This is a genomic window from Deinococcus sp. Arct2-2 (assembly GCF_004801315.1).
Lineage (GTDB): Bacteria > Deinococcota > Deinococci > Deinococcales > Deinococcaceae > Deinococcus.
Genome location: NZ_SSNW01000033.1, coordinates 1 through 53,225, shown reverse-complemented (window position 1 = coordinate 53,225; position 53,225 = coordinate 1). Strand labels below are relative to the sequence as shown.

Genomic DNA, 53,225 nt, shown 5'->3' with positions numbered 1-53,225 from the left:
GTCTCCATTGTCGGTCAGACTGAACTCCTCCTCCACAGAACCCTAGCAAGATCAGGGGATCCCCGCCCTTTCACCACAGGAGGCTCGTCTGAAAGAACTGGAGCGGGAACTAGACATTGCGCGACAGGAACGGGATATTCTGAAAAAAGCATTGGCCTTCTTCGCGAAACAACCCTGATTTTCAGCTTCATCGAGCGGCACCAGGACGAGTTCCCAGTGGAACTAATGTGCCGGGTTCTCGAAGTCAGCATCAGTGGGTACTACGCTTCGCGGGGAAGGCCGGAGAGCGAGAGAATCACGAAAGACCGCGTGTTAACGGCGAAAATCAAGACAAGTTTTGAGGACAGTCGGGGAACGTACGGAGCGCTGCGCATCAAAGCCGACCTGTGCGAGCAGGGAGAGCAAGTCAGTCGTCAGCGCATCGGGCGACTCATGCGACAAGCTGCGCTTGTCGCGCGTGGGAAGCGGAAATTCCGCACAACGACCAAGTCGAACTCTTCGCGCCCAGTCGCAGAAAACATTCTTGCCAGAGCGTTTACCGCTGATCGCCCGAACCAGAAGTGGGCCACGGACATCACGTATTTACCCACCCGGGAAGGCTGGCTGTACCTGGCCACGGTCATGGACCTGTATTCACGGAAAATCGTCGGCTGGGCGCTGAGCGAGCGACTTCACACGCCGCTGGTCACGGCGGCGTTGGAAATGGCTGTACAGCGTCGGCAGCCACCAAGCGGGCTCTTGCACCACTCGGACAGAGGAAGCCAATATACGAGCGAAGTGTATAAGCAGGCATTAGACAGATTGCATGCTGTTCAGAGCATGAGTGAGAAAGGAGAATGCTGGGATAACGCCGTCCAGGAAAGCTTTTTCGCGACGTTGAAGACAGAGTTGGGTCTGAGCGAAGCGCAGTGGGGTCGTGCCCAGACACGAACAGAGGTTTTTGAGTGGATTGAGGTGTTTTACACCCGCCGCCGTCGTCACTCCGCGCCCTGCTACCGATCCCCAGTAGCCTTCGAAGAGCAAGTCACCATCCCGAACTGAGCCTCCACCAAACCCTTGACAGATCACCTTGGGCGCTTCACGGCTGTGTGGCGCGACGTATCGCTTCACCTGCCGCTCGAGCTGCTCTACCCGCTTCTTCAGGCGCGCATTCTCTTCGATCAGCTGCTGGATCTGCGTCGCTTGTTTGCTCTCCCGCTTGATCAGACGAGTGATCTGGGCTGCTTGCTCAGCAAGCAGTTGGAGCAATGCTTCGCGATCAAGCTCCCCCGACACGACCCCAGCCTACTGAACTCCACCTCATTTCGCCAAGTTTCACGGACACGCTAATCAGGTACCGCATGGCCGTCAACCTGTACTTTCTTGTACTCGGCGTCAAACGCCGCGCCCGACAGAGTAGTGAGATTGTTGTACTGAAGACGCTGATCTGCGCCGGGCTTATCGGCAATCTTGATGCCTTTCGCCTGCGCTAAGGCCTTCAGTTCAGCTTGTGCCTTGGTGTGGGCGGTAATCATCTCTTGGGCATAAGCTTTGATGGAAGCGCTACTGCTCTTCTTGAGTGCCAATTCCGAGGTTTGAATCTCGGTGAGGTTGCTCATGGACATCACTTCCATAAACAGAACATCGGTATCGTTGGACGTTTGGGCGGTACTCATGCCGCCAGAGGGCATATTCTGTGCGCCGCCTGCCATAGATGCAGGCACACACAGGGCGAGGCAAGTCGTCAGGGCCAATAAGGAGCGTTTTTTCATGGGAAACCTCCGGGAAATGAACTCTCAGAGGTTTCCATAGTAGGGCGGGCCAAAGATGACAGGAGCTTTCGCCCCAGCTTGGGCTGGGCCAGAGACAATATTGAGTGGAACCGTTGCTGGACTAAGAACGGGCCTGCGAACTATTGAGCTACTACAAATCTGGTCATATTTCCTACAGTCAAAACCCTTAGACGACTTCACCTACTGCCGCCGCAGGTTCGAGCTTGGGTTCTAGCGCGGGCACGCTGCCCAGCCTATTAATGCCGTCGAATGCAGCCGTTTTGTAGCATTCGGCCAAAGTCGGGTAATTGAATACCGTGTTGACGAAGTAGTCCACTGTGCCGCCAAAGGCCATGACCGCCTGACCAATATGAATCAGTTCGCTTGCGCCGGTGCCGATGATATGAACGCCCAGCAGTTCGCGTGTTTCTAGGTGGAAGATCAGCTTCAGGGTGCCTTGCTCGTCGCCAATAATCTGGCCGCGTGCGATTTCACGGTACTGGGCCTTGCCGATCTCGTAGGGCACACCCGCTGCCGTCAATTCCTCTTCATTTTTGCCCACCGTACTGATTTCGGGAATGGTGTAGATGCCGTAGGGGAACAGCTCCGGCACGCTTTGGGTGGGAATGCCGAAGGCGTGGCACGTGGCGAGGCGGCCCTGCTCCATGCTGACGCTGGCGAGGCTGGGAAAACCGATTACGTCGCCCACCGCGTAGATGTGATGCACCGCCGTCTGATAGTGAGAGTTGACGGTAATCCGGCCCCGCTCATCAGCGCTGAGGCCCGCCGCTTCTAGGTTCAATTTGGCGGTGGCTCCCACGCGGCCAATCGAATACAGCACCATGTCGCTCACAATTTCTTTGCCGCTGGCGAGCGTCACGCGCACGCGCTGGCCTAATTGGTCGGTGACCTGTTCCACCGTTTTCACGGCCTCGCCGAGCCGCAGGGTCATGCGGTTCTGGCGCATCTGGTAGGCCAGCACATCCGTAATTTCAAAATCTACGAATTCCAGCAGGCGCGGGCGCTTGTCGATCAATGTGACGCGCACGCCCAGCGCGGCAAACATGCTCGCGTACTCGCAGCCGATGACGCCGCCGCCGATGACGGTCACGGTGCGCGGCAAGCTCTGCAAGTCCAAAATATCGTCGCTGATGATGATGCGTTTGCCGTCGAAAGGAATATTGCGGTCACGCGCCGCCTTCGTGCCCACTGCGATGACGATGGTGCGGGCCGTCACGTCGCGCCAAGCATCGCCCTGACCGCGCACATCACGGAGCCGCACTGTATTTGGCCCGATAAACGACGCTTCGGCATTGATCGTTTCCACACGGTTACGGTGCAACTGATGGCGCACCACGTCCAGTTCGTGCGCCATCACGCTGCTGGTTCGCAGCAGCAAATCCTGCACCGTAATATCGTCTTTGACTGAATAAGACGAGCCGTACAGCCCGCGCTGGTTGTAGCCGCTGAGGTGCATGATGGCTTCCCGGAAGGTCTTGGATGGAATCGTGCCCGTGTTGATGCACACGCCGCCCACCACCGATTTGCGCTCCACCACTGCCACTTTTTTGCCCAGCTTGGCGGCCTGAATCGCGGCCCGCTGCCCGCCGGGGCCGGAGCCGATGACCAACAGGTCGTAGGTAAATTCTGCGGGAGCGCCCTGAACTGGAGTAGACGGGGAAACGGTCTGCATCATGTGACAACCTCGCGGGGAGAAGGAAAATGCAGCCCTCAGCCAAACGACGGTGAGGCAACTTTGGGAAGAAACCCATTGTGCCACGCCCGGATTTTCTATGTGAACAGGCGTCTACATCAGCCGCGCCGCCGTGACTTGATGCCGCTCTGACTCAATTACATGATCTGCGTAACTGCGCCCGCCTCCCAAGCCGTAATACTGAGGTCATTGACGCCCATGCCCTGCACGGCGGCCACCGCTTCGCCTACCCCCGGCAACGCCAAATGCGTTTGCATGTCGGTCATGCTTTCCCACTGCTCGGTAATAAAAAATTGCCCCGGCACTTCCAGATTCTCGGAGACCACATACAGCAAACACCCCGGTTCGGTGCGCGTATGGGCCGCCAAACCCTGCAACATTTGGCGGGCGGTGTCGTGGTGGGCGGCGGGAAAGGTCAGACTGCCATGCGAAAGAATCATGCGGTGCCTCCGAAAGCTGGATTGTGGGTGCCGTAGTGTTGCTACTGTGTTGTCGGTGCTGTGTTTACCTTGCCCGATTTGCAGGCGAAGGCGGCGCAAGCCCCATTACACTTGGCCTCGTTGGTTGTTGATTCCTGCAAAGTTGTGGGGAGAGCAACCCCCCCGTTGCTGGCGCAACGCCCCCCCTTAGAGGGGAGGACTTAACAGCTTTTGCGCTCCCCTCAAGGGGGCTGGCTGCACAGCAGACTGGGGGGTTCGCCCAAAATCGTGAACTCTAAATGCTTATGACCGTTCTACAAACCACAAAAACCGGAACACCCGCGTAGGGCATTCCGGCTGAGATGAAAAGATTGAACTTGCTTAAGCTTACGCTTCGGTGCTGTCTTCGCTCTCGCTGGCAGCGGCGGCTTCGGCCTTGACTTCTTCGATGCTCGCGTCGCCTTCCAGCACGGCAGCGGCGGCTTCTTCGGACAGTTCGCCCGCAGCAACCATGCCCGCAACCTGAACGGCTTGCGTTTCGGCGGCCAGTTCGTCGGCGCTCATGCGGGGAGCCAGCAGGCTGATGACGACGGTATCTTCGTCAATGCCTAGCTTGACGCCTTCGGGGAGCTTCAGTTGTCCGGCGGTGATGTGGTCACCGATGTTCAGCTTGCTCACGTCCACCGAGATTTCTTGGGGAATGCGGCGTGGGCCGGGGGCGATGATGGCGAGGTTGTGAACAACGATGTCCACGAGGCCGCCCATGACTTCGCCTTGGCTCTTGCCTTTGGTGTGTACGGGCACGCTGACGGCCACAGGCTCGCCGTAGGTGACCATGTAAAAGTCGACGTGGATGGGCACGCGGCGGCGCTTGTCCATCTGCACGGCTTTCACGAGGGCAGGAAAGGCTTCGCTGCCTTCGACGGTGATGTCGAAGATGCCCGTCGTACCCTGCTTGCGGAAAGCGCGGTCAAAGGCTTTCAGATCAAGGGTAAAGCTGACGTTGTTGCCTTTGTTGTAGGCGACGGCGGGGATCGAGCCTTCGGCCAGTTTTGACTGAGGAATGCGGGGTTGGGCGTTTAGTTCCATGCTGGGTGACTCTCCTTGGGGGTGTCTCTCGTCTGGCCGCCTCGCTCTCTTCCGTATCCTAGCTTCGTGGCAGGGGTGCGGGGGCGGGCGTCAAGCAACCGTGACAGTGTAGCAAAACTGGGGGATGGGTGGAAGGGCTTGGCCGCACGCGTTGATGACCACTCTGGCCGGAAATGCAGGATGCCCGCTGCGCTGAACGCCAATGCCTCTGCTAGAATCGCTCCTGTTGCCGCGAGGCCCCCCGCATTGCTGCCTCTATCTGATGGCGGTGTGCCCTAACCCTAGGACACGGAGGCGGCCCCGGCCTGCACAAGGAGAACCAAACATGATTAGCGTAACGGAACTGAGAAACGGCACCAAAGTGGAAATGGACGGCGGCCTGTGGGAATGCCTCGACTACTCTCACCTGAAAATGGGACGTGGCGGCGCGAAAGTCGTGACCAAGTTCCGCAACATGGAAACGGGCAGCATCGTCGACCGCACCTTCAACAGCGGTGAAAAGTTGCAAGACATTTTCGTAGAAGGCAAGAAGATGCAGTACCTCTACCGCGACGGCGACGACTTCATGTTTATGGACATGGACACCTACGACCAAGTGAGCTTGCCCCCCACGCTCGTGGGCGACGCCGCCAAGTTTATGAAGGAAAACACCGACGTGGAAGTGCAGGTGTACGGTGAGAAGGCCCTGAAAATCACCTTACCCAACATGGTGGTTCTGAAAATTACGCAAACCGACCCCGGCGTGCGCGGCGACACCGTGTCGGGCGGCACCAAGCCTGCCACGCTGGAAACGGGCGCAATCGTGCAGGTGCCCCTGTTCGTAGAGCAGGAAACGAGCGTCAAGGTAGACACCCGCACGGGCGAATACCTCAGCCGCGCTTAAGGCTCACTGCATCTGCCTGACCGTTTTTGCCTAGAAAAGCCGCCCTGCATGACGTGGGGCGGCTTTTTTGGACTGGCGTGTTGACCGGGCAATGACACAGGCGTTTGTGGTTAGACTCAGTGCAGACAACCCGCTGTTTGCTTGACCTCTGCTGTCCTCTCACCGTTTGCACGGCATGATGAGCGGCGACGTTTCATTCCGTTTCAGTTGAAGACCCAGCTCTACCCACACGAAACACATTACAGGAGGGGCCATGAACCCAGAAGACCTCAAACGAATCCTCGACGCCCTGAGCGCCGCCGATGTCCGTGAATTCAGCCTGAAGACCGGCAGCTTCGCCCTTGACCTCAAGCGCGGCCCGCAGGCGATGGGCGGCCCCGCTTTTGCCCCCAGCGCCAGCGTGTCTAGCCCCAGTGGCCCCGCCGCGCCTCAGCCCGCGTTTGCGCCTGCACCCACCGCCAGTGGGCCTGCCGCGCCCGCAGATGTGGCCCCCGCTGCCCCTACCGAAGCCGCCCCAGAAGTGCCTGCCGCTCCTGCCAAGGTAGCCAGCGCCGGAACGCCCGTCAAGGCTCCGATTGTGGGCACGTATTACGCTTCTAGCAGCCCTGACGCCGCGCCATTCGTCAAAATTGGCGACAGCGTAAGCGCGGGCCAAGTGCTGTGCATCATCGAAGCCATGAAGCTGATGAACGAGATTGAAGCCGAAACGGGCGGCGTGGTGCGCGAGATTTTGGTCAAGAACGCCGATCCGGTGGAATACGGGCAAACGCTGTTCATTATCGAATAAAGCGGATCGTGGATGGTGGAGCGTGGATCGTGGGAAACAGCGGTCTTTCGACGATCCACGCTCCACGATCTGATCTTCGCTGGAGGCACAATGTTCAAGAAAATCCTGATTGCCAACCGGGGCGAAATTGCCCTGCGTGTCATTCGCACGGCCCGCGAAATGGGCATCAAAACTGTGGTGGTGTACTCCACCGCCGACGAAAAAAGCCTGCCGGTGCTGCTGGCCGATGAAAGCGTGTGCGTGGGGCCGCCCGCCTCTAATGCCTCTTACCTGAATATTCCCAACATCTTGTCGGCGGCCCTGATGACGGGGGCGGAAGGCATTCACCCCGGCTACGGGTTTATGGCCGAAAACCCCGATTTTGCCGAAATGTGCCGCGAACACGGCATCGTGTTTATCGGCCCCACGCCGGAGAGTATGCGGGCGCTGGGCAGCAAGGCGGGCGGGCGCGAAATTGCCGCCAACAGCAACGTGCCTGTGGTGCCGGGAACAGGCGTGCTGGAAGACGTGGACGCCGCACTGCTGGCTGCCAAACAGGTGGGCTATCCGGTGTTGCTGAAGGCCAGCGCAGGTGGCGGCGGACGCGGGCAAAAAGTCGTTCGCACACAGGAAGAACTCAAGTCGGCCTTCAATCAGGCGCAGGAAGAGGCGCGGCTGTACTTTGGCGACCCCGCCATCATCATGGAAAAGTTTTTGGAGGAATTCCGGCACGTAGAAGTGCAGGTGATGGGCGACGGCAAAGGCCACGTCATTCATATTGGCGAGCGCGACTGCTCTATTCAGCGCCGCAACCAAAAGCTGATCGAGGAAGCGCCCAGCACCCTGCCTGCCACGCTGCGCCAAGAGATTTTGGATGCGGGTGTGCGGCTGGCCCAGCATGTGAACTACGCCGGGGCAGGCACGCTGGAATTCATCGTAGACCGCGACGGCCACTACTACTTCATGGAAATGAACACCCGGATTCAGGTGGAACATTGCGTGTCCGAAATGATTTCCGGGCTAGATTTCGTCAAGATGCAGCTTCAAATTGCGGCGGGCGAAGGCTTGGCGCTGAAGCAGGAAGACATCGTGCTGCGCGGCCACTCCATCGAATGCCGCCTGAACGCCGAAGACCCCGACAAGGACTTCCGGCCCGCTGCGGGCAAAATAGAAGAGGTGCATTTTGCAGGTGGCCCCGGCGTGCGCGTGGATAGCCATGTGTACACGGGCTACGTGATTCCGCCGCATTACGATTCCCTGATCGGCAAGCTGATCGTGCATCACGACACCCGCGAACTTGCCATTGCCCGCATGAAACGTGCGCTAGAAGAAACCGTGATTCAGGGGCCGAAAACCACCATTCCGCTGTACGTGAAGATCATGGACAATCCGTTTTACAAACGCGGCGCGGTGATGACCAACTTCCTTAAAACTCGCATGGAGATGTAAGGCGAATAGTACAAAAGATGAACTGGCCCGCAAGCAAGGCCAGTTCATCTTTATGTCGTTTACTGTCGAGGCTTTCGCCTTTACATCTTCCGGTCTTCAGCAATCTTGCCCAGAATAAAGAAGGTGGGTGCCCAGTGGCCTACGAACAGGCCGTCGCGCTCTTTTTCGGCTTCCTGTTTGCCGTCTTCCGACTTGCCCTTCAGGTAATTGGCGGCAGAAACAGCAATAGAAGCGAAGCCGAGGATGTACAAAAGGTTAGAAATTTTCATGAAGGCACCTGCTTTGGGAGTGAAGAGACTTGGAACTGTAGACGGACGGGCGTGGCATACAGCGCAGGTCAATCGCGTCTTCTGACGAACACGGCCCAACTGTGGCGCGGCTCCGTGAGGGCAAACGTGAGTCGGCACAGCATGTAAAGACTGCGTGCAGATTGGGTCAGAAAAGATTAAATACAGCTACAAGGGGCAATGAGGGTGTCATGTTCCATCACCGCGTAAACAAGCTTGCCGCTCCCCTTGTGGTTTGGCGGCACAGGCTTTGGCCCCCGCTATAAACGCCGGAATATCGCCGCCCACGCGGGCCAACAGGCGCTGAAAATCGGGCACGAGAGAAGCGTAAGCGGCCACCGCCCCTAGCGAAGCATTGTTGACGCCGCGTGCGAACCAGCCGTCGTAGCCGCTGTAGCCGCCCCAACTGGCTTTGAGGGCGGCGTATTGGGCCTGCAAGCCGTCCAGCACGGTCTGTTTGCCAGCCCTCATCTGCTGGGGCGAGAGGGGTTGGGAATACAGGCGCTCCAGTTCGGCGCGGGTGTGCAGCAACAGTGCTTCAAAGCCTGCCGCCCGCTGCTGTGCCAGTCGGTCTTGCTCGCGCAGTTCGGGGGTGCCGTAGGCTACCAGCCAGCGCCGCATGCCTTCCTCTTCTATGGTCACGGCGTAGGACTCGTTAAAAATGGTGTCGCCCGCCACGTACAAACTGGGATGAGACAACTCGTGAATGACCGTGCGGATGAGGCTGGCATCGGGGGCGCTGAGCATGCTGGACAGCACCGGGTCGCGCAGGTAGCCCAGCGTGCTGTAAGCGCTCACGCCGCCCACCGTCACGTCTTCGCCCGCTGCACGGCGGGAAGCGGCGTAAGCCCGCGCATCGGCCTCTGCAAAGTAGCCCCGGTAGCCCACACAGCCCGCGATAGGAAAGCAGGACGTGTACAGGTCAATGCCTAGTTCGGGCGCACGGAACACGTTCCAGACCACCGCAGACCGCCCCAGTTCTACGTAAGTCTGGAAAGAACCGTGATCGGGCAAACTCAATTCGTTGATGGCAAAGGCCCGCACCCGGCCCACCAATTCCAGCTTGCGGCGCGTCTCGGCAGGCGTTTGGGGATCGGTCAGCACCGCCGCCACCGGACGCGCCCGCCGCACCAAGTCCAGTTGCCCGCCCGCCGCCTGAGCCAAGTAGCGCACGTCGGCGCAGCCTGCAAGGAGGGCCGCAAGCCCAGCGAAAGCCGCCAGCATCAGCCAGCGCGGACGAACAAAAGAACGGGCCATGACTGCCAGTGTAGGCGTCGTGACCCGTGGAGAGGTTGGATGTTGCGTTGTGGGACGGTGGGGGAAGGGCGTCTAAGGGTCTAGGGTCGAAGGGTCTGAGGAAGGGCAATCGCTGGCGCTCAGTCACCCCCTCCCCAGCCCTCCCCCCTCAAGGGTGAGGGAGCAACACCACGCTCTCTGCTTTTGCCGTTAGCCCTCGCCCCTTGTGGGAGAAGGGCGCTGCAGAAGGCAGCGGGGTGAGGGGGCCACCTAGCCACGAACTCGCCCTAGCACCTCAGACCCTCAGACTATTTATCGAACTTGCCGTACCCCGCCGCACTCCGGCGCTGTGCCCCGCGTGCGTAATCCATCTGCATCTCTACTGTTTCGTGCTTGCCGTCTGTGAAGGTATTGGAGTGAATCCAGTAGTTCAGCTTGTCTTCGCCCAACTGCACCCAGAATTTATGCTCGTCTTCGGGATCGCGCCAGAACACCACATGGTCGAAACCGTTCTTCTGCGCCCAAGCGTCCACATCCGCCAGAACGCGGACGGCCTTGGGGTGAGGCATCTGAAAATCGCTGCCATCGGATTCGTTGCGGAACTTGATATCGGCCATATGACCTCTAGCCTAAGCGATCCCCGGTGGACTGAGGGTAGAGATTGACTAAGCGTCTGCTAAGTATTCCCTCAAGCAGTGTCGCTTGACGGCCCGCAGAGCAGACCGAGGCGGCGGAACGGGCAGCCACTTTTTCTGCACCCATGCGCCAACGAGGCGGGGCGCTATGCTGCCCTCAGATGACGCCGGACACCCCCGACCTCCCCCCCACCACCGGGGCGCGAACCAGCCTGAAAGTTGCCACCCTCAACGTAAACGGCCTGCGGAGTGCGCTCCGGAAAGGGCTGGCCGACTGGGTAGAGCGCACCGCCCCCGATGTGCTGCTGCTTCAGGAAGTGCGGGCCGACCCGATGCCGGACGCCTTACCGGGGTACGAGGGCGCGTGGTTTCCGGCGCAAAAACCCGGCTACAGCGGCGTGGCTATCCTGTCGCGCACGCCGCTGACCGATGTGCGCGTGGGCCTGCTACACGACGCCCTAGACGCCGAAGGCCGGGTACTGAGTGCCGTCATTCAGGGGGTGCGATTTGCCAGTGTGTACCTTCCCAGCGGTAGCCGGGGCGAGCGCCAAACCTTCAAGGATGAGGCTTTAGGCGTGTTTCAGGGTTGGACAGAGGCACTGCTGGCCGAAGGACTGCCGCTGGTGATTGGCGGAGATTACAACGTGGCCCACCAAGAACTTGACTTGAAAAACTGGCGCAGCAACCAAAAGAACAGCGGCTTCTTGCCCCATGAGCGCGAATGGATGACGGCGCACTTGGCAGGCGGCCTCACCGACACCCATCGCGTCAGCTTGGGCGACTTGCCCGCCTACACGTGGTGGAGCAACCGTTCTGGGGCCTTCGACAACGATGTAGGCTGGCGCATCGATTACCTGTTGGCCGCTGGAATCGCGGTAGAGGGCGTGCAGGCAGACCGGTTCGCCCGCCTCAGCGATCACGCGCCGATTGTGGGAACGCTGATGCTAGACGAGCCGGAGTGAATTGTTGAGCGTCTTTCCTCACACACAGTATTTGACAGGCTTGTGTTGGGGGAAAGCGGATAGCTTGAGCACAATAAATACTGAATTTAACTGATCCACCTTCCTTCTGTCCAAGGAGCCGCTATGCACTTATTCCGGATGCTTCTACCCGCGCTGCTCCTTTGCCTGACAACTCCCGCTGCCTCTGCCCCATCCGATCAGTGGAAGCGCCAACTGAGCCAAATCCTGTGCAGTACGCCTTGCGCGGGCCAGTGGCACAGCCCCCAAGTGGCCCCGGACGGCCAGTCGGTGACGGTGGCGGAAACCAAGGGGGCCGTGACCTCGCTCTGGAAATTCAGTTGGGGCGCGGCAACCAAAAAGGTGCTGATCTATCAGGGGCCGGTCTTGTTGTGGACGCTTGACCTCGCGCCCGCGCTGGTGGTACTGAAACCCGATTACACCTTGCTGAGCTACAACATCAACCAGAACAAGGTGATCTGGAGCCGACCCGTGGCGATGCTGGGAACTGCGCCCACGTCGCTGACACCGCTGATTCCCGGACGGATACTGGCCCTGACCAACCGGCCCGGCATCAGCGCAGACAACACCGAGTTGCGCGACAGTAAGAACGGCGACGCCCTGCAGACCGACCCCCGATTTCAGGTGCAACTTACCCCCAGCGTGCCTCAACAGTTCCCTGAACCCCTGCCCAGTGCCGACCTGAAAGTGAAAGAGCGCGTGCAGCAAGACTCGGTGGCGGCCCAGCTTGGCAATCCGGTGGGCAATGGGGGAGGCGCGGTGCGGCTGGACGTGTATCAGTTCATCGCAGACGAGGTCGAGTGTGTGGCCTGCGGTTTCAACAAGTAGAAGCAAGGGCTGAACGAATCTGAGAGAGGTGGTGCAGACCTTCAGCCGTCCAGCACGGCTTCCCCACACCCCACTGCTGTCCCCCACTCTTTAAGCGTCGGCGTAAGCTAGGGCACGCGGCGCGGGCGGGGCCATGTGTTAAACTGGGGGTGCTTCCGGGTGGTATGAGGAAAGCGCCCCCGCAATTTCGTCTGGCCTATAGGGTTTGGCGGTAGCGCGGATGCAGGGCGGCCCCCCGTGACAAGCGATCTCATCTATCCCCGTGGGCGGCCAGTGCTGACCGGGGCGTGCGCGGCAAACAGGGCCAGTAGGCCGGGGCCGCGCGCCCCACACGAAATCAGAACCCACGGGCAGCAAGCTAGACCCCAGGTGCGGAATGCCTAAAGTGAACAAGGGGGGTGCGGCGCAGAGCGCAACCAGCGTCAGCGCCGACTCCGAACAGACAATGAAGCCCGACACGGCGCAGGCCAAGAAGGGACAGCAAGGCAAGCGGCAGCGCACGGCGATTACGCCCGCGCAGGCTGCGCCCCAACCGATGGCGGATGCCGTCAAATCGAGCAAAAAAACCAGCAAGAGCAAACCTGCCGTTGTAGAACAGGAAATTGCGGCAGAAGTTGCAGCGCCCGAAATGGAGCCGCTGCTGACCGTTGCCGCAGAAGCGCAACCCACCGAGGCCGCGCCAGCACGCGCTAAGCAGGGCCGCAAGGTTCCAGCCAAAGCGGCGGCGCAAGCTGAAGCAGATGTGCCAGAGCCTCAGGCCGAAGCCCCCGCGACTGTGGAGCAGCCCAAAACTGCTGCACCCAAGCGGGGCCGGAAGGGAGTCGTGGAGGCCGCGCCCGCTGAAGCTGCCGCCTCTCCCCTGCCGGAAGCAGAAGCTGTAGAAGCCGCCCCCGTTGAACCCGAGGTGGCAGAAGTGGCAGTGGCCGAACCGGAAGCGCCCCAGCCCGCCGCAAAAGCCAAGCGTGGGGGCCGCAAGGTCAGTGTGCCAGCCGCAGAAGTGGCCGAAGTTGAGCCAGCCCAAGCGGAAGCCGTCGCTCCTGTCATGCAGGAAACTCCGGTGGAAGCCGCGCCTGTAGAGGTCATCGCCGCCACAGCCAAACGCCCCCGCAAGGCCAAAGCCGACGCGCCCGCAGTGGTGCTGACGAGCGGCACGGCAGACAGCAACACGGTAGAAACGGCGGTGCTGGAACTGGCCGAAGCGGTCAGCCCTACACCCACAGACGCCGCCGCGCCCGCCGATGTAGCCGCCGAACCCGTCCTGTTGGAAGTCCCGATCAAGACCCGCAAAGGCCGCAAAGCTAAAGCAGTGGCCGATGCACCCGTTGAGGAACTGCCTTTGACCGAGGTGCTGAGCGGCGTGGAAGCTGTGCCAGTCGAAGCGGAAGCAGCCCTAGAACCAGTGGTAGCAGAGGCTATCACCGAGCCGAGTCGCGCCAAGGGCAAAGGCAGAGGCAAGCAGGCCGAAGCCGCGCCTGTAGCAGTTGAAGCCGGAGCGACAGAGCCGGAAGAAGCCGAGCCAGCGCAAGTGCAGGCCAACGCTTCTGACAATACTGACGCAGAGGACGGCGAAGACAACCAGAATCCTGCCCGCGACATCGTAATCGCCCAGCTTCGCAAGCTAGGGCGGCCCGTGCATGTGCGCGACCTAGAACGCACCTTTACGCGCCAGACCATCTCGCGGATTGGCGACTGGCGCAGTCTGGAAGCCTTGCTGGACAACCTGACGGAAACGGGCGAAGTCGTCCGGACTCGCCGCCATACCTACGGCCTGCCCGAAGCGATGAGCCTCGTGCGGGGGCGCTTTCAGGCGTCGGCAGCGGGCTTCGGCTTCGTGGTGCCCGACAGCGGCGGCGAAGATTACTACGTGGCCGAGGGCAACACGATGGAAGCTTGGAACGGCGACATCGTGCTGGTGCGGATGGAAGGACGCGGTGACACTGGCAACGGCTACGGCACCAGCAACGGCAAGGGCGGCCCTCGCCGGGGCCAACGCGGCGACGGCAGCCCGCGTGCCAGCGTGGTACGCATCGTGCAGCGGGCTTACAAACAGCTCGTGGGTACGCTGGAATTCCATCACGGCCACCCCATCCTCAAGCCCGACGATCACCGCGCCCGCCACCGGATTCTGGTGTTCCCAGAAGGCATAGAAGGGCTGGAGCAGGGCGCACGCGTGGTCACCGAGTTGTACTGGCCCGAACACACCGGAGAGGATGAAGTCTTCGGGCAGATCAAGCGCGTGCTGGGCAACGAGGACGATCCCGAAACCGAAACCGAAGCCGTGATCGTGAAATTCGGTCTGCGCGGAGAATTTGCGCCGGAAGCCGAGGCGCAGGCCAACGCCATTCCCGCAGAGATTCCGGCAGAGGCGCTGGCCGGAAGGCTTGATCTGCGCAGCTACAACATCTTTACGGTAGATGGCCGCGACGCCAAAGACTTTGACGACGCGATTCATATCCAGCCGACGCCCGAAGGCACCTTTGTGGTGGGCGTTCACATTGCCGACGTGAGCCACTACGTTCCTGAAGGCACGGCGCTGGATGAGGAAGCCTACGCCCGCGCCACCAGCGTGTATTTGCCGGGACGGGTGCTGCCCATGCTGCCCGAACACCTCAGCAACGGCGTGTGCAGCCTCGTGCCGTACCAAGACCGCCTGACCATGACGGCGCTGGTGGAACTCTCGGCAGAGGGCGACATCTTGAAGGTGCAGCTTGCGCCCAGCGTCATCAACTCCAAGGCCCGCCTGACGTATGACGAGGTGCAGGCCTACAGCGAAGCCACCGCTACGCTGCCCGAAGCCGCCCGCCAACTGGAAGGCGACCTGCACCTGCTGCTGAAAATTACGACCAAGCTGCGCCAACGCCGTCTGCGCGAAGGTTCGCTGGATTTCAAAATGCGGGAAGTGAAAGTCGACGTGGGGCCAGATGGCCGCATGGAACTGACGCCGATCCGCGAAGAAACCGCACGCGGCATGATCGAAGATTTGATGCTGCTGGCGAACAAAGTGGTGGCCCACTATCTGCTGGAGCGCGAGATTCCGACCCTGTTCCGCATTCACGAAGAACCCACCCTGCAACGCTTTCAGGACGTGACGGCGGCGATTGGACGCTTGGGCTTCTCGTTCCCCGGCGGCGAACCCACCCCGCAGGCGTATCAGGCGGTGCTGAAGCAGGTGCGCGGCACGCCCCGTGAAAGCGTGGTGAATACGCTGCTGCTGCGCTCCATGCAACAGGCCAAGTACGCTGGGGAGAACCTAGGTCACTTCGGGCTGGCGTTCGAGGAATACCTGCACTTTACTTCTCCGATTCGCCGCTACCCCGACTTGATGGTTCACCGGGCCTTGCGCGGCGTGCTGAACGGCGACCTGAAGGCTGGAAGCCGCGCCGTGGGGCAGTTGCAGGCCAAGTTGCCCGATATGGGCACGCACACCAGCGCCCGCGAACGCACGGCCAGTGAAGCCGAACGCGACCTGACCAAGTACTATCAGGCGAAGTGGGCGCAGGAACACTTGGGCCAAACCTTTGCCGGAAACGTGTCGGGCGTGGTTGCCAGCGGTCTGTTTATCGCGCTGGAAAACGGCGTGGAAGGCAAACTGCACATCAGCAACTTGGATGACGACTATTACGTGTTTATCGAAGATGCTGGGATGCTGCGCGGACGCAGCCGGGGCCGCAGCTACCGCCTCGGGGACGCCGTGAACGTCACCATCAGCACGGTCAATCCGCTGGCCCGTCAGACCGATTTCAACTTGCAAAGTAGCCTAGACACTCAGGAGAACGACATGGATTCCGAACATAAACCCCGCGCCCGCCGCCGCGATGACCGCGAGCAGGAACGCCGCGAGAAGTTGCAGAGCGTGCCCACCAGTGCGCCGCGCAAGTTCACGCTGGATGATCCGGCTCCCCTTCCGAGTGCGGCGGCTCCAGCTTCTGCTGCCTCTTCTGCCCGTCCCAGTGGCCGGGGAAGGTACGAGCGCGGCGAAAGAAGCACGCCGGAACGAGGCGAAGGCGCGACGTTTGGCGGCCAACCGATGAACAGCGCACGTGGCAACAGCCGTCCCGCTGCCGCTGCTTCTTCCGGTAATGCGGGCGGTGGACGGCCCCGGCGTGTGATTACGCTGGAGCGCCCCCGCAACGAGCACCTGCGCCCCGTGAACATCACCGTGCAGCGCATGTATTTTGGCGACTGGACGCTGGATCATATGCCGCCCGAAGAAACTCAGGGTGGACGCAGCAGCGGAGGCCGGAGCTTTGAGCGTGGCGGCGGCAGCGAGCGGGCTTCCTCTGAGCGCGGTGGGCGCGGCTATACGCGCGGCAGCAATGACCGGGGAGCCGTACAGCGCGTGAATGGCCGCCAACAAAGCACGCCACGCCCGCAGCAAGCCGCTGCACCCCAAGCTCAGGCCGCCGCACCCGCGCAGGCTGCATCGGTGCAAAGCGCACAGGCTCAGGCTGCCCAAGCAGACGATGCCAAACGCCGTCGCCGTCGCCGGGGCCGCCGGGGTGGAAACGGCGGGCCAGCATCGGGGTAAAAACCCGTCAGTGGTGAGTGGGGAAAGATAAAGAATAAAAACAACCGCTGGGGAAACTTGGCGGTTGTTTTTTGCTTACTTTTTCTGCCCCGAGAAGCCTTGGGCAGTGGTTTGTACGTTCCTGCTTTCTGTCCCTGTGATCAAGGTGAGTGATCGCAGAGGGTTGCCCTTCCTAGACCCTTAGACCCTAGACCTTTAGACCGCCCTTCTCAGCTCTCGTAACTCCGCGCCACACTCGTCAGCACGCTGCGAAATTCTCCGGGCGTGATCAGGCCCATCGCCATGGCGTGACTGGCGGCATTCAGGCTGTCGGAGGCCAGCACCAAATCCACGCCGTCTTTGCGAACTTCGGCCCGCAGTTTGCCCACGCCCTCATCGCGGCCCGCGCCCGTAACGTCGCGGATGTACACAGCCAAAATCCGTCCGGGATGCTTGCGAACCACCTCGGCATAGATTTCGGGGTCTTTTTCGCCGCTGTCTCCGACCAACACGAAGTTGAGGGTAGGAAAGCGGGCCAAAATACGTTCGATGACGCCGTGTTTGTAGCCCCCGTGCCCGGCCAGCAAATCCACGCCCCAGTTCCGCAGGAACATCGGCCCCAGCGGAATGCGGCGGTAATCCAGAAATTGCCACAGCAGATCGAAGAAATTCCAAGGGCTGCTGGACACGTAGAAAATCGGATTGCGGGCTTCGCCGTCACGGGTCAGGGCGCGGTACAAAGCCCCTACGCCCGCAAACGGCAGGCGGGTGCGGGCATTTCCGGTCAGGCTGGTCATCAGCATGCGCGGCAGGCTCGTCACGTCCGACTGCATTACCGTATCGTCAAGGTCACTGATAATCCCGAACCGGGCGTCGGCCACGACCTGCACGCGGGCGCGGGTGGCTCCCTCTCGGCCTTCTATGCTGAGGCTCGCCTCGTGCCAGCCGCCCGGCAGCGGTGTGGGCGGCGCAAAAATCAGGGTGAAATACCCGTCGTGATCGCTGATACCACTGACCGAAAGGCCGTTGAGGACGCCCGTCACCTTCACCCCGCCCACCTCGCGGGAAAACAGGCGGCGCACGATGTTGCGGAAGTTGCGCCAGCGGGCGTCCCCCTTCTTGGCAGGCGCGAGTGTACGCGGCAGCAGCACGCGGCCCGTCAATTCGGCTTCCTGCGGCGTGCCCCAGCCCACATACGGTTGCAAAATCATTTTTCCGCGTGCCCGGCGGGGTTGTACATACCCGCTGATGGCGTGATCAAGGGCCACCACCGACCGCTCTAGCACCGGAAGCAGCACCTTGAAGGCGGTTTTGAGCAGGTTGGTGGTGGGAAGAGTGGACGGAGCAGAGGCATTCTGGGGCGAACTGGAAGCCGGAGTCACCCGGTTAGTGTAGGGGCCGGAGCGGGGCCAGCGGGCGGAGTGAGGTTGAGAATTTGTGAACGTGGGGCAGTGGTCAAGGCCAACTTGGGATCACAGGTAATCCGCAACAGGGGCGAAGGGCGTCACCACAATGGTTCGGACAGTTTTCAATTTAGTGATTCCTACTCTGTTGGGCAACGCTTGACAGACACAAAGCTGGAAGGTGAACCCCCCCGTTGCTCACGCAACGCCCCCCCTCAAGGGGAGGACAAAGGCTGGTGCGCTCCCCTTTAAGGGGGCTGGCTGCGGACTGGTACAGCTGCGAAGCAGAGCAGACTGGGGGGTTTACACGCAGCGTCAAGTCTGAACGTTGTTCAGTCATACAAGCATCAATAATCCTGTATTAGACCCTTGACCCTCAGACTCCTGTTCCCCCTACTTCCCCTGCGGATCGTGGGCATACCGCCGCCCGATGATGCGCCGCACCACGAAATCGCCCACTGCCGGAAACACCGTGTTCAGCACCACGACCGCGGCGTAAAACTTGGGCACGATCACTTCGGCGCGGGGGCGCTCCAGCACGTCGGCTACGGCGCGGGCGACCACTTCCGGCCCCGGCATAGGCAGGCGGGCCGAAGCCGTCATTTCGCTCTTCACGAAACCGGGGGCCACCAGACTGACGGTGACGCCCGTACCCTGCAACTCCCGCCGCAGGGCCAAGGAAAACCCGCGCAGGCCGAACTTGCTGGCCGAATACACGCCGTTGGTAGCCACCCGCCCCGCCACCGAACCGATATTGACGATGTGGCCTGCCCCGCGCCGCCGCATGTCGGGCAGGGCCAGCCGCGTCAGCTCTATGGGCGATTCCAAATTCACGCGCAGCACGCGCAAAGGATCGGCGTCATCCCACCACCAGCCCTGCTCTACGGTTACACCAGCATTGTTGATCAGGACATCTATTGGCCCGAACTGTGCGGCAGCGGCAGCCAGCAGCGCTCGGCGCGAGGCATCGTCGGTTACGTCGGTGGGCACGGCGATGACGCGCACACCCGTAGGGTCAAGTTGACGGGCCAGCAGCCCCAGTTCATCGGCGCGGCGGGCGGCCAGCACCAGCTTGTGCCCCCGCGCCGCCAGTTCTACGGCGGTGGCCCGCCCAATCCCGCTGGAAGCCCCCGTCAGCACGATGACTTTGCTGATAACGGCGGCGCTCGTCTGGCCTGAATTGGCTGTCATTCGGTCATGCTACACGCGTGTAAGCCCACTTCACGCAGAAGGTAGGCAATGCACAAACGCCGTCTCAGACGAGCATCAGACGTGCGGGGCAGACTGGCGGGATGAAGAACCGTTTTGGCGGCCATGTTCGCGCTGCCGTGTGTGGTGGCTTGCTGCTGGGAGGCGCTGGACTGTCCTTCGCCGCCCAGTCCATCACCGCCATTCCTGCGCTGCCGCCCCGCCCCACGCTCCCCAGACCCACTCCGCCTACACCGAAGCCGCCCAGCACCTTGCCGGAACTGCCGCCCACCTCTTCCCTGTCCGCGCCCCTGCCAGAGTTGTCGCCCACTCAACCGACAACGCCTGCACGCCCAAGCACTCCAACTCCAGCTCCTTCAACCGCACAGCCCGGACTGCCCCGCCCTACCGATCCGCTGTATGCCCAGCAATGGAATCTGCGGGCCATCGGGTTAGAAGGCGCGTGGGCGCAGCTTCCTGCCGTCATGTCACCTGTGACGGTGGCCGTGCTGGACACGGGCTTGATCGCCTCACCTGAATTGGCGGGCCGGGTCATCAATGGCTACGACTTCGTGTCGGACGCGGCGCGGGCAGGCGACGGCAATGGGCGCGACGCCGATGCAGCGGGGGCCGGGGCGCTGGCTAATCACGCCGAAGTGGTGGGCAATATCATCGGCGCGGCGCACGATGGGCGCGGCATGGCGGGCATCGCGCCGCGTGTGCGGGTGGTGCAGGTGCGCGTGGCGGGCGTAGACGGCCTGATCGACCCCCAAGATTTGGCCGATGGTCTGCGCTGGGCGGCGGGCCTGACGGTGGCGGGCGTACCCATCAACCCGAACCCGGCCCGGATTCTGAACCTGAGCTTGTACGCCGACTTTGTGCCCCTGACCCGCTGTGACGTGCGCGTGCAGACCGCCGTAGACGCCGTAACCGCACGCGGCGCGTTGGTGATTGCCGGGGCCGCCAACGACGGCAAGGACGCCAGCGGCTACTCTCCGGCGGGCTGCCGCAACGTGCTGACCGTGACCAGCGTGACCGAGGCGGGCGTGCGTCCCAGCTACGCCAATTGGGGCCGCGCGGTGGCGTTGGCCGCACCCGGTGGGGAAGTTGGGCACGGCGTGGTGGTCAGCAGCCTGAGTGGAGTGGGTGGCGTGCGCGAACCCAACGGCACCAGTTTTGCCGCCCCACACGCGGCGGGCGTGGCAGCCCTGCTGCTGAGCGTGCGCCCCAAGCTTTCGCCCGCGCAACTGCGGAGCCTGCTGACCCGCACGGCCACGCCCTTTCCCGGTGGGAGCTGCGACCCTGATCCGGCCCGGAGTTGCGGCGCTGGCACGCTGAACGCCGAAGCTGCACTGAGGGCGGCGCTAGCATCGGTGCTGGGGAAGTAGTGCTGGGAAGTAGGGTGCGAGTTATACAAACAGGCTGCGGGAAATAACGCCAATCTGACTCACTGCCTCCCCTTTCTCACCCTGCTATTGCGCGTCTCATCCGTGTTTGGCGCACCATCAATGCAGACGCCGCACACCCACTTGCTCCGGGGGCGTCTTGACAATCTGCCCATGTGCCCGGAACGCGCATGGACGACCAAGACGAGGCCGGGAGATGAACGCCCCGGCTTCTTTATTTGTGTGGTTTCTACAGATTGACGACCTGAACCGGGACGTGTCGCCCACCGCTTTTACCTAAGATAGAGTCATGAGGCTTTTTTCTTGAACGCTCCGGCATGGCGGGTGTGGCTGGTGGTGGCGCTGGTGTGCGGCTGGGGCATTCTCAGCATCCGGTTCGTGCAGCGCCAAGAATGGCCGATGGCGGGCCTGTGCGTGCTGCTGCTGATTACCAATGCCGTGACCCTGTGGCGACTGACCAAGCACGGCAAGTAGAGGACTTTAGTTGAGCCTGTTTAGCTGAGTCTCCGCCGCTCTAGGCGCTGTCCGGGCGTGCGGGAGGCGCGAATCAAGACTTGGGTGGGCAAGACCGCTCGCGGCGTCATCCACGTTTGAGACGGCTTGTGCAGAGCCCAGCCCGCGCCCAATGTGACGGCGGCGTGTTCCACTTGCCCGCCCGCACTGCGCCACACCAACACGGTGCCAGGTTGATCGTCCATGCCGCCAGACCGCGTGTGGGCCGCCAGAAACGCCTCGAACGGCTCGCGCTGCATCCATTCCAGTTCCGCGCCCACTGTGCCTGCGGCGGCCATGACCGTGCCAAAGCAGTTGGAGCCGCTGCCCGCTGCAAATGTTCCGGCCAAAGCGCGGGCACGCGGCAGCAGTGCTTCGGCAGCTTGCCACACGGCATCCGGCACCTGTTCGCGCTGGCAGGCCGACGATTCGGCAGACACGGCACGGGCCACGATTTCGGGCGTCAGCATGGACGACCACCACACGAAGCGCCCCCGCTGAGGCTCTGGCAACAGATCGGCAAAGGCTTTGGCATGGGGTAGATTGCCGCGCCCATACCCGATTTGCAGGCGCAGCAGTTGACGGCGCACCGGAATGCTCAAGCCGTTCCAGTCAGCTTCGGACAGCAGAGCCACCCGGTTTGCAGCGGAATCGAGAGCCCACAGGGCAAACGTGTCGCGCAATTCGGGAGACGGGTTCCACTCGGCAGAGGCGAGGGTGGGCAGTTTCAGTGCAACCGCCTCAGCCTCGGTCAGAAAAAACGGCTGCACGGGCGGGGCCAGCCATTCGGCCCAGCGTGCCAATACGTCCGGCGAAACCGGAATATTCAGCACGTTCATATCGGCCGCCTTAGCCCCGCTTAGTCGGCACGCGCCACACGATGTACAGCACGCCCACCAGCCCAATGACGACCCACGCCACCTGCCCCACCAACACCGGAATCCGCCCCAGACTCAGGCCCACCGCCAGCACGATGCACACACAAGCAAACCATTTGGCCCGCAGCGGCATGCCCCGCCCGGAGCGGTAATCGTCGACCAGTTGCCCGATGACTGGGCGCGAGAGCAACCAAGCTTCCCAGCGCGGATCGCCCCGTGCAAAGGCAGCGGCGGCCAGCACAAACCAGACGGTGCCCGGAAATCCCGGCAGAATCAGGCCCACGAAGCCTATTCCGGTCAGAATAAATCCCAAGACCACCCACAGTGGACGAATCGGGCGGGGTGGAATGGACACACGGGCAGCCTAGCGCACGGCTGTTCGGTTATAAGGATGCTGCAGTGTTGGCCGCCGCCCCAGCCTCCATCCCGCTGCTGTCAGCCCTGCCCCGAAAGCACCAGAATCCCGTCTTCATCGGCGTAAATCTGATCGCCGGGGTGAATGATCACGTCTGCAAAGGTCACGGCTCCGCCCGATTCACCCCCGGCCACCTTGCCGCTACGCCGGGGGTGGGCCGCCACCGCCCGAATGCCTATGGGCAGCACCCGCAGCTCGGCAGTGTCGCGCACACAACCGTAAATGATGATGCCCGCCCAGCCGCTCTGCACGCCAAATTGCCCCAGCATTCCGCCCAGCAGCGCACAGTTCAGGCTGCCGCCGCCGTCGACGACCAGCACCCGCCCCAGCCCCAGCGTTTCTAGGGCTGAGCGTACCAGCGGGTTGTTCTCGAACACTTGCAGGGTAAAAGCTGGCCCAGAAAAGCGCGGGTGGCCGCCGTAGTCTCGGAACACAGGAGCCAGAATCTGCGCCTGCGGGTGCGCGTCGCTGAGATCGGTGGTGGCAAAAGCGGCAGGCGCGTCGGTCATGGCTGATCGTATCGGGAAGGAGTCGAAGTCAGGGGGTATTGAAGTGGGAACGAGGCGCGGGCCACTCCAGCTCTCCCCTCCCCAGCACGCTGTATAGACACCCGCTGCCGATTTGGACCAAACGCCCCGGCCACTTGATCGAAGCGGGGTTTTCGATGTTCCCATAAGTTTCTAGCATGTCAGCAAGAGAACGTCTTGAACGATACAGTTTTCACGCTCCAGCAGGCCACTTCAAGCTGAACCGGGGCAAAAGCCACAGCAGGGGCTTGACAGGTGAAAAATTAAGCGCACAATGGTCTTGTAACCGATTACAAAAACTTGGCGTGACCATCTGGGGTCACATCGGGCTGTCTCGTGGATGCTTTGCTGCACCCCACCTTTCCTTCTCTTGGCTGTGTAACCGGTTACGTGTTTCCGAGGAGAGATAGAACTTCTTTATGTCTGACGCCCTGATCCGCCCCACCATCGACGATATTGCCCGCGCTTCCGGCGTGAGCAAAGGAACCGTGAGCCGCGTGATCAATGGGCATTCCACTGTGGCCGAGCGTACCCGCGCCCGCGTGCAGGAAGTTATTGCGCGGCTGGACTACACGCCTGACCCCGCCGCCCGCAACCTGAGTTGGCGTACCGGGCAAACGCTGGGGCTATCGCTTGACCGCGACGACCCCATGCTCAGCCCCTATCAGGTGTTGTTCCGGCGGGCGTTAGAGGCCCACACCGCGCCGTTGGGCGTGCAACTGCTGGACCTGCGGGCCGATCTGACCCGCATGGCCCGCCTGCCCAGTGCCGTACTGGTTATGCACGCGGTAGAGGGCGATCCCCGCTTATCGTTTTTGCAGCAAGTGGGCGTGCCAGCCGTCCTGATCGGGCATCATCCGGCGTCGTTTTGGGTGGCTCCGGACGATGAAGGGGGGGCGCACCTAGCGACCACGCAACTGTTGGAAGCCGGACACCGCCACTTGGCGTACTTGGGCGCTGGCCCCAGTCAGGTGGCCCAAGACCGCCAGCGCGGATTCGAGCGGGCGGCCCGCACAGTGGGAGCCAGTACTCAACTTCTGGCCGCCGATTTTACGGTGTTGGGCGGCTACCGGGCGGTGCGGCGGGCGTGGGAAGCGGGGACGCGCTTTACCGGCCTGTTTGCCCAAAGCGATGAAAGTGCCATTGGCGCAGTCGCCGCTCTGGAAGACTTGGGTCTCAACATTCCGCAGGACGTATCGGTGGTGGGCTTTGACGGCCTGCCCGAATTGCCGCTGCCCTACGCCCTGACCACCGTGTCTCAAGACATTCCCCGCATTGCCAGCACCGCGCTCACCCTTGTTCAAGAGGCCATTTCGGGGCTTAGTCCTCGTGGCGAATTCATCCCTGTTCAGCTTATTTCCGGTGCAACCGTTGCACCTGCCCCCGGAGGGTCACCATGAAGATTCAGAACGCACTCCTGCTCAGCCTCGCCGTCCTCGCTTCTAGCGCCGCCGCCCAGACCACCATCAAGATCAACGGCTACGGCGGCACCGACCCCGCCGTCGTGGGCGACCTGATCAACAAGTTCGTGAAGCCTGCACTTGCCAAAGACAAGATCACGGTGGTCTACGAGCCGCTGCAAGGCGACTACAACAAGTCGCTGACCACCCTCCTGGCCGCCGGAAACGCGGGCGACGTATTCTACCTGCCCGCCGAAACCCTCAGCGGCTTTGTCGCCACCGGCAAAGTGCTGCCCCTGAACGGCGTCGTCAGCACCAGCCCTTACATCAAGAGCCTGAACACGGCCTTTACGCAGGGCGGCAAAGTGTACGGCATCGCCAAGGATTTCAACACCCTGACGCTGGTCTACAACAAAGATCTCTTTGATGAAGCCAAAGTCGCTTACCCCGATAACGACGACACTTGGACGGACTTGCAGAACAAGCTGACCACCCTCAAGAAGAACCTCGGCAACGAGTACTACGGCATTTGCCTACAGCCCAACTTCGACCGCTTCGGTGCGTTCGCTTACGCCACCGGCTGGAACCAGTTCGATTCCAAGGGCAAGACCAACCTCGCCGACGCCCGCTTTGCCGAAGCCTTCAACTTTTACACGGGCCTCGCCAAGAACAAGGTCGGCATTACGCCCAGCGAAGTGTCCGAAGGCTGGACGGGCGGCTGCCTCAAGACCGGTAAGGTCGCTGTGGCTGTCGAAGGCGGCTGGGTCGTCAACTTCCTGCGCGACAATGCGCCCAACTTGAAGTTCGGCACGGCCCTGATGCCCAAGAACAACAAGACGGCCAAGCGCGGCAACTTCCTCTACACCGTCGGCTGGGCCATCAACGCGGGCACCAAGAACAAGAGCGCCGCAACCAAGGTGCTGAACATCCTGACCAGCCCCGCCGTGCAGCAGTACGTGCTGGAGCAGGGCCTCGCTATTCCTAGCCGCACTGCCCTCGGTGAAAACGCCTACTTCAAGAAGACCGACGCGGGCGCAGTGAACAGCCGCCTCGTGTTCCAAGGTGCATCTGACGGCAACGTCAAGTCCTTCAGCTTCGGCCCTCAAGGCCCAGATTGGAGCAAGCCCATCAACGACGCCCTCGCTGCCGTCCTCAGCGGCCAGAAGAGCAGCGCCGACGCCCTGAAAAAAGCACAGCAGGACATGAACACCTTCCAGAACCGCTGATCTTTCCTATCAGGATTTAAGACTGAGGGCTGATCTGTTCAGAGGGTCGGGAGGCGAGCGTTGCCTGCCCCCGGCCCTCTGCCATTGTTTTGATTCGCTCAGAACTTGACTGACTCGCTTGATCACATCACGCCTGCTGGGTTTCACCGCTGGAGGGTGCATGACCATTACCAATCCCACTGCCAAAAGGCCCAAGGCCGCCCGCTCCAAACAGAGTCAGACTACGACCACCGCGCTGCTGTTTTTGGCCCCATTTCTGATTACCACCCTGATCTTTTTCTTCTATGCTTTCGCCCGCGCCATCTATTATTCGTTTACCGATTTCAACCTTTTCAATACACCCAAGCTGATCGGCATCAAGCCCTATATGGACGTGCTGGCCGACCCCTCGTTTCGGCGGGCGCTCGCCAACAGCCTGATTTTTGCCATCGTGACCACCACGCTGCAAACCGTGTTTTCTTTGCTGATGGCGGTGGCGCTCAACAACAAGATTCGCGGGATGGCCTTCTTCCGCTCGGCGTGGTACATGCCTTCCATCACGTCCAGCGTGGTCATTACCCTCATTTTTCTGTGGCTGTTTCAGCGGCGCGGCATTGCCAACTACCTGATTACCCAGTGGCAGGCCTACCAACCCCTGATTCTGACGTTCCTCGGCGTGCTGATCGTGGTGCAAATCGCGCAAGTCTTGTGGGAGAGATCGCGCAAATTGCCCGCAGGCTGGATTGATCCGGCGCTGGCAGCCGTCAGTGCGCTGATTGCCCTCGTGGTGGTCTTCATTCTCAACTCCACAGGCATCATCGGCCTGCGCGAAGTGGCTCCCTACGATTACCAGTACTTTGCCGACAAGTGGATCAGCATCGGCAACGTGCGCGTGCTGAGTATTCCGCTGCTGGTCATCATCATTCAGAACACCTTTACCACCGTGCCTACGCTGATGCTGTTTTTCCTTGCGGGCCTTCAGAGCATTCCCGGTTCTTTGTACGAAGCCGCCGACATTGACGGCGCGACGCCCTACCAGAAACTGATGAACGTGACGGTTCCCATGCTGCGCCCCGTGACCTTTTACGTGGTGACGGTGGGCCTGATCGGCACCATGCAGATGTTTGACCAAGTGGCGGTGATCGGTTCGGCGGCCCCACAAGACACGCTGATTACGCTGGCCTTCTACGTGTATACCAACACCTTCAAGAACGGCGCGGCCCCGGTGAATATGGCCTCGGCAGCGGCGATCGTGCTGGCCCTGATCATCCTGAGCATGGTGTTCGTACAGCGCAAATTCTTCGTAGCACCCGAGGCCAACTGAGATGGCCCGCACCAGCTTCTTTTTTAGAACTTCCCCACAGGAGGCAGCAGCATGACGGCCATTCAAGCAGAACGCAGGGCGGCGGCCTCTAACCACGACGCATGGCTCTCGCGGCGGCGGTGGGCGCGGGCAGGCTGGCTGTACGTGTTCATGTTGGTCATGAGCTTTTTCTTTCTGGGCCCGTTCCTGATGGGTCTGCTGAGCAGCATGAAGGACAACCCCAACGAATATCCGCCCAAAGTGATCATTCCGCAACTGACGGCGCAGTACGTGAGCCGCGCCTACAACCTTGGTGTGCAGGGCGGCAACAGCGGCTGGAACGGTGGCCTGACTCCGGGCCGAGAAGTCACCTTCGACGTGTCGGTGCGCTCTCCGGCAGACGCTCCCAAAGACGCCCCTGTAGTCAGCCTGTTTCCCTACCAGCCCGTGAGTTTGGTGGCGATTGCCAAGCAGGCTCAGGCCAAGGATTACGCCAAGCTGAGTACCGTGCAGGTGTCTCAGTCCGGAGAAACCAAGGTGTACCGCACCACCGTGTCCTACCCTTCCCTGACCGCGCAAACGGGCGAAGTGATCCGGGCCAAACTGGTGACGCCCGACAGCGACGTCAAGGCCCAACTGCCGGGCGGTGAAATCGTGAAAGTGACGCTGGACACGCCCGCCGCACAAGCCAAGCAATACGAGCTCAGCGAAACGCAGAGAGTGGAACTGGTCAAAGCGGGCGGCAATTATTACCTGCGCGGGCCACTGTTCGAGCGCACGCCCATGCAAGTCGACGTGCAACGCGGCCAGAGCATCGTCAACAGCACTCTGCCGCCCAGCGACAAACAGAACTTTGACCGCTCGTTCGCCTTCCGCAACGTGACCCCCGGCATTCTGGGGTACACCTTCAACAATTACCGCCGCGCCTTCAACGAAACGATGGACCCCAAGTCGGGCCGCAGCCTGTTCTTCTCTTGGGTGCTGAACTCGTTCCTGTACGCCTTCCTACGCGTGGCCGCCGCCGTCGTGTTCTGCTCGCTGGCCGGATACGCGCTGGCCCGCTTCGACTTTCCCGGCAAGAACCTGATCTTCTTGGGCGCGGTGCTGTTCGTGCAGATGGTGCCCAGTCAGGTGAACTTGGTCAGCAACTACGTGCTGCTGAAGGATTTGCACCTGCTGAACATCTGGGGCCTGTGGCTCAACGGCTTCGTGGCGGCAGGCGGCGTGTTCCTGATGAAGCAGTTCTTCGAGGGCATGCCCAAAGAACTGGAAGAATCAGCCTCTATCGACGGCGCTGGCCCCTTCACGACCTTTTGGAAAGTGATGTTGCCGCAAGCTGGCCCCGCGCTGATTGCACTTGCCATCACGCAGTTTCAGGGCGCATGGAACGACTTTTTCTGGCCGCTGGTGCTGCTTCGCCAAAACACCGACTTTACGCTCACGGTGGGCCTGTCCAGCTTCTCGCAGTTGTACGGCGGGCAGGGCGACTACGGCCTGATTCTGGCAGGCGCGATCTTGTCGGCCATTCCGGTCATCATCGTGTTCATTATTTTCCAACGGTACTTTGTAGATACCGGTTCTGACAGCGCCGTGAAAGGCTAAGTAGGACACAGACTGGGCGGGCGGCGTTGGGGCTTTCTCACTGGAGGCTGTCTGACGTGGCCCGCCTGTTCTGCTTTCCAAAGACCGCCGTATCTGACAGACTGTCTAGTCTCTTCGCCCCGCCGCCCTAGCACGGCGCACCTTGCCTACTGTAACCGCTTACAATCTGAGCGTTCCTGCTGAACGTGCTGTGCAGTTTTCCGCCCTCACCCCCCGCCACACGCCGCCCCCAAGGAGCGTCCATGCTCAATACCCGCACTGTTCTGAAAGAAAATGACCTTTATCTGGTGGGCAACCGCCATTACAAAATTGCCGAAGGCGAAAGCGGCCTGTACCGCCGCGACACCCGCTTTCTGAGCCTCTACGAATGGCGGCTGGACGGCGAGCGCCCGCAGCACCTCTTGCAGCACGAGCGCTATCCCTTTTGGCTGCACGAACACAGCGCCAACGCCAACGTGGGGTACACCATGAAAGTGGGCATCTCCCGTGACCTGACCGTGACGAGCCATGAGGTGCGCGACACCCTGACCGTGACCCGTTACCTCGGAGAAGGGCCGCAAGTGGTGACGCTGGCACTGGCCGCCGACTTTGTAGATATGTTCGAGGTGCGTGGTTGGCCCGGTGGCCTAGGAGAGCGCACGGTGACCACCCAAGAAGTCCCCGGCGGCGTGGAATTCAGCTACACCGCAGGAGACGGCCTGCACAGCCGCGCACTGGTGCAAGTGTCGCCTGCTGCCGTGTGGAACGGCGAGAAACTGACGTGGGACCTGACGGAAGCCGAAACAAAGATTCAGGTCAGTGTGTTCCCGCTGCAAGCCGACGAGCAGCCCACACCGGGCGACCCGGCTGCACTGGCCGCCGAATACGACGCGCTGCACGGCACGCTGAATCTGCGTCTGGCCGATCCACTGGATCAACAGGTGCTGGATCAGAGCATCGAAGACTTGCGGAGCCTGTCGTTTCAGACCGAACAGGGGCGTTTTCCGGCGGCGGGCCTGCCTTGGTTCGTAGCCCCCTTTGGCCGCGACAGCCTGATCATTGCCATGATGGTGAAAGACCACATGCCCGAAATGGCCCTCACGGTGGCGCGGTATCTGGCGGCGCGGCAGGGCAGCAAATACGACAAATCCACGCTGGAAGAACCCGGCAAGATTTTGCACGAGGAACGGATTGGCGAACTGACCCGCATGGGCCGCACGCCGCACCGCCCCTACTACGCCACCGCCGACGCCACACCCCTCTTTGTGTGGCTGGTGGGCGAACTGAGCGCCGCGCACCCCGACATTGCCCGCGAACTTCGCCCGCAGTGGGAAGCGGCCTTGAAGTGGTGCCTGACTGACGGTGACCCTGACGGCGACGGCTTTATCGAGTACACGCCCGACGAGAGCGGCATTACCAATGCGGTCTGGAAGGACAGCGGCGACTCCACGTTTACGGCGGAGGGCGTGGACATCAGCGGGCATGTGGCGGTAGTAGAAGTGCAGGGCTACACCTACGCCGCCTACCTTGCCGCCGCCCGGATGTACCGCCTGCTGAACGATGAAGGGCAAGCGGTGGAGTGGGAAACCCGCGCCGCCAGCCTCCGCGAACGCTTTCACGCGGCGTTCTGGTGGCCCGAGCGCGGCTACTACGTGCATGGGCTGAACGGCGACAAAAAACCCCTGAACGTCTTGGTCAGCAACCCGGCCCACACGCTCTGGACGGGCATCATTCCGCCCGAATTTGCGCCCCAAGTGGCCGCTACCGCCTTGGGCAGCCAACTCTGGAGCGGCTGGGGCATTCGCACGCTGGGCGAGGGCGAAATTCGCTACAACCCAGTGTCTTACCATAACGGCAGCGTGTGGCCGCACGATACCGCCGCCGCCGCGCTGGGCATGCACCGCTACGGCCTGAACGCCGAGGCTGCGCAGGTGGCCCGCGCCCTGTTCGACGTGGCCCGCGCCGCCGATGACCGCCGCCTGAGCGAACTGCTGGCCGGATTTAAGCGCGAGTCCCACACGCCGCCTGTGCCGTACCCCGCCGCCTGCCACCCCCAAGGTTGGGACGCCGCTATTCCGCTGGCGCTGGCGCACTTGCTGGGACACGGGCAGGCGCAGGGGGCAGGGAAGCTGGAGAACGAGTTGGCGTGAGTGTAAGTTGAGTTGGAAGGTGAACCCCCCCGTTGCTGGCGCAACGCCCCCCCTTAGAGGTAGGGACACAAGCTGTTGCGCTCCCCTTAAGGGGGGCTGGCTGCGCAGCAGACTGGGGGTCTACACGCCATCGTCAACGCTCAAGACCCACTGAGCTTGCCAAATCTCGGCTGCTCCTCCGGCTGACAAACGCCAACAGCCTCCCCTCTTCTGCCTGCTCGCCGTGCGTTCTCTAAACCGCCCCTCACCCATTACCGGGTGCGGGGCGGCACACTTGGGCCATGCTGGATAACATTCTGAACAGTGTGCGCCGGGGAGCCGAACGCGTGCAGCGCCGGGGCGAAGAAGTCGCTCAGGTGACCAAACTCCGGGTAGAAGTCTTCCAGCTTACGCGGGAGCAAGACGGCCTGTACGCCCGGCTGGGCCGCTCTTTTCATGCCGGAGCCGATGCTAGCGTGCTGCAAACCGTGCAAGAAGATATCCGGCGCATAGACGAGGAAATCAGCGCCCGCGAACGCTTGATTCAGGAACTGAACACGGCGGCTGCGGAACCCGTAGACAACGGGGCAGTGGTGCGGCAAGAAGACAAGATGCAGGCCACGACAACCCCGAACACCGTGCAGTCTGGCGCGACGGAACCCACTGTCCCCGATGCTATGCCGCGCCCCACGCCAACCAACCCCGTGCAGATCAGCAAGGAGGCCCAACCCATGACCCACAAGGACGACAAGCCGACTTCTTCCCCGTCTAACCCCACTGTAAAACATAGCGACGAAAAACTGATTCCGGAAGGTGACACCGCCAGCACAGGCAACGAGGCGGGCCGCGACAAGCTTTACCGTCACGGGCATCATTTGGAAGAGGCAGAGAACGCCAGCAAGCACCCTGACCCGCTGGACATGTAACCTTCACTGTTTGCTCTTTTTTCAAGACTTGCGCCCATCACAGCACATCCGCCTCACGCGGGGTCTGGTCAGATGGGCGCATGACTTTGGAAACCAATCTGCCCATCATCGTGACTATTCGCGGCGCGTGGAGCGGCGAGGTGGCTGACCCGGCCCGTGCTTTTGCAGGCATCGTCACCGCCTCTGACCTGAGCGCCTTGGCATCGGGCGACGCTGTGAAAGTGGTGTATCAGAGCAGCGGCAGCCGAGTACCGGGAGCGGGCGAGCATGGGCGATATGCGCTGCGTGCGGCGGGCCGGGAATGGCCGCTGATGCGCTTCGGAGCGCATGCCAGCACAGGCGGCACGCGCAAAGATGACACCCATCAAGGGGACTGGATCGCCGAAGTGTTGCCTGCAAAGACGGGTTGAGGGGTTGTTGGGCGGGGATTACTGGGGGTCGGTCTAAGGGTCTGAGGAAGGGCAATCGCTGGCGCTCACTCACCCCCTTCCCAACCCTCCCCCCTCAAGGGTGAGGGAGCAAACAGCCCAAGATTATTGTTATTGCTCTTTGCTTTTTCCCTAGCCCACAGGGGGCGAGGGGCGCTGCGCTAGCAGCGGGGTGGCTCGCAGGGCTGCGCAGTAGAGGGGGCCGCCCAGCAACCGCCCCCGCCCCACCCCCTTAGACCCTCGACCTTTAGACCCTTAAACCAACCCCCAGCACACCCGCCTACAAATCCTTGCGACTAAATCTCCACATGGCCGCCAGCACCGCCAAAATAGCCAGCGCCGAGGCCCACAGCACCAGCCCAGTCGCAATCGGTTCGCTGCCGAAAATGGGATTCGCACCGCGTGCCATTTCTCCGATTTGCAGCACCGCCGCGTTTTGCAGATGATAGCTGGCCCCCAGCCACAGCGCGTTGGTGGGCATCACGTAATTGGCGATCTTGCCCAGCGTGACCAGCGTGGGACTGTCGGCAAACGAACCGATGGTGCTGAGAATGCCGCCCGCAAAACCCACGCCGTACAGCACGAACACGCCGATACCGTTGGCGAGCGTGGAAAATAGCGTGCTGCCCAGAACAGTGAGGCCCGTGATGACCACGATGGCAAGCAGAATCAGGCCCACCGCAGGCAGCGGCGCAGGCGGCACGAACCCGGTAATGGCAAAAATGCCGACAAGCAGGGCCGCACTGACCAGCGCAATGTAAGAAACGTTGACGATGGTGAAGCCCAGCCAGCGCCCCAGCACCAGCGCGGCCCGCGTGACCGGGCGGGCAATGACGCTCTGCATCACGCCGTTTTCTACGTCGCCACTGACTGCGCCCACCGTAGACAGTACGGCCATCAGCGAGCCGAGGAAAAACACCAGATACATGCCGAAGGCCGCCGCATACACGATGGGCGCGTTGGCTAGTCCAGTGATGCTACGGCCCTCCAGCCCCGCATCTATGGCCCGTTGATCCAGCGTGCCTTCCAGCCGGAAGATGCCGTAGAGGTAAAAGCCCACGAACGCCCCCGTGAGGACAAGCAGCACGATGACCAAGCGTTTTCGCACGGCTTCGCGCAGGGACAGTTCGGCAATGAGCAGCGTGTTGCGCCAAAACGACGGCGTGTGGGGTGCAGACAGAGTTGTCTCAGACCGAGTGGCGTCAGACATGGGCAGTCTCCTTGTGTGGCGCGGCAGTTTCGGGCGCGCCTTCCATAAGTTCTAGGAACATGGTTTCCAAATCGGGTTGGCGCGGCGTGAGGGCGTACAGCCGCGCCCCGTGTGCATGAACGGCGTCGGCCAGCGCGGGCACGTCTTCACGACGCTGCACCCACAGTTCTATATCGGCGTGTTCGGGGTTCTGGGTGTCGGTGTGGCGCACCTCTCCAATGCGGGCCAGCGCCTCCAGCAGCGGCGGGCTGAGCTTGTCTACGCGCACTCCTACGGGCAGCACATCGCCCATAAGCTCGCGCATACTGCCCTGCCGCAGCACCCGTCCCGCCTTCACGAAGGCCACCCGGTCACACACTTGCTCCACTTCCGACAACAGATGGGAATTGAGAAACACCGCCACGCCCTGCGCCCGGAGCCCCTCTATGATTTCGCGCACTTCCACCCGCCCAATCGGGTCTAGGGCGCTGGTGGGTTCATCGAGAAAGACCAGTTGGGGCCGCGCCAAGATTGCTCCGGCCAACCCCGCTCGCTGCAACATCCCCTTGGAATAGCCGCCCAAGGACTCGGTACCGCGCCCGCCGAGGCCCACCGTTTCCAGCACCTGCGGAATGCGGGCGCGGAGTTCGTCGGCCCGCAGGCCCGCCAGCCGTCCGTGAAAGCGCAGGAATTCTTCGGCAGTCATCCACGTTTGAAAGCGGAACTGTTCGGGCAAAAAGCCGAGGCGGGAACGCACGGCGGGGTCAGACGGATGGCCGCCCAGCACGCGCACTTCTCCGCCGCTGGGATGCACCAACCCCAGCAACATCTTGACGGTGGTGCTTTTGCCCGCACCGTTGGGGCCGAGGAATCCGAACACTTCGCCGGGGTGGACGGTCAGCGTCAGGCCGTCTACCACCGCCCGCCCCCGGTACACTTTTTGAAGTTCCCGCGTTTCTATGGCAGGAACTGAAGAGGTGGGCCGCTGCTGCGTCATCCGGTCAGCATAGGGCGTGAAGCGCGGCGGCGAGAGGGACGAAAGTTGCAGAGTAGGGAGCAAGGGGAAACCCGGCTTGCTTTGGCGGCAGGCCGGGGTGGGGTGAAGTGGCATTTCTGCCAAGAGAGCGCCGGGAGGTAAAATAACCCACATGAAGGCGCAAACTAATGGACATGCCTTCCCCTGAATTCCGCCGCCTGACAGACGTGTCACTGAGCGAGATTGTGGCCCTGCAAAATCATCCGTTGGTGCGCCGCACCTTGCCACTGGCCCGCGAAGCCATGACCGAAGACGGTGCGCGGGACTTTGTGAAAGGCAAAGAACGGCTGTGGGCTGAACACGGCTACGGGCCTTGGGCCTTTTTCTTAGGTGGCAAGTTTGTCGGCTGGGGCGGCTTGCAACCCGAAGGCTTGCCTTCTGGCGAGGTAGAGGCTGATTTGGGCCTCATCGTGCATCCGGAGTACTGGGGGCTAGGACGGCAGCTCTACCCCGAAATCGTGCGGCGGGCGTTTGAGGACATGGGCCTGCCGGCGATCACCGTTTTGCTGCCGATCAGTCGCCCCGGCGCACGCAGTCTCAAGCGGTTGGGGTACGTCACCGAGGGCGAAATAGATTATGCGGGCGTGCGCTTTATCAAATACAGGCTAACAAGTACGGGTTAACGGGCGATTGACCCTAGCTCAGCCTCCCAATACCGCCTCGATCTTCCCGCTCACATCTTCGCTGAGGCGCACTCCGGCGGCCTTCACAGTGTCTTCGATTTGGCTGACTTTGGTGGCACCAGTAATCACGCTGCTGACGCCGGGTTGACGCAGAATCCATGCCAGTGCCAGTTGCGCCCGCGTGATGCCCAAGTCGTCGGCAATGGGCTTGAGGTCGCGCACCTTCTGAATATTTTCGTCGGTCAGGAAGTTTTTGCCCCAGTTTTCGTTCTCGGTCAGGCGTGCGCCTTCGGGCTTGCCCTCGTCGTATTTGCCGGTCAGCAGGCCCATTGCCAGCGGACTCCAGACCACGAGGCCCACGCCCGCATCTTGGGTGTAGGGCAAAATCTCTTTTTCTACGCGGTCACGGCGCAGCATGGAGTATTCGGGCTGCTCGGTCACGGGGGCGTGCAGGCCGTGTGCGCGGGCAAATTCTACGGCCTGAGCAATGCGGGCGGCGGGCCACATGCTCGTTCCCCAGTACATGGCGCGGCCCGAACGCACGACCTGATCGAAAGCCATCACGATTTCTTCCATCGGCACACTTTCGTCGTATCGGTGGGCAAAATAGATGTCGAGGTAATCGGTGCCTAGGCGCTTCAGGCTGCCGTCAATGCTTTCCAGCACGTGCTTTCTGCTGAGGCCCCGGTCATTCACATCGTCGCTCATGGGCCAAAACACTTTGCTGGAAATAACCAGCGTATGCCGGGGCAACTCGCGCAGCACCACACCCATCATCTCTTCGGACTTGCCACGCGCGTACACGTCGGCCTGATCGAAGAAATTCACGCCTTCCTCGTAAGCCTTCATCACAATGTCGCGCACGAGTTGCGCTTCGTTCACGCTGCGGCCATAGGTTTCCCAACCGCCCAGCGCCACTTCACTGACTTTCAAACCACTTTTGCCCAAGTTGCGGTATTCCATTGGGGTACTTTACCGAATAAAGCAGGATGCGGGGTTGAGAGTGTAGGTTCTGAAAAGATTAACCGGGACGTTTCCAAGTGTTGGCACGAATGCCGAGTGCGGCCAGTTCCGCCGTTTGGGTCACGCGCTTAGAGCGAGTCGGCACGGTTTTGGCCTGCACGATCCACTGCAAGATGCCCTTTTTCGCACTGTCAGGGAAGGCGTTCCAGCCGTCCAGTGCGCCGGAAACCGCACTCAGAGCTTCGGCCAAATCGTCCGGCATCTTTAGGGCTTCCACGGCGTCCAGCAATGTCCACGAACCGTCAGCTTTGGCGGCATCTATGCGGGCTTGCCCTGCCGCCGTCATCTGGCCTGCCGCCAAGAGGCGTTCTATATGACCCTTGTTCACGGCGCTCCAGCCACTGCCCGTTTTGCGCGGCGCGAAATACAGCGCCGAGCGCGTGTCGTCCATTTTGCGCGGTTTGCTGTCTATCCACCCAAAACACAGGGCTTCTTGCACGGCCTCGGCCCACGTCAGATTGGGCACTGGCGCGGCCTTTTTACGGAGCACCAGCCATACGCCCCGCGCTGAGCCATGATTCTGGTTCAGCCACGCCCGCCACCCGGCACGGTCTTCCGGCTCAAACTGTTCGGGCGAGAGCAGGTCTGCGGGCATGGACTTAGGATGACAGAGGAAACTACATCCGGCAAAGCTCAGAGTCTCGGCTTCACTTTGTCCCGGTACCAGTTGCCCCAGTGCGGTTTGCTGCCGTCCAGATCGCTGAAACCATATTCATCCATCAGTGTCCAAGAGGCCAAAGCCTCAGCATTGAAGCGGTGCTTTTGGGGGTCAGCCGCCAGCGCCGCAATGCCCCGGCCCACCAGATGCGGCGTTTCGGACTCGGCAAAGTCAGGTTCCTGCTTCACGGCGTCGCGCCAAGTGTCTGCGGTAACGCCAAAATGGGCCAGCATTTCTTCACTCCGCAGGAATCCGGGTGTGACGGAAACGCTGGTGATGGCGCGGGGATCGTCTTTCAGTTCGCTGGCCCAGTTCTGAGCAAGCCGCATCACGCCCGTTTTGGCGAGGTCATAGAAGAAACTGCCCCGGTAATACCAGCCGTCGCCGTCGGTAATCTCGGCAATGAGTCCGCCTGCCCGCGACAATGGCAACCCGGCATGGGCCGTGATGATGTGCGTCCAGATGGCCCGCTCCAGCATCCGGCGGCCCCTGTTCAGGTCAAGTTCCCAGACCTTTTTACCCCATTCCATCAACGATTCGCCGCCCCAAATATCGTTGATCAGGATGTCGAGGCCGCCGTATTCGGTGTGCAGATGGGCCATGAGGGCCGCCACCTGCGCCGCGTCGCTGTGATCGCAGCGCCACGCCACGCCCATGCCGCCCGCTGCCGTCACCAAATCGGCGGTGTCCTCAATCGTTTCGGGGCGATTCAAGTCGCTCATACCTGTTCCGTCGGCACTGGCGCGAGTGCTGCGGCCCGTGCAAATCACAGTGGCTCCCAGTGCGCCGAGTTCGGTGGCGATCCCGCGCCCTGCACCGCGTGTGGCTCCGGCAACGAGGGCAACTTTTCCGGTCAGGGGGAAGGGTGGGGTGGGCATGGAGTTAGGGTAGCGGAGTGGTACTGAGCTATGAGCTATGAGACTTGAAAAGTCACACCTCCAAAATAATTCCGCCCGCCGTGAGGCCCGCCCCAGTTCCCACCAGCAGCAGCGTGTCACCTTCCCCAGCCCGCCCGCTGCTGAGCGCCTGATGCAGCGTCAAGGGCAAACTCGCGGCGATGACGTTACCCAGCGTAGGCAGGGTCACTTCTACCCGGTCTGCTGGCCAGTTGTAGCGCCGCAGCAAGTCCAGCCCGACTTTGCTGGCCTGATGCGGGATGACGCGGGAAATGCCCACCAACCCCGTGCTGAGGCCGGGGCGCAGGCGTTCTAGGAAGGCGGGAACGACGCGGCTGGCGAGTTTCAGCACGCCCAACCCCTGCATATCGAACAGGTATTCTGTGGGCTGCACGGCGGGATCGCGGGGATGGCGCAGGGTGCCGCCGCCCACAATTTGGGTGTGGTCTGCGCCTTCCGGGTAGGTCTCAATTCGGGCCGCGTGCAGGCCTTGGCCGGGGCGCACCGCCTGACCCAGCACCACCGCCGCCGCGCCGTCTCCGATCAGTAGGGCGCTTTCGGGTTGATGCATGTTCAGGCCCACGCTGCCGCCCTCGGTACTGATGATGAGCACCCGCGCCGCTTGGCCGGATGCAATGAGCAACGAGGCGTGTTGCAGCGCCAGCAAAAAGCTGAGGCAAGTGCCGTGAAGGCTGTAGGCCGCCTTGCCGGTCAGCCCCAGTTCGCGGGCCAACAGCGCCCCACCATCGGGAATCGGCTGGGCCTGAGAACCGCTGGCATTCAGCAGCACGTCTATATCTTCAAAGTCCAGATTTGCCGCTGCCAGCGCATTCCGAGCGGCTTCGGCTCCCAGCGTCAGCGCCGTTTCTGCCCCCGACAGCCAACGGCGTTCGCGCACGCCGGTTCGGGCTTCGGCGGCCTCGGCAGTCAGGCCACCCGATGGGTCACACAGGGCGGCAACCTCGGCAGTGGACACGACGCGGGCGGGCAAGGCTCGGCCGGTGCCCAAAATACGGACGGGGAGAACGGCGGGCGGGGGGATCGTCATGACTTGACCTCTGAATTGACCTTTAGGACAGGAAGTTCTGAGAACGCGCGGCGCACCACCCGGCGGCGTTTGGCTCCCGGCGGCGCAGGCAGCAGCGGGCCAAAGCGCAGGTCAATGCGCTCTGTGTCGGCTCCAGCGCGGGCCAAAGCAGCCGTCACTTCGGCAGCAGCGGCGGTGCGAGTGGGGAGCGCATCGGGGTCAAGCAGCAGCCAAAGCGTATCGGGGGCACTTTGCTCCAAGCGGTACTCCCTCAGGCCCGGCACGCGGTTCAGGGCGGCGCGGAGAAAGTCGGGCCACACGGTCACGGGCTGCCCACCCCCGCCCGCAAACACCAGCGCGTCGTCTTGCCGCCCCTCAATCCGCGCCACCCGCCGCGCCGCGCTGCCACAGGCGCAGGGTACGTCGTCAAGCTGCAAAATATCGTCGAGACGGTGCCGAATCATGGGCTGCACGCGGCGGCGCAGATCGGTAATGATGGGCCGCCAGCGCCCTTCCCCGAGGGCTTCTAGGTCAAAGTGAACATGGGCTTCGTTCAGGTGCAAGGTTCCGTATCGGCAGGGCAGAGCCAGCAGCCCTTCCGTGGCCTGATACACCTGCACCACTGGGCCAAATCCGGCTTCCAAGGCGGCACGGTCAGCCTCTTCCAGCACCTCGGCCACGCACACCACGCGGGCTGGGCGGGCACTGGCTCCGGCGTTCAGCAGGGCACGCAGCACACTGGGCGGCCCCACCAACAACGTTGGGTTGGCAGCGGTGAGGGCGGCGGCCAAGTCGGGCACCGGACGCAGCAAATCCAGAAAAGAGAAGCTGAGGCGGCGACTCTGCACGCTGCGGTACAGCCCGCCCTCGGCCCGCAAGAGGAACGCCAAGCGCTGAGGCCGCATCACACTCGCCCACACAGGCGGCGGAAGCAGACGCCGCAGCATCACGCCTGCCCAGCGTTGCCGCTCCTGCACGCCCACCAAAAACGCGCCCTGAGTGCCGCTGGTGCCGCTCGACAGCCCCACCGTCACGGCTTGCCCCGCGAAAGCCGAAGCCGCCGCCCCGCGCAACTGGCCGGAAAAATCGCGCCCATCTTCGGCATGGCGGGCCAGCGCCAGCACGTCCGACAGGTGCAGTCCAGCGGTATTGAGTTGGTCAAAATTGGCCATCATGTCAGCTTTGGCGGTGGGCGGCAACGTGCGCCACTGCTGAGGGCTGAGGCCCGCACTCTGGAACCGAGCGGCGACGGCGGGGCTGTGGGCCACTACCCAGCGCAGATGACCCCGCGCCAGCCGCTCCTGATGGGCTTCCAGCGCCGCCCGCGTGCGGAAGTGCAGGCGGCCTTCTGCAAAGGCGTACCAGACGGCAGCGAGGGCGTCGTTCATAGATTGACCGGACGAGTTTCAGGAAGATCGTGGCTGACGATCACGCGGGCGCGGGGGTGGCGGGCCAGCCAAGCTTGCAACTGCTGACGGCTGCGGCGCTCCTGCTGTACGTCAGAAAAGGCGTTTTGGGCCAGTGGATGCACTTCACCACCCTCTCTCAATGCACGCACACTCCACGCCGCGTCGGTGGCGAGCAGCGTCCACTCGGAACCGTCCTCACCTGATGCCGCCTCGCGCACCACTAGGGCGATCATCCCGGGGGCGTGGCCGGGCACCCGCACCGCCCACACGCTGCCGTCTTCAAACACATCGGCGGCCTCAGCAAAGGGAGCCAGCCACGCTGGGGCCGGGGCAAAGGCGAGCGCGTCCGTGCGGGCCTCGAAGTCGGGCGGCACCAGTTCTGGAAGGAAGGCCCGCCGCACCGCCCGGAGTCCCTTCAGGCCGCGCAGGGGCGGGTAAGCTCCAGCGTCCAACACAAACCGCGCCGCCGGAAACGCCCGCAAGTCGCCCACATGATCGGCGTGCAGATGAGACACGATGACGGTTTTGACGCTCCGGAGGTCTATTCGCAGTCGGGCCAGTTGCGCCGCCGCGGTGCCGCCTGCCGCCAAGCGCACAGGGGTAATCAGGCCGTAGAGGACGCCGGGCCAGCGCCGCATCAGCCGGGGCACCTGTGGGCCGTAGCCTGTGTCCAGCAGCACCGGGCCAGACGGATGCAGCAGCAACGCGAACCCCGCCGGATACGCCTGCACCCGCCACGCCGCTCCCCGTTGCGTCAGCGCTGCCAAGTTCAGGCACTCGCCCGCCGCGAGGGGGATGACAGGCACGGTCACAGGGTCAGACATTAACAGCTGCCTGTATCGCTTCTTCTAACCCCTGATCGGGATGCACCACAGGCACATAGCCCAACCGTTCGCGGGCGCGGGTCAGGTCTAGGGTCATGCCCCGCGTCAGCAATCTCACGCCGCTGGCGGTCAGCGGCGGTTCGGGGCGGCGGGGATGCAGGGCGTACAGCCTTTCCAGCACGCGGGCCACCGTTTCCAGAGTGCGCGGGTTGGCCTGCCGGGTGGGGCGCGGCACACTCAGCGCATCGGCCAAGCGGTCTAGGGTGGCCCAAATGGGAATGGTGACGCCATCGGTGATGTTGAACAGGCCGGGTGCGGGCCGCGCCAACGCCAACGCCACCGCGTGCGACACGTTCCGCACATGCGTCAGTTCGGTGTGTACCTCTCCCCCACCATCTGCGTTGGCCCCGTCTAAGCGCGGCAACCGTCCAGCCCGCAAAGCCAGTGCCAGCCGGGGCAAAATGCTGGTATCGCCGGGGCCGTAGATTCCGCGTGGACGGAGGATAGTGGCTTCGGGATGGGCCGCCTGTACTTCCAGTTCGGCTAGGTATTTGCTGTGGGCATACAGGGAGTCGAAGTGTGGGCCAATCGCAGTGCTTTCTGAAATGTTTTGAGTTTGCCCGGTGGCGTTGTACACGCTAGGGGTGCTGATATGCACAAGGCGCACGCCCGCCCCGGCACAGGCCCGCGCCACCGCCGCGCTTACCTCTACATTGTCGGCGTAAAAGTCGGCCCAGCGGCCCCACAAGGTAGACCGCGCCGCCGAATGGACTACGGCGTGAGCCTCGGCAATCAGGCTGGAGAACACGGCCCCCCGCAAGTCCAGCGGCACGAAACGCACGCCGCTTTGCTGGAGCGCCTGCCCACGCACAGGGTCACGGCCCACACCCCAGACCTCATGACCGGACGCCGCCAGTTCGCGGGCCACCACGCCGCCCAAAAACCCCGTTGCCCCCGTGACCAGTACCCTCATACCGGTAGGGTAGCCCACGCAGCGAAAAGCTCGACTGAATGGGGACGCAGATCAAAGGCAAGTTGCTGACGAGTCCGTTAAACTGCACCATGACCCAGCCCCAAGACGCCACCACCAGCGGTAAGGCCTACACCGCCCCCGGAATCACCGTGTATTACGACGCCGTGCGCTGCCGTCATGTGGCGGCGTGTGTGCGCGGGTTACCCACTGTGTTCGACCCACAAGCCCGCCCGTGGATTCAGCCTGCCAACGCGGAGGCCGAAGCGGTGGCCGCTGTGGTAAGAACCTGCCCGACTGGGGCGCTGCATTACGTGCTAGAGGGTGGCCCCGCCGAAACGCCCGATCCTACCACCACCATTGCGCCGCTGCCCAACGGCCCGCTGATCGTGCGCGGTGACCTGACGCTGATGACTCCGGGCGGCCCCGTGCGGGAGGTTCGCGCCGCCCTGTGCCGCTGCGGGGCCAGCATGCATAAGCCTTATTGCGACGGCACACACGACAAAATTGGGTGGAAAAGTGAGATTGAAGCGAGCGATGGGCCAACCCAAGTTGAACCGGGTGGGCCAATTACTTGAGAGAGGGACGCGCAACGAACCTCGATAGCGCATTGTAGTGACTGGGATGGAATACAGCAGACAAACTTAGGGCAATCGGTAGCAGTAACTCCGGTTGTCCTTTCTTTTGCTACTGCTCTGTTGAATTCTCAATATTAAATGCTAATTAGCCCTTCTCTAACCCTGTTTCCTCGTACCATCAACATTCAATTTGTACAGAGCGGTCAGAAGGCGAGAACTGAAATTACAAGCTTATGACTTCTGGTCATCACCACGCAGCGACCCTCAACCAAATTTGCCGCAGTAGAGGAAAACCGGTTTCATTAAGAGATTTTACCTCGGCCTTAAGAATTCGGGTGAGTGGGTGGAAATGTAGGTAAATCATCCGATTGCTGGAGTGGGTTCTCAATAAGTTGTCATCTAGCTTTCATCTATTCCTTAGACCGTTCGCCTGAAGAAGCACCGCTATCAATGGTTTTTTGGGGCAATAGGGCCAAACTTGAGCCTCGCCGCTGCTTTAGAGCCTCCCCCATTCACAAAGGAAAGACGACGTGTGACCTCACTTCAGCCCTCATCTTTGACTACTTCCGTTCTGGATATGTTGACCAAACAGCGCAGCATCGTGACTTACGGGGCCAACATGCTGGCTGCTGTACTGGGCCGCGCCGCCCTGCTAGAGCAAGATTTGCTGCTGGAACTGAGTGGGCCGGGACACGAACCCGGACACCTGATTTTTCAGGGCGGGCGCGTGGTGTACGCCCAATACGAGCAGACGGCGGGCCAATTCGCCTTTGAGGAACTGAAGCGTCCGCGCCCCCAAAGTACGCTGCGACTGTTTGCACTAGACGCGACGTTGGCGGTGCTGGCTTTCGCCGCCGTAGACGGCCAACCCAACGGCACCGAGCAGATGGATCAGTGGCAAATGAGCGACCGCCTGACCCACCTGATGACCGCCGGATTTTCGGGTGTGGTGGCGGCCCGCGTGCGCTCTAGCCTCGTGGTGTGGCACTTGGTAGATGGACGGATTCAGAGCAAGCAGGACTTGTTGGCGGCAGGCTCGTTCCGGTCGGTGCTGCAACTGGCTTGGCAGCACCGAGAATTGCCCACACTGGGGGGCGTGGCTCTGCCGCCCAACCCCGCTGCTTCTCCTGCGTGGCGCACCGCCGCCGCCGCTGCTCTGCCCGACAACGCCGTGATGTGGGCCGTCTTCGAACAGGTGTTGCAAACCCATTTGGGCGGGGCCGCAGAGCGCGTGGTGCGCCTGATGAAAACCAAGCACGGCAATGACAGCGGCGTGCAACTGCGCGAGTCGCTGGCCCTGCAACTCGACCGGGTGGCTGGCCGCGCCGAGGGACAGAAGTTCCGGCTTCAGCTCTCCTAAACCCGGCTCCATTCCTTCTGCTTCCCTTCCCGCTGTTCCCCTTCCCTGCCGAGGTTCCGCTATGACCGATTTGTTGACCCTGACCCCCACCCAATACAGCCTCGTGCTGAACGTTCTGAACTTGTCTATCGGCGCGTTTGGGGCTTTTGGCCTGCTGTTTATCTTGCTGCGGCGCAATGTGGCCCGCAATTACAGCATCGCCATTTCGCTGATGGCCGCCGTAGCGGCAATGGCTGCCTACCATTATTTCCGGCTGTACGGCAGTTGGCTGGACGCTTACGCCTTGCAAGGCGGCCAATACGTTCCTACCGGAGCGGCCTTTAATTATGTGATGCGCTACGCCGACTGGCTGGGTACCGTGCCGCTGCTGCTGTCGGCCATCATGCTGGTGCTGGATTTGGGCCGCCAGCAAAGCGCGAGTCTGGTCACGCGTATGGCGACTTCTGCCGGGTTGATGATCGGGCTGGGCTATATAGGCGAAGTGCAGGGCGACAATTTGGGCGGGCGTGCCGTGTGGGGCCTGCTGGCCTGCGTGCCCTTCCTGTACATCCTGTACGTGTTGTGGGGAGAAATGAGCCGGGTGCTGTCGTTCGAGTCGGTGCGGGTGCGCCAACTGTTTTCGCGCCTGCGCTGGGTGCTGCTGGCCTCTTGGGTCTTTTACCCGGTCATCTACGCGCTGCCTATTCTGGGTATTTCTGGCCCCAACGTGCTGACGCTGGTGCAGTTCAGCAACAGCGCCGCCGACTTACTCGCTAAAGTCGGCGTGGGCCTGCTGATTCTGGGCATCGCACGGGAAAAGACCGAAGAAGACTTGGCCGCCGCCAGCCGCACCACCATCACGCCCACAGCAGTGCCGGTGCCCGTAGCCGCCGACTGAAGGGGTGTTCGGATTAAGTCCTTGACCTGTCCTTAGACCCTAGACCCTTAGATGCCTTCCCCGCCCCACCACACAACCTATCCACCAACGCAGCAGGCCGGGGAGCGAGATTTCTATAGCCCCGGCCCGCTGCTGCCCGTACACTGCCGTATGACTGCCACACCCAAACTGCATATTCCTGACCTGATTCAGAAAAAACGCGACGGACACACGCATTCCCGCGCCGAACTGGAAGCCTTAGTGCTGGGCTACACGCGGAATGAGGTGCCCGATTATCAGGTGGCGGCGTGGCTGATGGCGGTGTACCTGAAGGGCATGACGCCGCCCGAAACCGCCGATCTGACGCTGGTCATGGCGGCCAGCGGCGATCAGATGAACCTTGGAGACTTGCCGCGCACCGTAGACAAGCACTCAACGGGCGGGGTAGGCGACAAAACCAGCCTGATTTTGACGCCGATGCTGGCCGCACTAGGCCTGACGGTTGCCAAAATGAGCGGGCGCGGACTGGCTCACACAGGCGGCACGATCGACAAACTGGAAAGCATTCCGGGCTGGACAAGCGAACTGGATGAAGCCCACTTTCTCACGCAGGCCCGCACGATTGGGCTGGCGTTGGTAGGCCAAAGCAAAGACCTCGCGCCCGCCGACGGCAAGCTGTACGCCCTGCGTGACGTAACGGCCACCGTAGATTGCTTGCCGCTGATCGCCAGTTCCATCATGAGCAAAAAGCTGGCGTCGGGGGCGCATACGGTGGTACTGGACGTGAAAGTCGGCGCGGGCGCATTTATGAAAACGCTGGAAGACGGACGCGGGCTGGCGCGGGCGATGGTAGACATCGGCAACCGGGCAGGAAGGCAAGTGCGGGCCGTGCTGACCGACATGGACGCGCCGCTAGGATTCATGGCGGGCAACAGTTTAGAGGTGTTGGAGGCGCTGGATACCCTGCGCGGTCACGGCCCCCACGACCTGACCGAACTGTGCGTGTCTCTGGCCGTAGAGGCGCTAGCGGCACAAGGCGAAGACGAACAGGCTGCCGAGGCCCGCGCCCGCGCCACCCTCAGCGACGGCTCGGCGCTCGCCAAATTCCGGGCCTTTACTGAGGGACAGGGCGGCGACCCCACTTACGTAGACGATGTAAGCAAGTTGGATGTGGCCCCCGGACGCGAGGAGATTCTGGCGACCAGCAACGGCTTCGTGGGCAAAATAGACGCCCTGAGCGTGGGCCGCGCCGTGTTGGTGTTGGGCGGCGGGCGCGAACGCAAAGGCGAAGCGATAGATCACGGGGTAGGCGTGGAACTCCTGAAAAAACCCGGTAACGCAGTACAGACCGGAGACCCCGTGCTGCGGCTGTACCACCGGGATGGGCGCGGACTGGACGTGGCCCGCACCCTGCTGACTGCTGGCCTGACCCTGCAAGCCGACAAACCTGCACCGGAAGCTTTGATCCTTGACCGCGTGAACTGACACTGCCGCCCCGTTGCGTGAACTTCTTCGCAATCTTGCCCCGGCCCGTTGCCTCAGCCGGGGTGTTACCTTGCTCTGTATGCGTACCATTGTCCTGATCGTCATCGTGGTGGTGTTGATGCTGTTCGGCATCCTCAACATCAATTCGCTGACTGCTCCCCACACTCTTAACCTTGGGCTCGTCACCTATCTTCAAGTCCCATTTGGCATGATTTTGCTGCTGCTGGGGCTGGTTCTGGCTCTGGTGTTCTACTTCTGGGCGGGCGTATCGGGACTGCGGGCACAGGCCGACAGCGCCAAGTTGCTGCGCGATATGGAAGCTTTGCGCGTCAGCCTCGACAGTCAGGAAGGCAGCCGCTTTGCCCAGTTGCAAACGCACCTAGATCAGCGCCTCGGCTCAATGGAAACGCAGATGCAAGCGCCCAAAGCGTTGGGCATGGGCAAGGAACTGAGCGCCTCCGATCTGGCTGCCACCAACGCCCGCATAGATGCGTTGCAGCGCGACTTGAATCTGCAACTGGCGCAACTGGACGATTACCTGAAACGCAAACTGGGCTGAGCGGAGGGAAAACCAAGGCGGGACGGGCTTGCAACATCTGGCCCGTCCCGCTCTGTTGTTGCTTTCCGTTTGTGGGCGCAATCCGGACTCTGCCGCTCCACCCGGCCCCAATCTGTATTAGCCTCAGCCTATGCCTTTTCTTACTCCCAGCGTGGCCCAACTCACCGAACCCGGCGCGTATCCCGGCCTGCGCCTCCAGATGCACGACGGCGGGATTTTGGAAGTGGTGCTGCAAAATGACCGCACCCTGAACAGCGTGAATGCCGCTGCCCACCGCGCCCTGACCGTCGTGTGGCGCGATATAGACGCCGCAGAAGGCGTGCGCTGCGTGCTGATTCGGGGCGAAGGCCGGGGCTTTTCGTCGGGCGGGGATTTTGAGTTAATAGAGGAAATGGCGTCGGACTTTACGGCGCTGGCCCGCGTGTGGCGCGAAGCCCGTGACCTCGTGTACAACGTGATCAACTGCGGCAAACCTGTGGTCAGCGCCATTCACGGCCCCTGCGTGGGTGCGGGACTGGCGGTGGCCTTGCTGGCCGATGTGAGCGTGGCAGCCAAAACAGCGCGGTTGCTGGACGGCCATGTGCGGCTGGGCGTGGCGGCAGGCGACCACGCGGCAATCATTTGGCCCCTGCTGTGCGGTCTGAACAAGGCCAAATATCACCTGATGACCGGAGAACCCGTGTCAGGTGAGGAAGCCGAGCGGATTGGACTGGTCAGTTTGTGCGTGCCAGACGAGGAACTGCTAGACCGGGCATGGAAGGTGGCCCGCCAACTGGCCGCCGGAAGCCCCACCGCCGTGCGCTGGACAAAATACGCCCTGAACAATTGGCTCCGTGCGGCAGGCCCGACTTTTGATGCCAGCCTCGCCCTAGAATTTTTGGGCTTTACTGGCCCCGACGTGCGAGAAGGTTTAGCCAGCCTCCGCGAAAAGCGCGAGCCGAACTTTGCAGAGGATGCACCGATTTAGGGGGTGTGGATCGTGGATCGTGGATCGTGGATCGTGGATCGTGGATCGTGGAGTGAATAATTGAGTCGATATGCGGTGTCAAGCGGTTGGTTTCCCTTGTGGCACACCAAAAACACCGCCGCCAATTCCGTGTGAGGCCGTCGTGCGTGCAACGCGCGGGCCAATTCCATCTTGGAATGAATAGGCGATTCCGCTTCAGATGAACGAACAAGCCGACTGAAAACGCGACAAGATCAATCCTCCTCAGCGGAGCGCTTGGCTCCCCCTACCCGGTGGGGTAGGGGGCTGGGGGGTGGGGCAAAACGTGGGACAAGCTCAATAACCCCGCCCCTCACTCCTACCGCTCATCCTCCCAATCGGCCAAAACCTCAGCGCGGCTGCCGAGGCCTAGGCCCTCCAGCCGTTCCAGCACGGCGTCTTCCTCCGTTTCATCGTCGTAACCCCAGATCACGTCCCCCGTCCAAGGTACCCAATGGGGCGGCGGCGAAAAACTCTGGAAGTAGGCGAACTGCTGGGCCTCATCCCAAGTCTGCTTCTGCCACCACTGACTCCAGAACATCATGTAGCCCTCACCGCCCCCCATGCGCCAAAACGCACTGAGCGGGTGAAACTCCGGGTACAAAATCCAAGGGGGCGGCACCGTGCCGTAGTCGGCGGTCAGGCGCTCAATTTCGGTCTGCGGCCAACTCAAGACCCGTGAACCTCCACCCGCTCCCCCGTGCGGGCCGAGGCATATAAGGCGTCCAGCACGCGGGCATGGGCCACCGCGTCGCTGGGCGGATAGAGTGCGGCTTCTTGCCCCAGCGCCACCCGCTGAAAATGGGCCACCATGCCCGCATAGGCGTTGAATGGCCCGAATGTTTCCTCCCGCGAGCCAGCGGCGTTGGTGATGGTAAATGTGCCGGGCTTGTCGGTGTTGCTGTGAAAAACGCCCGACATGTCCAGCGTGCCTTGGCTGCCAATGACGGTGAGTCGCTGTGTGGCCGTATCTCCCCAGTCGAAGGCGCAGTCTATGCTGGCCGAAGCCTGCGGGTAATCCAGCACGGCACTCAGGCCCATATCGACGCCGGATGCGGCCCCACCTTCCGTCCAGCGGGCACGGGCAGTCACGCTTTGCGGTTCGCCCAGCAGCAGGCGCATCAGGTTCACCGGATACGTGCCCACATCGAACAGCGCCCCGCCGCCCTTGCTGGCGTCCCAGCGGAAGTCGTCGGGGTTGGTGAGCGGGAACCCGAATGCGCCCCGGTAGGCCCGAATCTCGCCCAATTCGCCCCCGCGCACCAGCTCTACGATGCGCTCCACATGCGGCTGAAAGCGGTAGGCGAAGGCTTCCAACAGCACTCGGCCTGCCGCCCCCGCTTCCCGCTCCAGTTCGGCGGCTTCCTGTGCGTTCAGCGTAAACGGCTTTTCGGTCAGCGCGTGCTTTCCAGCCCGCAAGGTGTCGCGGGTCAGGGGCAGGTGCAGATCATTGGGGAGCGGGTTATAAATGGCGTCTACATCAGAGGCCACCGCATCGGCGTAGCTGCCCACTGCCGGAATATTCCACTCCTCGGCGTAGGCCCGCGCCCGCTCGGAATTCGGCTCGCGCACGCCCAAAAACGTCACTTCTCCGCCCGCCGCCCGAATAGCCGGAATGAGTGCCCGCCCAATCCGCGCCGCGCCCAAGATGCCCCAGCGTAAGCCTGCTCCTGTGGATGTCATGCCCTTAGAGTAAAGGAGCGTGGAGAGTAGAACGTGGATCGTGGTTTAGCTTTTCCCACGATCCACGATCCACACTCTCTTTTTCCACAACCTACAACCCACGTCCTACAGCCCTTTTAACGCTTGCTCAGCAAATACGCCTTCGGATGATGCCCCCCGCTGAACGCCTGAAACAGTTCGCGGGCGTACCACTCGGTGCTGTCTTCCAGTAATCCCTGAAACAACTTGATCTCGTGCGTGATGACGGCCAAGCGTCCCTGACGGCTCAGCAGACGGTACATTTCCTTCAGGAAGGCGGGATACAACACTTCGTTGCCGCCGTGCGTGCCGATGGCGTCGCCCCAAGGCAAGTCGGCCAAGATCAGATCGAAGGAACGGTCTGGCAGGCCCGTGTTGAGGGCATCCACGCAGGCCACCTCTATTTCACGCTTGGCGGCGGCAAGGTTGCGTTGGGCGCATTCCACGGCGGCAGGGTCTATATCGACGCCCACCATCGCCGCCGATGGCCCCATCAGGGAGCGTTCGATCAGGAGGGTACCGCTGCCGCTCATGGGATTAAAAATGCGGTCTTCGTCGCGCTGCCCGGCCAGCTTCAGCACCGCGTAGGCCAGCGTCGCGTTCAGGCCGCCGTTCATGTTGCACACGCGCCATGCCCGCGCCGACAGGGGCCGGGGCGTCATGCGGGCCAGCACTTCCCAGCCTTCGCCGTGTTCTTCTGGCCGGAACCGGAGGAGCAGTTCGCCTTCCTCGGCATGGTGTGTCAGGCCGATCAGTCCTTCCAGTTCGGAGGCGAGGCGCTGCATCACGCTAGATTCCTTGCCCGCCGCGCCCAACCGGAACGATTTGTGGCCGCCCACCCGCGCCACTTCTGCCACAAACGTCGCCAGTTCGCTGAGTTGCTGGTTGCCCAAAAATCCGCGTGGGCGCGGCACATCCCACGCTTTGATGCGGTACACGGCCACCACCGATTTCAGGCGGTTCAGGCGCTCCATGTCGCCGGGATACCAGAAGCGCAGGCCACGAATATCGCGGGCCAACGGCACATCGGCCAGTTCGTTTTCCGCAATCGCCTCTAGCCCCGGCAACACGTCCAGCACGTATTCGTGTGCAGGCTGCCGCTCCCGGTAATCGCCTTTGGGCTTGCTGGCCTTACGGTTAAAGGGCGAATTCGGGTCATGGCGATTGTCGGAACGGCGATCAGAACGGGAAGAGCGGGCGGGGCGCGGCATAGCAGAGCAGTATAGCCTACCGGGATGCAGGGGCGGCTTAGGCCACAGCGCCAATGCACTGAAGCGGGGCGTATGACAACCTGCATCCATGACCCCACCTGTGTACTTTTACCGCACTGCACATCCCTTTTCCAACTTTCACCCCAGCGTATTTACCGCTGACGGCGTGACTTACCACACCGCCGAACAGTACCTGATGGCCCGCAAAGCCGAGTGTTTTGGCGATGAGGAACGCCTTGCCGCAATTTTGGCCGCCCCCACACCCGATGAATGCAAGCGTCTAGGCCGTCTGGTCACGCCCTACGACAACGCCGTGTGGGAAGAAAGGCGTTTTGAAGTGGCGCTGGAGATGCTGCGGCTGAAATTCGGCCAGAACGCCAAGCTCCGCGCCGTGCTGCTGGAAACAGGCGACGCGCCGTTGGTAGAAGCCTCGCCCTCAGACCGAATCTGGGGCATCGGCTACCGCGAGGCCGACGCTGAAGCCAACCGCGCCCGCTGGGGCCAAAATCTGCTGGGGCTGGCGCTAGAGCAGGTGCGGGCAGAGCTAGCGAGGCAATGAATGAAACTGCGCCCCAGTCGGGTGGACTCGGGGCGCAACGAGATTGACGATTTTTACTGCAACACTAGGCCGCTTTGATCCATCAACCCCCCGTTGCTGGCGCAACGCCCCCCTCAAGGGGAGGACAACTGCGCTGTTGCGCTCCCCTTGAGGGGGGCTGGCTGCGAAGCAGACTGGGGGGTTGACCGGGCCGCACGTGAACATTGCTCAGCCATGCATCACCCAACTACCTCAGCTTCCCGGCTTGAAATCCTTGTACTGCTCGCGCATTTCGCGCTTCAGGAACTTGCCGGTGGCCCCAATCGGAATGCTTTCGGTGGTAATGGTCGCGTCGGGCAGCCAGAACTTGGCAAATTTTGGCGAAATGAAGGCGATGATTTCTTCGTGGGTCACGCTCTGACCGGGGCGCGGCACCACAACGGCCAGCGGGCGTTCATCCCATTTGGGGTCAGCCAGCGCGATTACGGCGCACTGGGCTACGGCGGGGTGGGCCATAATCGCGTTCTCCAAATCCACACTGCTGATCCACTCGCCGCCCGACTTGATCAGGTCTTTGGAGCGGTCTTGGATGTGCATATAGCCGCGTGCGTCCAGCGTGGCAATGTCGCCCGTATCGAACCACAGGTTGCCGTCCAGCTCGAAGAAATTGCTCTGGCCTTCGCCCTTGAAGTAGGAGTTGGCGATCCACGGCCCCCGCGCGATCAGGCGGCCCATCGTTTTGCCGTCGTGGGGCAAGCGCTCGCCTTCTTCCGAGAGCAGATCGAGCCACACCAGCGGCACGGCGCGGCCCTGCTTGGCCCGCAGCGCGAACCCCTCGTCGCTGGTGGGATCTATTCCGGCGGGCACTCCGCTGGCGGTGCCCAGTGGGTGCGTTTCGGTCATACCCCATGCATGCAACATGGTCAGGCCGTGATTGTTCCAGAAGGCCCGCAGCAAGCTTTCGGGTGCGGCGCTGCCCCCCACGATCAGGCGCTCTAGGCCGTGCAGGTCGTAGGGTTGGCCTTCGGCTTTGGCCCGGTCAAGTTCTCCCAGCAGGCCCATCCAGATGGTCGGCACGCCCGCTGTAATGGTCACGCCTTCATTTTGAAGGAGTCCGGCCAGCGTGCGCCCATCGCTGAACGCGCCTGCAAACACCTGTTTCGCGCCGTACATGGCGCAGGTGTAGGGCAGCCCCCACGCATTCACATGGAACATGGGCACAATCGGCATCACGCAGTCGGCCTCGCCCACGTTCAGGCCGTCTTTGGGGGCACTGACCAACGAGTGCAGCACCGTAGAGCGGTGGGTGTACAGCACGCCTTTGGGGTTTCCGGTGGTGCCGCTGGTGTAGCACATGGCCGCCGCGTCGGTTTCAGCGATCTGCGGGTAGCGGGCCAGAGGTTCCTGCGACATCACAAATGCGTCGTAGTCGGACACGCCGGGGAGCGGGATAGGCTGCGGCGTCGGCCCCAGCACGTAAATCTGCTCTAGCAGCGGGCAAGCGGCTTTCAGCGCCGGAATCATGGCTGCAAACACGTTTTCAATCAGCAGCACGCGGTCTTCGGCATGGTTCAAAATCCACGCGATCTGCTCGGGGTGCAGGCGAATATTGACCGTATGCACCACCAATCCGGCGCTGGGCACGCCCAAATACGCCTCTAGGTGCCGGAAAGAATTGACCGCCAGCGTGGCTACCCGGTCGCCCGGTTTGAGGCCGAGGCCCAGCAAACCCGCGCCCAAGCGTAGAGCACGGTCAGCCACCGCGCCGTAAGTGGTGCTGTGGCGATGAGGAATCGGCTGTCCGGCTTCGTCGCGGCCTGCCACGAGGAGGCTCACGACTTCGCGGGCGGCGTAGGTGGTGCGTGCCCGCTCCAGAATGAAGGGAATGGTCAGCGGGACATCCATCATGTTGCCTTGCACGGTGTGAGTTTGCATGGGTGGCCTCCGGGGGCGTGTGATTCAGACGGAAGAGCGAGACAGCAAAGGGGACGGTTTCGCCCTCTGTCTGCCCTAAATGGGAAAGCCTGCGTGTACGGGTATTCTAGCGGGAAAGACCAGAGTTGAACCGAGTCTAGATCGGCGCGGCCCAGACTTTAGCTTCACACGGCAGCCCAAACCCGCAACGCACACAGGAACACCTTATGCCGGGGCCGTTTCCTTTGGCCTTAGAACAGTTGTTAAAGAGTTGTCTGCTGTTAAAAGAGTTGTCTGCTTTTTACCGAACGCAGTGAGTGAATTTGAACACCTGCTCTAACGGCTAGTGGGTCACTTGCCACAGGTGTAGTCTTTCACTGGACAACCTGCAGGGTCTGCGCTCCAGAACCTCCCAGAGGATGTCTCCGTGCATAGGCTCGCTGACGGCGAGCCCTTCTTTTTCCGCCCCAAACGAACGGGGTCGGATGTGCATTCTATCCTCGCGCCGTTGCCTCCAACCATTGAATGATCTGTGCCGGACTGGTTGGACATTGGCCG

At 62.0% G+C, this 53,225-nt stretch carries 49 protein-coding genes; 23 read left to right on the top strand and 26 right to left on the bottom strand.

Annotation, left to right across the window (positions count from 1 at the left end; genetic code table 11):
- Positions 1-792: 792 nt before the first annotated feature.
- The 5 genes from E7T06_RS21845 to E7T06_RS13885 all read right to left on the bottom strand — a co-directional run bounded on the left by E7T06_RS21845 (position 793) and on the right by E7T06_RS13885 (position 4,973).
- Positions 793-1,275, bottom strand: a complete 483-nt coding sequence (locus tag E7T06_RS21845; protein ID WP_240741061.1) for a hypothetical protein — start codon at positions 1,273-1,275, stop codon at positions 793-795.
- 50 nt (positions 1,276-1,325) lie between these two features.
- Positions 1,326-1,751, bottom strand: coding sequence for a DUF4142 domain-containing protein (locus E7T06_RS13900; protein WP_136366383.1), 426 nt, complete (start codon positions 1,749-1,751; stop codon positions 1,326-1,328).
- Between the two features lie 187 nt (positions 1,752-1,938).
- Entirely contained in the window at positions 1,939-3,447 is a 1,509-nt protein-coding gene (gene sthA, locus E7T06_RS13895; protein WP_240741060.1) for a Si-specific NAD(P)(+) transhydrogenase, read from the bottom strand.
- Between the two features lie 155 nt (positions 3,448-3,602).
- A complete protein-coding gene (locus E7T06_RS13890; protein WP_136366382.1) occupies positions 3,603-3,905 on the bottom strand; it encodes a putative quinol monooxygenase in 303 nt (100 codons plus the stop codon).
- Positions 3,906-4,271: 366 nt separating this feature from the next.
- On the bottom strand, positions 4,272-4,973 hold the full coding sequence (locus tag E7T06_RS13885) for a 50S ribosomal protein L25/general stress protein Ctc (RefSeq protein WP_136366381.1): 702 nt from the start codon (positions 4,971-4,973) through the stop codon (positions 4,272-4,274).
- Between the two features lie 325 nt (positions 4,974-5,298).
- Here E7T06_RS13885 and efp point away from each other — a divergent pair, with 325 nt between their 5' ends.
- The 3 genes from efp (at position 5,299) to accC (ending at position 8,071) form a co-directional block, all read left to right on the top strand.
- A complete protein-coding gene (gene efp, locus E7T06_RS13880) occupies positions 5,299-5,856 on the top strand; it encodes an elongation factor P (protein WP_136366380.1) in 558 nt (185 codons plus the stop codon).
- Positions 5,857-6,109: 253 nt separating this feature from the next.
- Positions 6,110-6,643, top strand: a complete 534-nt coding sequence (gene accB, locus E7T06_RS13875) for an acetyl-CoA carboxylase biotin carboxyl carrier protein (RefSeq protein WP_136366379.1) — start codon at positions 6,110-6,112, stop codon at positions 6,641-6,643.
- 90 nt (positions 6,644-6,733) lie between these two features.
- Complete coding sequence (gene accC, locus E7T06_RS13870) at positions 6,734-8,071, top strand: acetyl-CoA carboxylase biotin carboxylase subunit (protein WP_136366378.1); 1,338 nt, start codon at positions 6,734-6,736, stop codon at positions 8,069-8,071.
- 80 nt (positions 8,072-8,151) lie between these two features.
- Here the strand turns inward: accC and E7T06_RS13865 are convergent, their stop codons facing one another.
- The 3 genes from E7T06_RS13865 to E7T06_RS13855 all read right to left on the bottom strand — a co-directional run bounded on the left by E7T06_RS13865 (position 8,152) and on the right by E7T06_RS13855 (position 10,211).
- Positions 8,152-8,340, bottom strand: coding sequence for a hypothetical protein (locus tag E7T06_RS13865; protein WP_136366377.1), 189 nt, complete (start codon positions 8,338-8,340; stop codon positions 8,152-8,154).
- Between the two features lie 207 nt (positions 8,341-8,547).
- Positions 8,548-9,615, bottom strand: coding sequence for an aminopeptidase (locus E7T06_RS13860; RefSeq protein WP_136366376.1), 1,068 nt, complete (start codon positions 9,613-9,615; stop codon positions 8,548-8,550).
- Between the two features lie 287 nt (positions 9,616-9,902).
- Positions 9,903-10,211: a hypothetical protein gene (locus E7T06_RS13855; protein ID WP_136366375.1), complete on the bottom strand. Its 309-nt coding sequence runs from the start codon at positions 10,209-10,211 to the stop codon at positions 9,903-9,905.
- 179 nt (positions 10,212-10,390) lie between these two features.
- Here E7T06_RS13855 and E7T06_RS13850 point away from each other — a divergent pair, with 179 nt between their 5' ends.
- The 3 genes from E7T06_RS13850 to rnr all read left to right on the top strand — a co-directional run bounded on the left by E7T06_RS13850 (position 10,391) and on the right by rnr (position 16,565).
- Positions 10,391-11,191, top strand: a complete 801-nt coding sequence (locus tag E7T06_RS13850; RefSeq protein ID WP_136366374.1) for an exodeoxyribonuclease III — start codon at positions 10,391-10,393, stop codon at positions 11,189-11,191.
- A 123-nt stretch (positions 11,192-11,314) separates the two neighbouring features.
- Complete coding sequence (locus tag E7T06_RS13845) at positions 11,315-12,037, top strand: hypothetical protein (RefSeq protein WP_136366373.1); 723 nt, start codon at positions 11,315-11,317, stop codon at positions 12,035-12,037.
- 376 nt (positions 12,038-12,413) lie between these two features.
- Positions 12,414-16,565: a ribonuclease R gene (gene rnr, locus E7T06_RS13840; RefSeq protein ID WP_136366372.1), complete on the top strand. Its 4,152-nt coding sequence runs from the start codon at positions 12,414-12,416 to the stop codon at positions 16,563-16,565.
- A 209-nt stretch (positions 16,566-16,774) separates the two neighbouring features.
- On the opposite strand, the gene E7T06_RS13835 is transcribed toward rnr, so the two are convergent.
- Positions 16,775-17,863, bottom strand: coding sequence for an App1 family protein (locus E7T06_RS13835; protein WP_136366387.1), 1,089 nt, complete (start codon positions 17,861-17,863; stop codon positions 16,775-16,777).
- A gap of 477 nt (positions 17,864-18,340) precedes the next feature.
- Complete coding sequence (locus tag E7T06_RS13830) at positions 18,341-19,138, bottom strand: SDR family NAD(P)-dependent oxidoreductase (RefSeq protein ID WP_136366371.1); 798 nt, start codon at positions 19,136-19,138, stop codon at positions 18,341-18,343.
- 101 nt (positions 19,139-19,239) lie between these two features.
- On the opposite strand from E7T06_RS13830, the gene E7T06_RS13825 reads away from it, so the two are divergent.
- Positions 19,240-20,523: a S8 family serine peptidase gene (locus E7T06_RS13825; RefSeq protein ID WP_136366370.1), complete on the top strand. Its 1,284-nt coding sequence runs from the start codon at positions 19,240-19,242 to the stop codon at positions 20,521-20,523.
- A gap of 321 nt (positions 20,524-20,844) precedes the next feature.
- Entirely contained in the window at positions 20,845-21,015 is a 171-nt protein-coding gene (locus tag E7T06_RS21265; RefSeq protein WP_168733539.1) for a hypothetical protein, read from the top strand.
- 20 nt (positions 21,016-21,035) lie between these two features.
- Here the strand turns inward: E7T06_RS21265 and E7T06_RS13820 are convergent, their stop codons facing one another.
- The 3 genes from E7T06_RS13820 to rraA all read right to left on the bottom strand — a co-directional run bounded on the left by E7T06_RS13820 (position 21,036) and on the right by rraA (position 22,835).
- On the bottom strand, positions 21,036-21,872 hold the full coding sequence (locus E7T06_RS13820) for a hypothetical protein (RefSeq protein ID WP_136366369.1): 837 nt from the start codon (positions 21,870-21,872) through the stop codon (positions 21,036-21,038).
- 10 nt (positions 21,873-21,882) lie between these two features.
- Positions 21,883-22,266 carry a YbaN family protein gene (locus tag E7T06_RS13815; protein WP_136366368.1) on the bottom strand — a complete coding sequence of 128 codons (384 nt, stop codon included), beginning with the start codon at positions 22,264-22,266 and terminating at the stop codon, positions 21,883-21,885.
- 80 nt (positions 22,267-22,346) lie between these two features.
- A complete protein-coding gene (gene rraA, locus E7T06_RS13810; RefSeq protein WP_136366367.1) occupies positions 22,347-22,835 on the bottom strand; it encodes a ribonuclease E activity regulator RraA in 489 nt (162 codons plus the stop codon).
- A 437-nt stretch (positions 22,836-23,272) separates the two neighbouring features.
- Between rraA and E7T06_RS13805 the strand changes: the two genes are divergently transcribed.
- The 7 genes from E7T06_RS13805 (at position 23,273) to E7T06_RS13775 (ending at position 31,807) form a co-directional block, all read left to right on the top strand.
- Positions 23,273-24,253: a LacI family DNA-binding transcriptional regulator gene (locus E7T06_RS13805; RefSeq protein WP_136366366.1), complete on the top strand. Its 981-nt coding sequence runs from the start codon at positions 23,273-23,275 to the stop codon at positions 24,251-24,253.
- Complete coding sequence (locus E7T06_RS13800; protein ID WP_136366365.1) at positions 24,250-25,479, top strand: extracellular solute-binding protein; 1,230 nt, start codon at positions 24,250-24,252, stop codon at positions 25,477-25,479. The genes E7T06_RS13805 and E7T06_RS13800 overlap by 4 nt, the downstream gene beginning before the upstream one ends.
- A gap of 160 nt (positions 25,480-25,639) precedes the next feature.
- Positions 25,640-26,782 (top strand): sugar ABC transporter permease, encoded by a 1,143-nt coding sequence (locus E7T06_RS13795; RefSeq protein WP_136366364.1) that lies wholly within the window; start codon positions 25,640-25,642, stop codon positions 26,780-26,782.
- A 51-nt stretch (positions 26,783-26,833) separates the two neighbouring features.
- Positions 26,834-28,363 carry a carbohydrate ABC transporter permease gene (locus tag E7T06_RS13790; protein ID WP_136366363.1) on the top strand — a complete coding sequence of 510 codons (1,530 nt, stop codon included), beginning with the start codon at positions 26,834-26,836 and terminating at the stop codon, positions 28,361-28,363.
- Between the two features lie 242 nt (positions 28,364-28,605).
- Positions 28,606-30,492: a glycogen debranching N-terminal domain-containing protein gene (locus tag E7T06_RS13785; protein WP_136366362.1), complete on the top strand. Its 1,887-nt coding sequence runs from the start codon at positions 28,606-28,608 to the stop codon at positions 30,490-30,492.
- Positions 30,493-30,773: 281 nt separating this feature from the next.
- The gene (locus E7T06_RS13780) at positions 30,774-31,397 is read left to right on the top strand and encodes a hypothetical protein (RefSeq protein WP_136366361.1); all 624 of its coding nucleotides are present in this window, start codon (positions 30,774-30,776) and stop codon (positions 31,395-31,397) included.
- Between the two features lie 80 nt (positions 31,398-31,477).
- Positions 31,478-31,807 (top strand): hypothetical protein, encoded by a 330-nt coding sequence (locus tag E7T06_RS13775; protein ID WP_136366360.1) that lies wholly within the window; start codon positions 31,478-31,480, stop codon positions 31,805-31,807.
- 298 nt (positions 31,808-32,105) lie between these two features.
- Here E7T06_RS13775 and E7T06_RS13770 read toward each other — a convergent pair whose 3' ends face one another.
- Together E7T06_RS13770 and E7T06_RS13765 are read right to left on the bottom strand one after the other, a co-directional pair.
- Positions 32,106-33,035 (bottom strand): ABC transporter permease, encoded by a 930-nt coding sequence (locus E7T06_RS13770; protein ID WP_136366359.1) that lies wholly within the window; start codon positions 33,033-33,035, stop codon positions 32,106-32,108.
- Positions 33,028-34,011, bottom strand: coding sequence for an ABC transporter ATP-binding protein (locus E7T06_RS13765; protein WP_136366358.1), 984 nt, complete (start codon positions 34,009-34,011; stop codon positions 33,028-33,030). Before E7T06_RS13765 ends, E7T06_RS13770 begins: the two co-directional genes overlap by 8 nt.
- Positions 34,012-34,184: 173 nt before the next feature.
- Here E7T06_RS13765 and E7T06_RS13760 point away from each other — a divergent pair, with 173 nt between their 5' ends.
- Positions 34,185-34,673, top strand: a complete 489-nt coding sequence (locus E7T06_RS13760) for a GNAT family protein (protein ID WP_136366357.1) — start codon at positions 34,185-34,187, stop codon at positions 34,671-34,673.
- An 18-nt stretch (positions 34,674-34,691) separates the two neighbouring features.
- On the opposite strand, the gene E7T06_RS13755 is transcribed toward E7T06_RS13760, so the two are convergent.
- From E7T06_RS13755 to E7T06_RS13725, 7 genes are read right to left on the bottom strand one after another with little or no spacing between them, the layout of a single operon-like run.
- Positions 34,692-35,636 carry an aldo/keto reductase family protein gene (locus E7T06_RS13755; RefSeq protein WP_136366356.1) on the bottom strand — a complete coding sequence of 315 codons (945 nt, stop codon included), beginning with the start codon at positions 35,634-35,636 and terminating at the stop codon, positions 34,692-34,694.
- Positions 35,637-35,694: 58 nt separating this feature from the next.
- Entirely contained in the window at positions 35,695-36,291 is a 597-nt protein-coding gene (locus E7T06_RS13750; protein ID WP_136366355.1) for a YdeI/OmpD-associated family protein, read from the bottom strand.
- 38 nt (positions 36,292-36,329) lie between these two features.
- Positions 36,330-37,232, bottom strand: coding sequence for an SDR family oxidoreductase (locus tag E7T06_RS13745; RefSeq protein WP_136366354.1), 903 nt, complete (start codon positions 37,230-37,232; stop codon positions 36,330-36,332).
- Positions 37,233-37,284: 52 nt separating this feature from the next.
- Complete coding sequence (locus E7T06_RS13740) at positions 37,285-38,298, bottom strand: 3-oxoacyl-[acyl-carrier-protein] synthase III C-terminal domain-containing protein (protein ID WP_136366353.1); 1,014 nt, start codon at positions 38,296-38,298, stop codon at positions 37,285-37,287.
- Positions 38,295-39,665 (bottom strand): F390 synthetase-related protein, encoded by a 1,371-nt coding sequence (locus E7T06_RS13735; protein ID WP_136366352.1) that lies wholly within the window; start codon positions 39,663-39,665, stop codon positions 38,295-38,297. Before E7T06_RS13735 ends, E7T06_RS13740 begins: the two co-directional genes overlap by 4 nt.
- Positions 39,662-40,510: an MBL fold metallo-hydrolase gene (locus E7T06_RS13730; protein WP_136366351.1), complete on the bottom strand. Its 849-nt coding sequence runs from the start codon at positions 40,508-40,510 to the stop codon at positions 39,662-39,664. Before E7T06_RS13730 ends, E7T06_RS13735 begins: the two co-directional genes overlap by 4 nt.
- Positions 40,503-41,483 carry an NAD(P)-dependent oxidoreductase gene (locus E7T06_RS13725; RefSeq protein WP_136366350.1) on the bottom strand — a complete coding sequence of 327 codons (981 nt, stop codon included), beginning with the start codon at positions 41,481-41,483 and terminating at the stop codon, positions 40,503-40,505. The genes E7T06_RS13730 and E7T06_RS13725 overlap by 8 nt, the downstream gene beginning before the upstream one ends.
- A gap of 89 nt (positions 41,484-41,572) precedes the next feature.
- Here E7T06_RS13725 and E7T06_RS13720 point away from each other — a divergent pair, with 89 nt between their 5' ends.
- The 6 genes from E7T06_RS13720 (at position 41,573) to E7T06_RS13695 (ending at position 47,285) form a co-directional block, all read left to right on the top strand.
- Positions 41,573-42,058: a (4Fe-4S)-binding protein gene (locus E7T06_RS13720; RefSeq protein WP_136366349.1), complete on the top strand. Its 486-nt coding sequence runs from the start codon at positions 41,573-41,575 to the stop codon at positions 42,056-42,058.
- A 556-nt stretch (positions 42,059-42,614) separates the two neighbouring features.
- A complete protein-coding gene (locus tag E7T06_RS13715; RefSeq protein ID WP_136366348.1) occupies positions 42,615-43,418 on the top strand; it encodes a hypothetical protein in 804 nt (267 codons plus the stop codon).
- Between the two features lie 61 nt (positions 43,419-43,479).
- Positions 43,480-44,295 (top strand): bacteriorhodopsin, encoded by an 816-nt coding sequence (locus E7T06_RS13710; RefSeq protein WP_168733538.1) that lies wholly within the window; start codon positions 43,480-43,482, stop codon positions 44,293-44,295.
- Between the two features lie 150 nt (positions 44,296-44,445).
- On the top strand, positions 44,446-45,759 hold the full coding sequence (locus tag E7T06_RS13705; RefSeq protein WP_136366346.1) for a thymidine phosphorylase: 1,314 nt from the start codon (positions 44,446-44,448) through the stop codon (positions 45,757-45,759).
- A 79-nt stretch (positions 45,760-45,838) separates the two neighbouring features.
- A complete protein-coding gene (locus tag E7T06_RS13700) occupies positions 45,839-46,318 on the top strand; it encodes a LapA family protein (RefSeq protein ID WP_136366345.1) in 480 nt (159 codons plus the stop codon).
- Positions 46,319-46,448: 130 nt separating this feature from the next.
- The gene (locus E7T06_RS13695; RefSeq protein WP_136366344.1) at positions 46,449-47,285 is read left to right on the top strand and encodes an enoyl-CoA hydratase/isomerase family protein; all 837 of its coding nucleotides are present in this window, start codon (positions 46,449-46,451) and stop codon (positions 47,283-47,285) included.
- A 337-nt stretch (positions 47,286-47,622) separates the two neighbouring features.
- On the opposite strand, the gene E7T06_RS13690 is transcribed toward E7T06_RS13695, so the two are convergent.
- The 3 genes from E7T06_RS13690 to E7T06_RS13680 all read right to left on the bottom strand — a co-directional run bounded on the left by E7T06_RS13690 (position 47,623) and on the right by E7T06_RS13680 (position 50,215).
- Positions 47,623-47,976, bottom strand: a complete 354-nt coding sequence (locus tag E7T06_RS13690) for a hypothetical protein (protein ID WP_136366343.1) — start codon at positions 47,974-47,976, stop codon at positions 47,623-47,625.
- Positions 47,973-48,986, bottom strand: a complete 1,014-nt coding sequence (locus tag E7T06_RS13685) for a Gfo/Idh/MocA family oxidoreductase (RefSeq protein ID WP_168733537.1) — start codon at positions 48,984-48,986, stop codon at positions 47,973-47,975. Before E7T06_RS13685 ends, E7T06_RS13690 begins: the two co-directional genes overlap by 4 nt.
- A gap of 116 nt (positions 48,987-49,102) precedes the next feature.
- Entirely contained in the window at positions 49,103-50,215 is a 1,113-nt protein-coding gene (locus E7T06_RS13680; protein WP_136366342.1) for a methyltransferase domain-containing protein, read from the bottom strand.
- Positions 50,216-50,303: 88 nt separating this feature from the next.
- Between E7T06_RS13680 and E7T06_RS13675 the strand changes: the two genes are divergently transcribed.
- Complete coding sequence (locus tag E7T06_RS13675) at positions 50,304-50,774, top strand: NADAR family protein (RefSeq protein ID WP_136366341.1); 471 nt, start codon at positions 50,304-50,306, stop codon at positions 50,772-50,774.
- Between the two features lie 231 nt (positions 50,775-51,005).
- Here the strand turns inward: E7T06_RS13675 and E7T06_RS13670 are convergent, their stop codons facing one another.
- Positions 51,006-52,673 carry a long-chain fatty acid--CoA ligase gene (locus E7T06_RS13670; protein WP_136366385.1) on the bottom strand — a complete coding sequence of 556 codons (1,668 nt, stop codon included), beginning with the start codon at positions 52,671-52,673 and terminating at the stop codon, positions 51,006-51,008.
- Positions 52,674-53,225 lie beyond the last annotated feature (552 nt).

Bases quoted from the DNA above. Each gene is read 5' to 3' on its own strand.
- E7T06_RS13900 (WP_136366383.1), bottom strand. From the start codon at position 1,751: ATGAAAAAACGCTCCTTATTGGCCCTGACGACTTGCCTCGCCCTGTGT.
- sthA (WP_240741060.1), bottom strand. From the start codon at position 3,447: ATGATGCAGACCGTTTCCCCGTCTACTCCAGTTCAGGGCGCTCCCGCA.
- E7T06_RS13890 (WP_136366382.1), bottom strand. From the start codon at position 3,905: ATGATTCTTTCGCATGGCAGTCTGACCTTTCCCGCCGCCCACCACGAC.
- E7T06_RS13885 (WP_136366381.1), bottom strand. From the start codon at position 4,973: ATGGAACTAAACGCCCAACCCCGCATTCCTCAGTCAAAACTGGCCGAA.
- efp (WP_136366380.1), top strand. From the start codon at position 5,299: ATGATTAGCGTAACGGAACTGAGAAACGGCACCAAAGTGGAAATGGAC.
- accB (WP_136366379.1), top strand. From the start codon at position 6,110: ATGAACCCAGAAGACCTCAAACGAATCCTCGACGCCCTGAGCGCCGCC.
- accC (WP_136366378.1), top strand. From the start codon at position 6,734: ATGTTCAAGAAAATCCTGATTGCCAACCGGGGCGAAATTGCCCTGCGT.
- E7T06_RS13865 (WP_136366377.1), bottom strand. From the start codon at position 8,340: ATGAAAATTTCTAACCTTTTGTACATCCTCGGCTTCGCTTCTATTGCT.
- E7T06_RS13860 (WP_136366376.1), bottom strand. From the start codon at position 9,615: ATGGCCCGTTCTTTTGTTCGTCCGCGCTGGCTGATGCTGGCGGCTTTC.
- E7T06_RS13855 (WP_136366375.1), bottom strand. From the start codon at position 10,211: ATGGCCGATATCAAGTTCCGCAACGAATCCGATGGCAGCGATTTTCAG.
- E7T06_RS13850 (WP_136366374.1), top strand. From the start codon at position 10,391: ATGACGCCGGACACCCCCGACCTCCCCCCCACCACCGGGGCGCGAACC.
- E7T06_RS13845 (WP_136366373.1), top strand. From the start codon at position 11,315: ATGCACTTATTCCGGATGCTTCTACCCGCGCTGCTCCTTTGCCTGACA.
- rnr (WP_136366372.1), top strand. From the start codon at position 12,414: ATGCCTAAAGTGAACAAGGGGGGTGCGGCGCAGAGCGCAACCAGCGTC.
- E7T06_RS13830 (WP_136366371.1), bottom strand. From the start codon at position 19,138: ATGACAGCCAATTCAGGCCAGACGAGCGCCGCCGTTATCAGCAAAGTC.
- E7T06_RS13825 (WP_136366370.1), top strand. From the start codon at position 19,240: ATGAAGAACCGTTTTGGCGGCCATGTTCGCGCTGCCGTGTGTGGTGGC.
- E7T06_RS13820 (WP_136366369.1), bottom strand. From the start codon at position 21,872: ATGAACGTGCTGAATATTCCGGTTTCGCCGGACGTATTGGCACGCTGG.
- rraA (WP_136366367.1), bottom strand. From the start codon at position 22,835: ATGACCGACGCGCCTGCCGCTTTTGCCACCACCGATCTCAGCGACGCG.
- E7T06_RS13805 (WP_136366366.1), top strand. From the start codon at position 23,273: ATGTCTGACGCCCTGATCCGCCCCACCATCGACGATATTGCCCGCGCT.
- E7T06_RS13800 (WP_136366365.1), top strand. From the start codon at position 24,250: ATGAAGATTCAGAACGCACTCCTGCTCAGCCTCGCCGTCCTCGCTTCT.
- E7T06_RS13795 (WP_136366364.1), top strand. From the start codon at position 25,640: ATGACCATTACCAATCCCACTGCCAAAAGGCCCAAGGCCGCCCGCTCC.
- E7T06_RS13790 (WP_136366363.1), top strand. From the start codon at position 26,834: ATGACGGCCATTCAAGCAGAACGCAGGGCGGCGGCCTCTAACCACGAC.
- E7T06_RS13785 (WP_136366362.1), top strand. From the start codon at position 28,606: ATGCTCAATACCCGCACTGTTCTGAAAGAAAATGACCTTTATCTGGTG.
- E7T06_RS13780 (WP_136366361.1), top strand. From the start codon at position 30,774: ATGCTGGATAACATTCTGAACAGTGTGCGCCGGGGAGCCGAACGCGTG.
- E7T06_RS13775 (WP_136366360.1), top strand. From the start codon at position 31,478: ATGACTTTGGAAACCAATCTGCCCATCATCGTGACTATTCGCGGCGCG.
- E7T06_RS13770 (WP_136366359.1), bottom strand. From the start codon at position 33,035: ATGTCTGACGCCACTCGGTCTGAGACAACTCTGTCTGCACCCCACACG.
- E7T06_RS13765 (WP_136366358.1), bottom strand. From the start codon at position 34,011: ATGACGCAGCAGCGGCCCACCTCTTCAGTTCCTGCCATAGAAACGCGG.
- E7T06_RS13760 (WP_136366357.1), top strand. From the start codon at position 34,185: ATGCCTTCCCCTGAATTCCGCCGCCTGACAGACGTGTCACTGAGCGAG.
- E7T06_RS13755 (WP_136366356.1), bottom strand. From the start codon at position 35,636: ATGGAATACCGCAACTTGGGCAAAAGTGGTTTGAAAGTCAGTGAAGTG.
- E7T06_RS13750 (WP_136366355.1), bottom strand. From the start codon at position 36,291: ATGCCCGCAGACCTGCTCTCGCCCGAACAGTTTGAGCCGGAAGACCGT.
- E7T06_RS13745 (WP_136366354.1), bottom strand. From the start codon at position 37,232: ATGCCCACCCCACCCTTCCCCCTGACCGGAAAAGTTGCCCTCGTTGCC.
- E7T06_RS13740 (WP_136366353.1), bottom strand. From the start codon at position 38,298: ATGACGATCCCCCCGCCCGCCGTTCTCCCCGTCCGTATTTTGGGCACC.
- E7T06_RS13735 (WP_136366352.1), bottom strand. From the start codon at position 39,665: ATGAACGACGCCCTCGCTGCCGTCTGGTACGCCTTTGCAGAAGGCCGC.
- E7T06_RS13730 (WP_136366351.1), bottom strand. From the start codon at position 40,510: ATGTCTGACCCTGTGACCGTGCCTGTCATCCCCCTCGCGGCGGGCGAG.
- E7T06_RS13725 (WP_136366350.1), bottom strand. From the start codon at position 41,483: ATGAGGGTACTGGTCACGGGGGCAACGGGGTTTTTGGGCGGCGTGGTG.
- E7T06_RS13720 (WP_136366349.1), top strand. From the start codon at position 41,573: ATGACCCAGCCCCAAGACGCCACCACCAGCGGTAAGGCCTACACCGCC.
- E7T06_RS13710 (WP_168733538.1), top strand. From the start codon at position 43,480: ATGACCGATTTGTTGACCCTGACCCCCACCCAATACAGCCTCGTGCTG.
- E7T06_RS13705 (WP_136366346.1), top strand. From the start codon at position 44,446: ATGACTGCCACACCCAAACTGCATATTCCTGACCTGATTCAGAAAAAA.
- E7T06_RS13700 (WP_136366345.1), top strand. From the start codon at position 45,839: ATGCGTACCATTGTCCTGATCGTCATCGTGGTGGTGTTGATGCTGTTC.
- E7T06_RS13695 (WP_136366344.1), top strand. From the start codon at position 46,449: ATGCCTTTTCTTACTCCCAGCGTGGCCCAACTCACCGAACCCGGCGCG.
- E7T06_RS13685 (WP_168733537.1), bottom strand. From the start codon at position 48,986: ATGACATCCACAGGAGCAGGCTTACGCTGGGGCATCTTGGGCGCGGCG.
- E7T06_RS13680 (WP_136366342.1), bottom strand. From the start codon at position 50,215: ATGCCGCGCCCCGCCCGCTCTTCCCGTTCTGATCGCCGTTCCGACAAT.
- E7T06_RS13675 (WP_136366341.1), top strand. From the start codon at position 50,304: ATGACCCCACCTGTGTACTTTTACCGCACTGCACATCCCTTTTCCAAC.